Consider the following 43,492-nt stretch of genomic DNA (forward strand, 5'->3'; position numbering starts at 1 on the left):
ATCATCTACCTATTATCTTAAATCCAATTTTGATAATTGCTCACTTTGCATTATCGGCTCATTTCATTGAAGGAATAATTGCCGCTTTTTATGCACCTGCGAAAAATCAAAAGCCAATCCAATATGGAATTTATACTTTTTTTGTGGGTACAATTGGTTTATTAGAATTGTTTGAAAATCATTCCCAGATCCCCGACTTCTTAAAGAAGTCGGGGATCTAAACCATAGAGGATGTTTGTAAAGTCGTAGAATATACTAAAGACCCCTCTCCAAACCTCTCCCCGAAACGGAGAGAGGCTTTGAAACCCCCATTCCCTTGTAGGGAAGGCTTGCTCGGGGGGTTAGATTTCTGAGGTTTTGGTGTTAGTAATAATACTTTTAAAACATCCTCATAGATATATGTCAAACTCGCTGAAAGCCTCTGATTCAGGATTAGCAATTGTAGACAAATCCCGTCAACGTTTAGGTTGGACAAAAACTAGCACGGCGCGATGGTGGCAAGATGCCCATACCTCTAGAGCTACTTTACGCCGGTTTTGGCAAGGCGATCGCATTCAGCGAGAAATTTTCATTGCGATCTGTCAAGCTGTTGGGATTGTCAACTGGGAAGCGATCGCTGATTTATCCCACGCAGACTTAGAATCTATTGCAGACATCCCCACACATTACCGAGACTGGAATGAAGCACCTGATATCGAAAGCTTCTATGGACGCAATCAAGAATTGACACAGTTAGAACAATGGATCACCAACCAAAACTGTAGATTAATCACCATTAACGGGATCGCTGGTATTGGTAAAAGCGCCCTAGCAGTGGCTTTAGTAGACCGCATTCAGTCAAAATTTGATTGTTTAATTTGGAAGTCTCTGCAAACTTCGCCATCCCTCATTTCCCTGCTGAATAGTCTGCTAAACTCCTTTGAGCAAACCGTTGTCCAAAATATTCAACAAGGTACAGCACAACTAATACAGCAGTTACAAAAACATCCCTGTCTGTTGGTATTAGATGGACTAGAGACTATTTTATCACAGCCAGAAGACCTCAGCTATGGTCAATTTATCCAACAATTAAGTCGGGAACGGCATCAAAGTTGTATTCTAATTAGCAGCCGTGAACAGATAAACACCCTTGAAATTAATACAAAAACATTTCGCTGTTTAAATCTCAAAGGGTTGCCAAAAACAGAGGCGATAGAATTATTACAATCAAGGGGATTTACAGGCAAGGAACTGGGGTTATCAGCCTTAATTCAACTTTATCGCGGTAATCCCTTGGCGCTGAAACTGGTAACACCATTGATTGAGTCTGTATTTGGGGGGAATGTTGCTGCTTTTTTGAGTCAGAATACTTTAATTGTAGGCGATCGCTTGCGTGTAATTCTCAAACAGCAGTTTGAGCAACTTTCCGGCTTAGAGCAAGATATTCTCTACTGGTTGGCTATTTGGCAAGAACCTGTGTCATTCTCTCGATTGCAAAGCCATTTGCTGATATTCGTTGATCCAGGGATGCTTTTAGAGGGCGTTGTAGCCTTAGAAAGGCGATCGCTTTTAGAAAAATGGATCAGCGATCGCGAACCCTCATTTACATTGCAACCCCTGGTAATGAAGGTGGTGACAGATAAATTAGTCGAACAGACTACCCAAGAGATACATCAAGTTGTGCAGAGTTATGATATCCGTCATTTTCAGATATTGCGAACCCATTGGTTGCTACGACCGGGTACAGACGATATTACAGGCGATCGCATTTTAACTCAACTTGGCAAAAAACTCTGGCGTTCCTATGGTGCAACTCTTCCCCAAATCCTGAATCAGATTTTGTTGTTGTTAAATGGCCAATCTCCTTTAGCAATGGGTTACATCGGGAGTAATGTAGCGATCCTCTCAGGAATAGACTTGATATGACCCTTATCTGCTTATTTGCGGTTTATCCTGACAAGAGGTCTAAGATGTAAGTATAGGCACTTCAAGAGACAGTAATACCTAGTTTGGGCTACACCTACCCAGTGGTAGATTTTTGCGATCGCATCAATTAGTGCGATCGCAATTGAGTCACAATAATAAAAGGCAATCATTGAAGGTGCTGTAATGCTTCGTCTAACTCAAACTATTCGCAACTTGTTCCTTCGTTTTGAAGGGTTGTTTGGTGTTTTATTCCAAAGTGTTTCTAATTTTTTCGGAAATGTATTTGGTTTTTTTGGCAAGCTTTTCGGATTTACTCGGTCTGGTTATTTCTTGGAATCTGATCAGGTGCAAGGAATAAAGCAAGCTTCGGCGAAACAGCCAATTGAAAAGGATCGGGATAACACCGCTAAAATTCCTGCCACTAACCGCCGTCGTCCTAATGCCAAAATTGACGACTACTACCTCAATATGGCTCGTGATGTGAAAAAGAACTAACAAAAGACATAAACTAATTGGAGGGTCATCTTAGTGATGCGTAGACGCAAAGTTGCTTGTCGTCATATACCGTCTACGGTGAAAGCTTTGCGCCATCACACTCCCAATCTTTCCTCTCGGAATTTTATAAATTACTGTCGCCTGCACTGGTGTAGTGTCAGGGCGTTTTTGTGGAAAATCATCCAGCCACAATTGACGGATTTGTTTGTGCGTAGGCGTAGCTCAACCCAGGCATCGCACCTTTAAGAAAATTAAACCCATGTTGAGGCTGGACAAGAGCTACAGAGATTTTTGAAATTTAATTTTAACTTACCAAATCAACTAAAGCGTTCGACTGAAAGCGGACTATAGATGAAACTGAGCAGCCGCGATAATTCTCAGAGGTGAAGACTGATAGTGTGATATTAGCTTGACCGGGATCTAAAATGCGTTTTACCTTGCAGGTTTGCATTTTGTTGTTGCAGTAAGCAATAATGCGATCGCCAGCCTTGACTTCCAACGCTTGAATTTTCAATTAATACCAACCTTGCCAGGAATTTGCTTCGTTAAAGGAAAAATATATTACTATATTTTGCTTCTTCAACAATAGCAATGTTTATTTAACTATAACACAAAAATTGAAGTATTCAATGGTATCAATTTCATCTTGATAATGTCAACCTTCTTTATGCTTAAAACACTAGTGAAGAAGGCAGGAAGTAGAAAATTATCCGTTGCTCTCAGCCCCATCTAATTCCAAGCCACCAAATTCTTCGCGCAGCTTGTCGAAGTGTCCCTAATCCCCAGTCCCCTAGTTCAGCTTCTGGGGAGCTAAATTCTTTCGAGGACAGATTTTTTCTTTCGATGTTTTTGTTACAATTATTGAAATTTTTAGATAAAAATACCACTATGGCTTTATATGCTGAATTACATAGACACCTGGGCGGCTCCGTCGTCCCACGAGTTTTATGGCAATATTTCGAGCGACATTCTTCAGAGTTGATTTCCGGCTTTGCTGACTATTCAGAATTTGAAGATTTTTATACCCGCCCACGCAACACCCTAGATGAGTATCTAGAATTACACACCCTGGTAGAAAGTGTGCAAACTGTGGAGACTTTACCTTACTTTATCTATCGCTTGGTGCGGGGTGCTTACATATTTGAAAATTTGGCTTATCTGGAACTGCGATACACTCCTTATTTACGGACGCCTGAGCATCTGAGTCAATCCGAAAGAATTGACAAGATGGCAGAAATTGTGCGAGTAGTAGGACTTGCCAGCCAACAGCCAGAATATCCCATTGTTACTAGCCAAATTCTCTGTATGCACACGCGCCTACCATTAGAGGTGAACAAGGCGATTGTTGATTTGGCGGCGCAAAATAAGCAGTATGTTTGTGCAGTAGATGTAGCGGGGGGTGATAGCTATTACGCCGATCGCTTAGAAGAATGGATTAGCTTATATGATTATGCGCGATCGCTGGGCGTTAAAACCACAGGACATCTATATGAAACCACCGCAGGTTGTTACCCAGAACTGTTACCCTATCTCATGCGGATTGGTCACGGCATCCAAATTCCCCTACTGTATCCAGAGTTACTTAATGATGTAGCAAAACGCGGACAATGTTTGGAAGTTTGCCCCACAACGTACCTGAAAACTGGTACTTTGCAGGATATACGTCAACTAAAAGTAGTTTTTGACCGTTGTTTTGATGCTGGGGTCGATATCGCTATCTGTACTGATAATGCTGGATTGCACAATGTGCGTCTACCATTTGAGTATGAAAATCTCTTGACTTACAACATTATTAGTTTTGAACAACTACAAGCTTGTCAAGATGCAGCTTTCCGTCATGCTTTTGCTTGGCCTTACAGTCAACGTCCTGTATCGCTGTTAAACGGTTTGCTCAAACCAGAATCACCTAAAGTTTTGGCAGTCAGGGATAGTAATTAACCACTACTTAAAGATGTGCATAAAGTCAGGTAATTTAATGTTAATTAATGTTGCAGAACAGGCTTTTTCCTGATGCCGTAGAGAAAGTTGTAATGCACAATAGATATGTTGTAAAAGTCCATGTTTTAGAAATTAAACCATAAATAAACACAGATAATTCATCCGTGTTTATTTGTGGTTATTTTTTCGTTGAGAAAGGATTTGGATTTTGCAAGAAATCTAATGTGCAGTCCAAAAAAACCAGCAATTTCAGCTTTTACCTCTTATAACCTCACAAGTTTTCTTTACAGCTATTTCAGGTAAATAGACCACGCGGTATGGGCATAGCATTGCTATGACGATAGATTTGGTTTAAATACATGAAAACTGCTGTAAAATTAATAAAAATTTCTCATAAATTAGCCTCCCCATCTCCCCCTGCCCCCAGAAGCTATAAACTAGAATTTATGGCATCTACTATTCAAGCTCTACCAACAGAAGTCGTATATCTCATTACAGCTGGTGAGGTAATCGACTCTTTAGCTTCTGTGGTGCGGGAATTGGTAGAAAATTCCCTAGACGCAGGTGCAACAAGAATTGTGGTTTCTCTATGGCCGCAGCAATGGCGAATTCGTGTGGCAGATAATGGTTGTGGAATGAATCTAGATGATTTGCAACAAGCAGCCACAGCCCACAGCACGAGTAAAATTCGCTCTAGTGGCGATTTATGGAAAATTAACAGTTTGGGGTTTCGTGGAGAGGCGTTGCACAGTTTGACGACTCTGGCAGATTTAGAAATTTTGAGTCGTCCTGTGGGTGGAAAATTAGGATGGCGGATGATTTATGGCAATGGTGGGGAAGTTGTGCAAGTTGAAGCAACTGCGATCGCACCTGGTACTGTAGTTACAGTTTCTCATCTTTTCGGTAATTGCTCATCTCGTCGTCAGGGATTACCCACAACAGCACAGCAAATCAAAGCTATGCAAGCCACAATTCACCAAATCGCCCTGTGTCATCCCCACGTCACCTGGCAGATTTGGCAAAATGATCGTCAATGGTTCACCATCTGCCCCGCCGCCACAACAGGGCAACTACTACCGCAGATTTTATCGCAAGTCCGACAAAGTGACTTGCAAGAAGTGAAACTCGAAATACCCAACCCACCAAACTCCTCACTCCTCACTCCCCACTCCTCCCTAAATTTAGTGGTAGGATTACCCGATCGCGCTCATCGTCATCGTCCAGATTGGGTACGTGTAGCCATTAACGGACGGATGGTTAAGACACCGGAACTAGAGCAAACCATATTATCAGCATTTCACAGAACATTACCACGCGATCGCTATCCAATTTGTTTCTTACATCTTGCCATTTCGCCCGATCAAATTAACTGGAATCGCAATCCAGCAAAAACAGAAATTTACCTCAACGAAATCATTTATTGGCAAGAGCAAATTACCCAAGCAATTAACCAAGCCCTCAGCATCTCTTCAAGCAATCTCAAAGAAGCTGTCCATACAACACGAGTTAGTAAATTACTCAAAGCCGCAGAAGCCAAAGGCGGTTACAATTTCAATCCTCAAAATCCGAACGAAGATCAAAAAACTCCTAACTCCTCACTCCCAACTCCTAACTCTTTAAAAGCTGTCGCTCAAGTTAGCAACACCTATATTGTGGCGGAACATTCAGGTGGGATGTGGTTAGTAGAACAACATATTGCCCATGAGCGAGTTTTATATGAGAAATTGTGTGATGATTGGCAACTTGTCCCTATCGAACCACCAATAATTCTTTATCAATTATCGCCAGCGCAAATATCGCAATTGCAACGCATCGGCTTAGAAATAGAACCCTTTGGCGAACAACTTTGGGCAATCCGTAACATACCCGCACCTTTGCAGCAACGAGACGATTGTGCAGAAGCAATTTTAGAACTTAGTTGGGGAGGCGACTTACAAACAGCCCAAGTAGCCGTCGCCTGTCGCAGTGCCATTCGTAATGGTACACCGATGAATCAACAAGAAATGCAGACACTTTTAGATAATTGGCAACGCACTCGCAACCCTCGCACCTGTCCCCACGGACGCCCTATTTATCTATCTTTAGAAGAATCAGCTTTAGCCCGGTTTTTCCGGCGTAATTGGGTAATTGGTAAAAGTCATGGAATTTGATGTTTTCGGTGAGACATTACATCTATGCCACCATACATAAAGCTTTTGGGTTTCTCGGGCACATTAACTGTTTTTTGTTAATGTTATCCTAGTCTCACAACTAGCTCCTCAAGCGTGAATTCCGGCATTACCTGGCGTACTGATAGAATTAATATCACAGTAAAATACCAAAAACCTGGTCGAGGTTGACCAGGTTTCATCGAGTTCACAGGTTTCAAATTGTTAAACTAATTAACTAACTGAAGGTTAATAACTAAGGTGGACTGAAAAACTCACAAATTCAGCATTCCTGCGTTTTTCCGCTTTAGGATTTGGCTTTGCCTTCTACAATTAGGCTTTTTGCCACTTGGATAATATTTGATATGCTGAAATTTGCTTGGGCTAATGACAAGGAGACACTAAGCCATTGACCCTTTTTGTTCGGTTTGGTTCTGTTTGGTGTCCTACTATTTAAGTTATCACTTAGTTTGTGAATTGCAACCCTTAGTTTACTAAAGTTGATGTTTTGTTAGATTTTGCAATCTCAATACAGAAATTTGATCCCTAGCTATCTTTTTAAGAAAGTTGAAGGGATCTTGGAGAGTTGAGCATAGCTAACCAAACTGTATTGTCACCAATTCCACATAATCTGACTGTTATCAAGATGGTCAGTAACAATACGTCCAATGGAATCGATTTCTGCCAATTCAGTGGCGGAAAGCTGAATTTGGGCGGCTAAGGCGTTGTCTAGTGCTTGTTCAGGATAACGGGCCCCAACAATGGCATTTGTTTGAGGTTGGGCAATTAACCAGGCCAAAGCTAACTGAGCAAGGGTACAATTATGAAAAAGGGCTATAGGACGCAGTTTTTCTAACGCTTGTTGAGCATGTTCAAAGTTTTCACCTTGAAACAGTTTATTTTTAGCACGGTTATCTGTCGGATCAAATTTATGACCAGGAGCAAATTTTCCTGTTAACAAACCCTGTGCTAAAGATGAATAAGCAAGGATAGAAATATTGTTTTCGATACAATAGGGCAATGGATCTTGTTCTACCTGCCTCCAGAATAAAGAATAGGGTGGTTGTAAACTATCAATACGTCCATAACTTGCTGCTTCTGCTAACTGGGCGTGGGAAAAATTGGAAGCACCGATCGCTCGAATTTTACCTTGCTCTTTAAGAAAGTTAAGAGCGCTCATAGTTTCTTCGATAGGTACTATTTCACTATTGAAAGCGCCGGAGGGCCAATGTATTTGGTAAAGGTCGATGTAATCAGTTTTCAGGTTGGTTAAGGAGCGATCGCAAGCTTCAATTACTTGTTCATACTTTAGATGGTTAGCAAAAACTTTCGTGGCATATTCTACGCGATCGCGCACATCAGATAAAGCTTCAGCGACAATTCGCTCAGAGTGTCCTTCACCATATACTTCAGCAGTATCAATTGTGGTGATCCCAGCTTCATAAGCGGCTCGGATAGTTTTAATCGAGTCAGCATCCTCAATTCCCACCCACATTTTTTTACCAGCTTGCCAAGTTCCCATCAACAGAGGTGTGATTTTGACTTCAGTTGTACCTAGCAATCGCTTTTCCATAGCTGTTCCCTAATTCATTCCCTTGGACAGGTTCATACTTTATCAGTTTTCGTGTGAAATTAAATCATAGTTACAGTAGATGCTGATGGAATTGACTACAACTTTTCATGCCCTCAAAGAATGGGCAGTTGCCGTAAATGCCTTGGAAGATGGCAAAACAATTATGTTGCTCCGCAAAGGTGGTATACATGAACGAAATGGACATTTCCAAGTTGCCCACAAGCAAATTTTGCTTTACCCTACTTATGAACATCAACAAGCTTTCATGCTGAAAGCAGAGTATGCAAATCATGTTTATCCAGTAACATCAGGTTGGCATCCTGAGACAGTTCGCATCGGCAGTTGGGCAGAAATTACGGATATTTTGCCCTGTAGTGACGAGTCTATTGTCAATACCTTACTTCCCTTTCATATTTGGAACGAGCATTTTATTAGCGATCGCCTCAAATGGAAACCACGTCAACCCCTTTATATTCTCCTTCTGCGGACTTACAAACTACCCCAAGAGCAAGAAATTCCCTATTACGCCAAATACGCCGGCTGTAAGTCATGGATTGATTTAGATCAATCAATTCACTTGCAAGCAGCAATACCAGTTTTATCTAACTTTGCATACACCCAACTAGTAGAGACAATTCGCGCCATTGTTGGCGAAAAAATAGAGAGAAAGATTGACCGAATAATTCATAACTCTTAAGAGACTTCCAAGAAATAAATTATCCATCTTGTGGGGTGGGCAATCCTGCCCGCCCTAAATATGGTACGGGTGTTTACGTAGCGGCAGGTAGTGCGGACACCCATCCCACAAGAGAATATACGCAATCAGCAACGCCTGTTTTTATTGTCAACTTAGGTGAATTCTAGTAATAAATTTACCATAGCCGTTGGTTTCGACTACTTCGACTTCGCTCAGTACAAGTTCGCTCAACCAACTGAGTGGCCGAGAGTTGAGCGACTTGTGCCGAGCCTGTCCTGAGCGTAGCCGAAGGGCGGAGCCGAGGTAAGTCGAAACTCGTAAACATGGTATTTTTTTAATCAGAAATCACCTTAGATCCTTTTGTTTAAGGGACTGACAAATAAAAAAATACTCAACTATATCTTGTGGGGTGGGTGTCTCACCCGCCCACAGCCAAAGGCGCTCATATTGCCCACCCCACAAGATTGGATAATTTATTTGTTGTCAGTCCCTAACCAGAACGCAGATACTCAATTTCACTACTGTATCAAAGCTAAATTTACAATTATTTTAAGTATTTACACGCAAATTTAATTATTTTACGTTGAAAAATAATTAATCCTATAGTTTAACTTTGCAAATTAGTAACTAGCGTTCAGCAAACAATAGCCGGAAAGAATGATTTTCAGGTAGGGTCAAGGGGAAAGAAGGTTTTTTGAGTTATACCTAGCTTCGCCAAATCAAATACGAGTGCTATATCACTCTCAGTCATTTCACAGTCAATCTTTTATTGAAATCATCGATACTTTACGTACTTATACTAATGTTTATCCCTTCTTTATTATATCTTACCGAAGATTCACTTAGTATTAAGGAATAGAAAAAAGCGAAGTAGAAATTGTTAGAACAAGAAAAAGTAAATTTTTTCAAGTTAATTATAAGTACTAGTTACATCATTATTATGATTAATGAGCCGCGCAAATTTGAAAATACAAACTATCAGTATCAATAACAAACGGTGACTGTTATATATTTTGAATATATACAAGGCTTCGTCTTAAATTCTTGTAGAGAAAGCGGCAGAATTCAAAATGATTACAGCGTCAGCATTTTATTGATTTGGAATGGGTGGTTTATTTACGCTGTGCTGTAGTAAATTGATTCTCTCAAAAACATAATGCATATTTCTTTCAAGTGGAAAGTGTCATAAGAAATAATACGTCTTTACTTCAATCCCCAAGTTTTAACTATGGGCTTACTCAGCACTCGCTCAACCCTAGCTATCTGCTAACAGCACTCCTGAAGTTACTTTTTAAAGGAAAACATGAAGCCTACCTTACGTCACATTTTAAAACTCAAGAAAGAATATAGCCACCTGCCATTTTTTGATTTTTTAAGGGATGAGACTTTATCAGCTCGTCAGCGCCTAGAATTTTACCCCTGTATGTCTCCTTTTATCATGAGTTTTGGCGATCTAAATCGCTATGTCATGCGCCAAGAGCCAACCTCAGATCCTTATCAGGCTATGGTGAACGAACACTCTTATGAGGACGATCATCATTGGCCATGGTATTTGGAAGACTTTATCAAATTAGGCTTTAGTAGTGAAAAAACCTCGCCCACTGAGCATTTACAGTTTTTCTACAGCGATCGCACCGCAGTAAATCGCCTGTTGTCGTACAAGCTAGCTCATTTGATTTATAACTCATCCAGTATCGTCCGTCTAGCTATTATCGAAGCTATTGAAGAAACGGGCAACGTATTGTTTGAACTGATTGGAAAACTGGCAGAAAAAATTGAAGCGGAAATGGGTATCGAATTGCGCTACTGTGGGGAATTCCATTTTAGGAAAGAATCTGGTCATGCGATGACAAAGAACCATACTATCATGGCAAAAATCGAAATGGATGACCAAACACGTGCCGAGGCGATTGAAAAAGTCAATTTGGTGTTTGCTTGGTTTACAGAATGGACGGAAGAATTGCTAGCGTATGCCAAGGAAAACCTGAATCATTCATTGGAGCCAGTTGCACAAAGAATTAGTATGAGTTCAGTTTATAGTTTTTAATTAGCAAATTTCGTCAGCCTGATTCGAGAACTGGCTCCCCTGAAGCCCCCTCCAGAAACTATCGTTGCTCTCATGGATGGCGACTCAGTAATTAGTCCTGGCACTCAATTCGCCCACGCAGGGCTAGCTCCTAGAAATAGAATTTAGGGGCTAGCCCTGGGTGGTTAACTTGATCTGATTGCAAATTGCAAACCTATACTTAAAAAAGTAGCTCTTGTTACACCCAACCGCAAAAAACGCGGATAACATTAGAAAAATCTTACCTGATAAAGAAGGTGAGACAAAGCTGTTGATCTTTGTGTCCTACTAGCAGCTATCCTCCAGGCTATGACTTATTAAGTAATTATCCCGAAGGGGATAAAACTTAATTACACTTTGTCTAAAGTATTAGGCAAAAATTACTCCGTGAGGGTGATAAGTTGCTTGACAAAAGTCTGTTATTATGCATTATTAGCTAAAAAGCAAAGGAGTTTGCAATGCATCGACAAATGTGCTGGTTATCTAAGTCTGGTGGCGACGGAGAGAAAATTTTGTATTTGCAGACAGAACCCAATCAACCTTGGCGTCCCTACACAGCTTTTGGACACATTGCAGTGCCAGATTATAAAATAGAAGGTGGTTCTAAAGGTTGGGCAACTTATCAAAAACTTATCAAAGCAGGCTGGACACTGGTATCTAGCGCCCGTGCAAACGAGTTCGGCGGCAGCAGCAGCTACGCAGAGTCAACAATCCAAAATCAATAAAGGAATTGGGAATTGGGCACTTGTACTGCCCTTCGACTACGCTCAGGAACCGCGACTTGTGCCGAGCGGAGCCGAGGTAAGCCGTTGGCGTAGCCTCTCGTAGAGAAGTATTGGGCATTGCGAATTAGTTATTTTCCTCATCTTTCCTACTCCCTCACACCCTCACAAACCTCTGGGGGAACCTTCACCGCGAGGATCAGCAGCCCCTTCTAAAGTTCCATCAGATGTGACCGCGATCGCATTACCATTTCCCCAAGGAGTAGTTTCCTTAATTTTATGCCCCCGATGGCGTAAGTCTTGCACAGTCAGAGCATCCAAGCCCCAGGATTCCACGCGCAACTCATCGGGAAGCCATTGATGATGTATGCGTGGAACAGAAACAGCTGCACCAACATCCATGTTGTATTCCAGCACATTCAGGATCACTTGCAAAACCTGGGTGATGATGGTGCTACCACCAGGCGCACCCGCAGCCATACGGAAATGACCATTTTCTGTGACAATTGTGGGAGTCATGCTGGATAGAGGAGTTTTGCGGGGTGCAATGCTGTTAGCATCGTTACCAACTAAACCAAAAGCATTAGGCACTCCTGGCGCAGCCGCAAAATCATCCATCTCATTGTTGAGGATAATTCCAGTTCCCGGTGTCACCACACCAGCACCAAAAAGCAGATTAATGGTGAAAGTCAGACTGACGGCGTTGCGTTGTTGATCTACAACTGTCAGATGAGTGGTTTCAGTAGATTCATGGCGAGTCGCTTGCAGTTGGAGAGATTGATTAGATAACGGGATGATATTTTCTCCCAAACTTTGATTATTAGCTTGACTAAAATGTTGTAGTGTCTCTTTGTCTACTGGCTTGATCTCGGTCGAGGGTCTAGCCACTTGCATATTAATTTCTTGACGGCGTTTTTTGGCGTAAGCTCGACTGAGCAATTCTTGTACAGGGACTTTGACAAAATCAGGATCGCCTAAATATTGTGAGCGATCGGCGTAAGCAATTTTCATTGCTTCTACCATTAAATGTATTGCGTCGGGATGATGCCATCCTAAAGATTTTAAATCAGTGTCACCAATAATATTTAGAATCTGTAATAGGTGAACTCCTCCCGATGATGGTGGTGGCATTGAGCAAATTTTAGCTTTGCGAAAGTTTCCACAAACGGGAGTGCGCCAGATTGGTTTATAGGCTTTGAGGTCTTCTAGAGTAATTAAACCACCATTTTTTGCCATATCAGCCGCGATCGCCCGAGCAATACTTCCGGTGTAAAAATTTTGGGGATTTTCGGCAATTGCTGTTAAGGTACGCGCCAAATCTCGCTGCACCAGCTTGTCCCCTGGCTGATAAAATTCACCGTTGCGAGTGAAAATTTCCCGCGCGGCTGGATTGCTGAGAATTGCTTGCTGGCGCTGGTTGAGACGCACAGTTAGCACATCGCCAAGAATAAAGCCATCTTTAGCAAGTGCGATCGCAGGTTTCATCACCTCTTGCCAAGAAAGTTTACCATAGCGACGATGCACTTCATAAAGTCCCGCCACCGTTCCTGGTGTCCCTACTGCCAAATAACCATCAATACTTGCATTGGGGCGCACCTTTCCTTTGGCGTCAAGATACATATTTCTTGTAGCTTTCAAGGGTGCGCGTTCGCGGAAATCTAATGCTTTCATCTCGCCAGTTTTCTCAGAGTGCATTAGTAAAAATCCGCCGCCACCGATTCCCGCCGAAAAAGGCTCAACTACAGAAATTGCAAAGGTTGTGGCTACGGCTGCATCCACTGCATTACCACCTTTGCGTAACATCGAAATTCCCGCTTCGCTTGCTAGGGGATGGGCTGAAACCACCATCCCCTTTTTGCTGCGTAGGGGTAAAGTTAAGGCGGCTGAGGCGACTTGGCTATAAACCAGGAGGGTGAAAGAAAAAACTGCGATCGCTACGCGCACCGCAGGCATCGCAACTCCCTTGGTTTGAGTAACAGCAAGCATTTTTATACCATTTACCATGAAATCTTATACATATTTAGCATCTTGGTGTACTTAATTTATCAGATTTTGATTACTATTGTTTGCGATCGCTCTCTCACTCCCCTTGAATGGTTAAAAATATGAAAAGTATATAAACATTTTATCAAGAGTATACAAAGTTTTTTTGAAAAGTATAGACATCTAAGTAAATATTTGGATATCAATCAAGTTATTCTCAGGTTAACTAAAAGTTACTTCCAAAATCGATTCAGGTAGGAAAAACCTATGACAGTTATCATTGGAACCAAGGGTAACGATACCCTACAGGGCTTTTCCAGTCAGGATCTTTACGACATCGGTATAACCACTGTAACTGGTGGCGGTGGCAATGATATATTTTGACATTATTAAAGGCTTAAGTGGCAATGACATACTGACGGGTGGCGATGGCAATGATATCCTCATTGGTGGCGACGGTAATGATACGCTCTATGGAGGGCATGGTACTGATACGTTTGTTTTCAATAGTTTCAATGAAGGACTTGATCAGATATCTGACTTTGCCACTAATGAACTAATTCAGGTGTCGGCTGCTGGTTTTGGTGGCAGTTTATCAGCAGGTGTACTTTTAGCTAATCAGTTTACACTTGGAGAATCTGCAACCACTAGCACCCAGCGATTTATTTATAACTCCAATACAGGTGCATTGTTTTTTGACCAGGATGGTAGTGCAGGCGCATTTACTCAGATACAATTTGCAGTATTATCTGCTGGGTTGTCACTAACGAACAACAATTTTGTGGTTGTTTAATCGTTTCGTTATTAGAGTTCCATCACTTAGCCGCAGAGGACAAGAATAGGACTTACGCACTGAAGCCTGAAACCTAGATCCCCTTAGTCCCGCGATCGCATTCTCAAGGTATATAGCAGATTGCGCTCTAATCGAATACACGTAGAGACGTAGCAGTGCTACGTCTCTATAAGGTTTTGGGTTTTATATATGTACTTCATTTACCTTAAATCTGCTGTATAGCGGTTCTCGAATGGAAGCAATATAGTCTAGACTTCTCTGCTTTTAGGAGAGAAGCTTTAAATTTTACTCCCCAACGCTACAAGGGTTGGGGCTGAGGGTTAGGTCTGTATTACACTCAACCCAGAAGCGCTATAGTCATTAGTAAGAGGCTAATATAAAGCGTATTTGTCAATCAATTAAAACTTAATACAGTTCAGTTAAGACTAAAACTAATTATGGCGATTTTCAGTTGAGTGAGAGACAATCAAATGTACTATACAGAGTTTTTATGAATCCTGTAATCGCCCATCTTCCATGTAAATAATGCGATGTCTGGCGACAAGCCGCTTCTCTTCGAGAGGCTTCTCTTTCAGAGACGCTAACGCGTCTACGGCAACATCTAAAATGTGAGTTAATATGGATACCGTAATTACACCACAAAGAATCGAGTTACCACCTGGCGCGGTGTTGAAGCTTTTGGGAGACTGGAAAGCCTATCAAATATTGAGTCAGCAACTAGGCGATCGCTCCTCACCTCGGATTAAATATCGAAGAGGGGAAATTTTACTCATGGCACCGCTACCAGAGCATGGAAGAGATGCAAGCTTGTGAAATAGATGTGACAAGCTATACCGACATTAATGATTTCTTGCCTTATCGAGTGCCAGAAGTGTGGATATTAAAGAGTAATCGGTTATTCATTTATCGATTGCAGGGAGAAAGTTATGCCCTTACAGAAAGCAGCTACTTTCCTAACGTCAGAGAAATTGTGCAGCAATGTCTCCAAATGGCCAATGAGCAAACAACAAGTGAAGTCATTAGGTGGTTAAAGAACTTTTTGCGTGAACAACAGTAGTACAATGTCTAAGCTAGTAATTAAAAGTTTGTAGTAAGCACTTTAGTGCTTAGAAAATAAGGACTGAAGTCCTTACTACGAACTTACTTACCCATCAATTTAAACTTGACATAGTAGAGGGTGTGTTACCCTAGCCCTTAACTAAGAATTACGAATTATTTTAATCCCTTCGATTTCCGAAACTCCTGGACAACATCTTTAATATCACGTAATTCCCCCTCAACTAAATAGTTTAACTGTCGCATTTCATCTGCCGAAATCTTTCCTGCAAGTGAAGCGATCGCTGTTTTTAATTCGGGATATTTTTTTAATATTTCTTGTCGGACAATTGGCACAGTTTCGTAAGGCGGAAAATAGTGTTTATCATCCTTTAAGACAACTAAACCCAAGCGAGAAATCTGTCCGTCAGTGGAATTACCCGCTACCATATCTACCTGTTTTTGAATCAAAGCACGATATATTAAACCTAAGTCCATGATTTGGGGAGGTTTAGCAAAACGTAAATCATAAGTTTTAGCTAATCCTGGAAAACCATCTTCTCGTTCTAAAAATTCATAGCCAAAACCACCCCGCCATTGTGGTGTATATTGAGTAGCTTCAGATAGAGTTTCAATATTGTAGCGTTTAGCATCTTCACCCCGGACAATCATCGCAAAAGTATTTTCAAAACCCAAGCTTGGCATTACTTCAAGATTGAATTGTTGGGAGTATGCTTGTTTTAATCTTTCATAAACTTCTTTCGGATCTTTAACTGCCTTTTGCTTTAAAATTGCAGTAAAAGCTGTACCAGTATACTCAATATATACATCAATTTTACCAGCAGTAATAGCACTATGACAGACAAAAGAACCACCTAAATGGGGGCGACGAGCTACTTTTAAATTAGTCGTCGCCTCGATTTGCTGGGCTAAGAGTTCACCTAAAATATCTTGTTCGGTAAAATCTTTGGAAGCAACGATAATATTACCACCGCTACTACTATTTAAATTTGGCGTACAGCTAGTAGTTACCAGTAACAAGGCAAAAGTTAAAAAGCAAAGTGTTAAAAATATTTTCATTAATTTTTACTTTTTAATTTATTCTCCAACCAACCAATTGCAAAGTCAGCTAATAATGCAATTACCGCCGCCGGAACTGCACCAGCTAAAATTAACTGATCGTTCACAACTGATATACCGCGAAAAATAAATACTCCTAAACCACCAGCACCAATTGCGGCGGCAATAGTTGCAATCCCAATGGCAATTACTGTTGCTACTCGTACTCCTGCCAGAATTACTCCCATTGCTAAGGGAATCTCAACTTGTAACAATAATTGTCTATCTGTCATTCCCATGCCTCTACCAGCTTCTCCAATCGCTGGATCTACGCCCATAATACCTGTGTAAGTGTTACGAATTATCGGCAGCAAAGAATATACAGTGAGGGCAATAATTGCAGGTACTGCACCAATTCCGGCAATCGGAATGAGTAAACCAAATAGCGCCAAACTAGGAATAGTTTGAAAAATATTTGCTATGACGAGAATTGGTTGGCGGAGATAAGTTTTGCGTGTAATCAAAATGCCTAAAGGAATGCCTACAAGTATAGCAATTCCAATAGCGATACCGACCAAAAATAAGTGTTCTAGAGTATGCTGAAGAATTTCTGGGGCATACTTAACGAGGAAGAAATTTTTCATAAAGTGTCTGGAAGGGAACGCAGACATTGGAGAAAGGCTAGACTTTCTGGGTGTTGCGATCGCATAAATTCATCTATCGTCCCCAATACTACCAATTCTCCGCCATACATTAAACCAATTCTCGATGCCAAAACCAAGGCTTCTTGAATATCGTGGGTGACAAAAACAACTGTTTTGCCTAATTCTTGCTGCAAATGCCGAAACTCTTGTTGCAGTTCTAGCCGCGTAATCGGATCGAGTGCGCCAAATGGTTCATCCATCAATAACATTGGCGGATCTGCTGCTAAAGCCCTGGCTACACCGACTCTTTGCCTTTGTCCTCCCGAAAGTTCATGGGGGTAACGTCCGGCAAATTGTGCTGGTTCTAAGCCTACCAATTGTAACAACTCGTAAACCCGCGTTTTTATTTGTTTAGGTTGCCAACCTTCCAAAGAAGGGACTAAACCCACATTGCGTTCAACTGTAAAATGGGGAAATAAACCAATTTCTTGAATAACGTAACCAATTTTTCGCCGCAGTTTAATTTCATCCCATTGAGTTGTGGGAATACCATCAAATAAAACTTCGCCTTGTGTAGGTGTAAATAGGCGATTAATTAACTTCATTGTTGTAGTTTTGCCGCTTCCACTGCGTCCAAGTAATACCAGTGCTTCTCCTTGGCGGATGGTGAAATTTAGATTTGACACCAATGGGCGATGGTTGCGGCTAAAGGTGACATCGCGGAATTCGACGGCGGTTTGGTTATTTTGCGGCATGAATGGTTTTTGATGGACGCTAGCTATATGTATTATGTGCTGATTTTGCTAGCGTGCTAACCCCCGATTTGCTTGCAACAACAGATGCCCAAACTTCATAAGCTGTAATTGGCGCTAAACCATATTACAAGAAAGAAAAACGAACCGCAAAGGACGCAAAGGACACAAAGAAAGAAAGAAAGAAAGAAAGAAAGAAAGAAAGAAAGTAAAGAAGTTAAAAGGGTTTGGCGCAGCCTCACAAAGAAATGGTATAAATATTCATTGAGTAATATCATGTCCGCTTGATTACTTATTAAACCCGAAGAACCCCACACCGCCAAAGCTACACTTTGTCTCCCCTCCCCGCAAGCTCTTAGGGGTTGGGGGTGGGGTGCAATGACTATGGGAATCATAACTATTTATACGGACATGATATAACATCTGCAAAATTTTTTGTATTTTATATTTTTAATGCCGACTTACCCAAAGACAAACAAATTACGTCATTTTGGGGTGTATGAATACGGCTACAAAGAATATCTCGATAATGTCTTTCAATCGGATTTTTTTTAGATAAACCTGGATTTCCCACGAGTTTTAAACCAATTTCTACGGCTCGAATGGCATTACTTGTAGCCAAATATTTCACTGTTTGTGCTTGCAAATTAAGATTCGGCTGGTGTTCACCTTTGTCAATGTCTGCTGCCAAACTGTAAATTAATCGATGGTTGGCGTATAGTAATGCTTCAATTTCACCAACAGATGTTTGAAAGTGGGGTAAAGTTGCTAGACTTGCACCTAAATTCGTCGGCGATCGCTCATTTAAATAATCAACTAACCAGTCTCGTGCTGCTGTTGCTACCCCTTGATACAACGCACTTAAAAATAAACTGCCAGCTGCCAGCATTAAGGGATCGGGTTTTGACCAAAGCTTGACGGGACGTAAATCTAAGGCGTATTCTCTGGGAATATAGGCATCTTCTAAAATCAAGTCGTGACTGCCCGTTGCCCGCATCCCTAAGTGATCCCAAGTTTCCACAATCTTCACCCCTGGAATGTCCCGAGGAACCAAAAAACTCCCTACTTGCGGTTCATCATCATCTGTGCGCGCCCAAACTACGAAGTAACGCAAAATCGGACTGCCAGTAGTGTATTGTTTGTGGCCAGTTATTAACCAACCATCAGATGTACCTTTGGCGATGGTTGCAGGTAATCCCCCTCTGGCTGGTGTACCTAATTCCGGCTCCACACGGGCAGCATTTAGCAAAGCTATACCTTGCACAGACTCTCGACACAACTTTTCATAGACAGTGGGATGCCAGCGCCGGTGTCGGGCGGCGCTAGCGTGTTGTAAGTAGTGCATCGTCAGCACTAAGGCAGTGGAAGGATCACCACTGGCGATCTTTTCAATCACCTGACAGGCTGTGGTATATCCTACAGCCTGTCCACCAAACTCTACTGGTACAGTTAGACTCAATAATTTTGCTTTGTGGAGAGCATCAAAGTTTTCAAAGGCAAAGGAACTATTGCGATCGTGGATGGCAGCGCGGGTGGCAAAATCGGCAGCAAGAGAATCGGCCAGATCCAAGAGATTGGGCAATAATTTTGCTGTTGAGGTAACGGACGCTTCTAAAACAGGTGATTTTGACATTTAGCTTTTTACTCCTTGCTGCAATTATTGGCATTTGGCGATATCTTTATTAAAACTGCTGCCCCAAAGTTTTTTCACGTCAACTTTTGTGGGAATTATACCTGCTTTAAATGCCGTTGCTGCACCAGCACTCATGTCACGGGGGCGCAGATGCGATTTCTCAAATATACGAAAGCGATCGCACCCACAGCAGCGAAGATAGGATCAACACTACTATTTTTACCACCAGTCCTTCCATAAAATTGCACCATTGCCATGAATGAGATAATCAGCTAGTTGTCGCAGGTGAAAATCAACAGCGTCCTTAACTGTGGTAAAATCACCATCTGCTACTAAAGCTTGGACTCCAGAGTTTTTGATAATATCTCTAAAACTTCTTCCTAAGTTGACACTGTGTTTTGAATAGACATTTTTACCTCGCTTTACTAGCAATGCCGGAAAACACAAATAACTGTTCTTCTTTGGGTGCAGCCAAGTTTTCACCAAAGTATCGATGAATACCTACTCCCATATCTCCTGTAGCCGTGAGTTTGAAGTTGACTTCCTCAAATCCAGATGCAGACAAAATTTTCCGTACATTGTCAGAGTAGGTAATACCGTTAGAGTGTCCACGAGTCCAAATGACAAAAGCACCTGGTTTACTCAGAAAACTCAGGTTATCTAGTAAGCGATTGAGTTCAGTTTCCTCAGCCAGATTGCCAAAGACACCACATACAATCACGATATCTGCTGGTACTGCCCCTACATAGTTAGTGGCAAGAGTTGCATCACCATTGATAAACTCAATTTGCTTGGCTAAACCCAAAGACTCTATAGTTGTTCGTCCACGTTCAACTAGATTTGAATTTATTTCAACCAGTCGTGCAGAAACATCCTTCGCACGGGGGTGATTTTTTAAAGTTCCTAGTAAATCTCGTCCATCACCCGCGCAAACACTGACTATTCGGATAGCGCCATCAGGTGAGGCATTCAAGCTGTAAGCAATATATTCCTGCACGATTGCTAGACGCTGCTGCAATTTTGGCTCAGTATCGTATAGGTCGTGCCATTCATACCAATCTTTTGGCATAAGGAGTGATTCCCATTTGATGCACACTGTGTAATCACAAACTACGATTATTTTATCAAGTTACTGTAGTTTATGGATGAAGGCACAGTATCACAGAAATTTATATAAAATCAAGTCTTATTGAATAAAAACCGCCCTTAATTGCTTGGTTATACGTAAAAATTATATATAGTATCAATACGTAAATATTTGTATAAAAAAAATTAATATCCGTTGCTAAGAGGTTCTTTATTTGTCAAATACAGTAAGATGATTTTGGGTAGAGAAAATTTTTAAGCGTTTTTAGCCTGTACAGTAATGGCGTTTGATTATGCGGTTTTGGGAAGAAAGCTCAAGAATGCGCGGGAAAGTCTTTTAATTACTCCGCAAGATCCTGCATCACGCCTTCAAATAAGCTTCCAGGAGTATCTAAATATTGAAGAGGGTAGGAACAGAATTACAGGTGATCAGTTAGTATTATTAGCCGTTCTATACCGTCGTGATTTTAGATACTTTGTTACGGGTGACTATCCATCAGCAGAGTCACAAGTTCAAGAGATGTTTCGACGAAATGCTGCCCTTTCCCAAAGCGATCGCGTCGCTATTCAGGAATTTGTTCGGCTCTGTGAATACGAAGATTTCCTGGAGCGAGAAATATTTCAGCGTCAGTCAATACCGATTCCCAATTATGGACAATTTTCATTTGGTCACAGACACTTCAAAAGACAAGGCGAAGAAGCTGCCTTTTTTGAGAGAGAACGTTTAGCTGTGGGAAAACAACCAATAGAAAATATATTTGAGTTGATCAGAAATCAAGGTATTCATATTTTTAAACGTCAATTAGAGGATAAAAATATATCTGCTTTATACATCAATCATCCGGTTGCTGGACATTGTATTCTTGTCAACTACCTTGATGACTTGTATCGGCAAAATTTTTCTGCTGCTCATGAGTACTGTCATGCTTTATTTGATTCATCTCAAGGTCAAGAGGTTACATACTTAAAGTCCTCAAATGATAAATCTGAGCTTGAATGGAGAGCTAATAGTTTTGCAGGTAATTTTTTGGTTCCAAAGCAAAGACTGGAATTAGACTACTCACCTGCCAACACCTATGAAGCCTGGATTAGTCTGATCCGACAAGTTGCCGAACGCTTTCGAGTTAGCTCACAAGTTGTCATAATCCGTTTATTTGAACTTAAATGGATTGATAAAGCTTTACAACAGCAGTTATTCCAAGATCAACGTTTAGTTATTAAGCATGATGAGAAATTTGATCCTGAAACTCCACCAAGTTTATCTTTAGGGATACGAGACAAATCGACTCAAATTATACGCCGAGGTTTATCTTGGCACTTTATTGATCTTGGTACAGAGGCATACAGACGTGGAGAAATTACTTATCAAAAACTTCTAGATATGCTGTTACTTCCTTTAGAAGATGGTTATCAACTTCTACATTAACTCTTAACGTTTCTGGAGGTAGATAGCTAGTGAAAGGAGTGGTAACTATTGATAAGTGTTCAATTTTGAATTTCATGTATATCAATCGCTTTTATCTCCTAAAAGCACTTGGTTATTCTGTAATTACAACGGTGTATGTTCAACTGGAATTTGAGAATGCAAAATACAAATATCCTGATAGCTTGACTTATTTCAGTGATTTAGTCAATTCTGGTGAAATTTCAAGATTTCCCTTGGAAATGAGGATTTAGTAGAAATGTCAACTGTTCCTCAGTCAAAACGTGCAAGCGATGCAGAGTTATCTTGTTTTGTAGTTGCCAAACGTATTGGTGGTAAAGTGATGACTGATGATGGGAGGGCAATTAAGTACATTCAACGATACATTCAAATGCCTCCAGATAGTGTGACTCAGTTGGTTGAGGTTTTAATAGAAGCTTACTTGGAAAATCACTTAGGAGATCATGAACTTAGACCAATACAAAAAATGCTAGCAGACCATAAGTTTGTTATCAAGATTGATTTAGCTAATGAGGCAGCGAAAAGAAGATGGATGTTGGGTGGCTACAGTTGATTAGTAATTAATGTATTCAATAATCCTATCATGAGGAATTTGTACAACGTTTTGGTTATTTAGTTTAGCAATAAGGGATGATTACTATGTAATCTCAAACTACGGTTAATTTATCAATTAAATGTATTTAATACCTAGAAAAGAGGTACTATAAGAATTTAGACGTAATAAAGTCTTAATTCTTTTAGATGGGTTGTAAATACGTTTAGTCCCGTTAGATAGACTTTATGAAATCGGCGTAACTATTGATTCTAGCTAAGACCGCCATGAACCCTAGTTTTTTAACTGCCCATACTCCAACCACGATCGCGATTGTTGGCGGAGGTTTTAGTGGTTCTCTAGTCGCTACCCACCTATTGAAAACTGCCAGTCAACCTCTCACCATTAAGCTGATTGAGCGTAGTGATCAAATTGGCAAGGGAATCGCCTACAGCACAGATACCAATTGTCATTTGCTGAATGTATCGGCAGGCAACATGAGTGCATTTTCCCACGATCCGGGGCATTTGTTACGTTGGCTTCAGCACAACCGCGATGAGTTAACAGCATTTTTACCCGAAGAAGTCAATGCCAGTACCTTCATACCTCGTAAGGTCTATGGTTTATACATTCAATCGGTTTTAGCAGAAGCAGAAGCCACAGCACCTAGTGATGTACGACTAGAACGCTTCACCGATGAAGTAGTAGGGGTACAGCCTGAAGTCAAAGGCGCAATGATTTCTCTGCGTAGTGGTCGCTGTTTTGCCGCAGACAGAGTTGTGTTGGCATTGGGGAACTCACCTTCTGCACCCCCCGCCATTCAAAACCCAAATAGTAATGATGAAAGTTATCTACGGAATGCTTGGTCAGCCGATGCCCTAGCAGACCTTGATGCTGATGCGCCTGTGTTGCTAATTGGTACGGGGCTAACGATGGTGGATATGGTTTTATCTCTGAGCGATCGCCAACATCGGGGTAAAATTTATGCTGTGTCCCGACGAGGATTATTTCCCCTAAAACATCAAGCGGCTCAACCTTATCCCTCCTTCTTAACCCTAGAAAATTCACCGAAAAGTGTCCGCGGCTGGTTACGTCGGCTACGTGCCGAGGTGGAAATTGCTGTTGCCCAAGGCTACGACTGGCGAGCAGTAATTGATTCTCTGCGTCCCATGATTCAGAAAATCTGGCAAAAACTACCGACGGAGGAACAGCAACGTTTTTTGCGTCATTTGACACCCTATTGGGATGTTCATCGTCATCGCATTGCCCCAAAAGTAGCGGATGTTGTAACCCAAATGCTGGATTCTGGTCAACTCACCATCTCCGCCGGGCGGATTCGAGAATATCAAGCTTTGCCGGATGGTGTAGCTGTTACCGTCTGCCAGCGCAAAACCCAAACTAATAATATCTTGCACGTCCGCCGCGTGGTGAATTGTACCGGGGTAGCAGCAGATTATCGCCGATCGCCTCATCCTCTGATTACTAATTTGCGATCGCAGCGTTTAATTCGCCCCAATGCCATCGGTTTAGGATTAGATACAGATACCCACGGTGCTTTATATGCAGCAGACGGTAACGTTTCGACGCTGTTTTATACCTTGGGAACTCCCCGCAAGGGCGACTTGTGGGAAACTATCGCTGTACCAGAATTACGGGGACAGGCGCAGGAATTATCTCAGGCGTTGTTGCAGTCGCTACCAGTGCGTGTGCGGACTATTGCGACGATGCCTTTGTTCAGCGATGGCAGTGCAGAGATACCGCACTCAACTTTCCTATTCCGGCAATTTTTTGACCCTGCAACTAGTAGTTATACTTACTTAATTGGCGATCGGCAGACAGGAGATGCGGTTCTAGTCGATCCTGTATTAGAGCAAGTTGACCGCGATTTGCAATCATTAGATGAACTGGGATTAAAGCTACGCTACTGTCTAGAAACTCACCTCCATGCCGATCACATCACAGGGGCAGGCAAACTCAGGCAACAAACAGGCTGTGAAGTGATCGTTCCCCAGAATACTGCTGTGACAAAAGCCGATCGCTCCCTTGTCGGTGGCGAAATCCTAGAGGTGGGATCGGTAATCATCGAAACGATTTTCACACCAGGACACAGCGCCAGTCACATAGCATATTTGGTGAACAAAACCCATCTGTTAACTGGTGATGCCTTATTTATTCGTGGTTGTGGACGCACAGATTTTCAGGGAGGCGATCCTGGAACTTTATACGATGTGGTGACACAACGCTTATTCACCTTGCCAGATGATACCTGGGTATATCCTGCCCATGACTATAAAGGACGCACAGTTTCTACCATTGGCGAAGAAAAGCGGCTTAATCCCAGATTTAGTGATTCCTACGGAGCGCTTCGCTATCGCAGCCGTAGTCAATTTATTACCATCATGAACAATCTTAAATTGAGTTATCCTCAAAAGATGAATGCAACAGTGCCTGCCAATGAATACTGTGGTGATTTTATTCCTCAAGAAAGCTTAGACCAGGCTACGAGTTCGGCAACAGATCAAGAACAGAAACAAATAGAACTCACAGTTATGACTAATACAGAAATTTACAATGATTACTTTGCGATGTATATCTAGAGCAGGATGAAATTGAAATTTAGTGATGCTTGACCCTGTTGTGGTTGCAAAAGTTAATAAGCTCCTATTGATGGATCAAAATTTTTCCACCCAGGTGTTCTGAATCAGGCGTAGGCGTAGCCCGTCGTAGACATCGCAGCATTTAAATAACCATTTTTTGATAGAGTGATCCTTTGTTGATCGCTCTTCATCTCTATGTCCCAGGTATCGCTCCCCCAATCGCTCTATCCATACCTACCCCTCACCGCTCTTGCGCCTATGCAGGATGTGACAAACCTCTGGTTTATGAAGGTCATTGCCCACTACGGCAGTCCTGACTACTTCTTCACCGAGTATTTTCGCGTGAATGATACCTCACGCCTCAATCGTCACATTCTGGCAGCAATCACCGAAAACGACACAGGTCGCCCCGTTTTTGCTCAAATGATTGGCGAAAGCATTCCAGACTTAGTAAGAACAGCACAGGAACTCTGCAACTATAATATCGCTGGAGTTGACTTGAACATGGGCTGTCCAGCACCTAGAATCTATCGCAAAAATGTTGGCGGTGGATTGCTACTCTCACCAGAAAAAGTGGATCGGATTTTAGGAGAACTACGGCAGACAGTGAACGATCGCCCTTTGACTGTCAAGATGCGCGTAGGCTTTGAAAATACAGATAACTTTTACAAAATTCTAGATATAATCAATCGCCACAGCATTGATTTGCTGAGTTTGCATGGTCGCACGGTGAAAGATATGTACCACGGAGCAGTGAAATATGATTTGATCGCTGAAGCGGTGCAACAAGTCCATTGTCCAGTGCTTGCCAATGGCAATATATACTCTGCCGCAGCTGCCCTTGAAGTGCTTTCTCAAACCGGCGCGGCGGGTGTGATGGTGGGACGGTGGGCGATCGGGAATCCTTGGCTTTTTAATCAAATTCGGCAGGCTTTGCGCTTGGAGACGATTACGCCCGTTCCTTTAGTAGAGGTACGCAACTATATTGATCGTTTATGGCAAACTCCAACTGCCGCAACTATGCCAGAGCGATCGCGCGTAGGCTACCTCAAAATGTTCCTCAACTACATTGCCCTGAGTGTTGACACTGAGGGTCATTTCCTGCGGCTGATGCGACAGACACAGACTGAGGTAGAACTGTTTAACCTTTGCGATCGCGTTCTCCTTACTGATCTGACGAAAACTTTAGCCCTAGCACCTTACTTAGGCGTGTAACTTAGCAACTATTTATTTGAGATTTAGCAATAGATTGGAGATATATATTATACATTTAGCTATAGCAATGGACAACGAGGTTAGGACATTAAGGACTGACAAATAAAAAAATACTCAACGACGAAATTATTCAAATGGGACTTCATCACACTGCTCCTTGTCGTTACCCAATGCGCCAAGTTTCAGTACTTTGGGGTCAAACTTAGTATCATTATTTAACTAATGTCCTTGACCCACAACAGCTTTCTCCACAGCGAGTCTGTGATTTGTATCGCCGACGTTGGAAAATTGAGGATGCATTTTTACTCACAAAAAGATTGTTGGGTTTATCTTATCTGTGGGTCGGTGGCACTAATGGCGTACAAATGCTTTTTCTTTGCTACATGGATTTTCTATGCTGTCCTCAATGATTTCTGTACTGATGTTGCTGTCGCTTTGCAACAGCCCATTGAACGCATTTCTTTTGAAATGGTCTTTCGCAGTTTATATTTTTTCCACCGCGCACTCCTGAAAAACCCACAATTGCTACTTATCCCTTGGTTGGTTGAGTATCAACGCTCTATGGGCTTGGTCAAAGCCGTGCGTCGGCGACACCGACGCAACGCTGCAACCTCACTTGACATTTGGGCATCTGCCTTAACTTGATACCAATGGCAGGATGCCCACCCCACAATATTGGATAATTTATTTCTTGGAGTTCCCTTACGAATTACGAATTACGAATTAATTGCTCTCGTAGGTCTGCCCATTTGATACCTGCTAGGCTGGGTAAGACAACATGAGCCGCTCCAACTCGTTCGACGGGGCCGAGTCCTACTGCCCACATACCAGCAGCTAGGGCAGCTTCAACACCTGCTGTGGCATCTTCTACAACTACAGATTGCTCTGGTTCGATTCCTAGTTGTTTGGCTGCGTACAAAAATAGGTCGGGTGCTGGTTTTGGTTGCTCTACACTATAACCGTCTGCGATCGCATCTATTTTATCAGCAATGCCCAATCGCTCGATCACTGTGCGGGCATTCTTGCTAGCGGAACCAATACCAATCTTAATCCCAGCTTGCCGCAGTTCATCCAAGAGAGCGATCGCACCTGGCAACAAATCCTTGGGTGTCATATTTTGGATCAATTCCACATAATAGCGATTTTTACGCTCCATCATCTCCTCGATTTGTGCTTCCGTATACCGTCGATCTCCAAGGATCAGCATCAGGGAAGCACGACGGGATACACCCCGCAACGCTTCGTTAGCTTCCCGATTAAACGGTATACCCTCTTCATCCGCTAGCTTTTTCCAAGCTAAATAGTGAACTTCTGCTGTATCTGTTAGCACACCATCTAAATCGAAGATGAATCCTTTGATGTTGGGGATTGGGGATTGGGGATTGGGGATTGGGGATTGGGGATTAGGTATTGGGGATTGGTTATCTGCATTGTCTTCTTGTCCCCCAGTCCCCACTCCTTGATGCAAATCAAACTCGTGCCATAACCCTTTCCAATGTAGTTTAAACTTCAGGCGTGTCCAGCCTGGGGGGAGGTGCGGGTTGGCTACCGGACCATTTTCAGTGAATTGGATGCCGCCGAATCCAAAAATTACAGCTTGCCAAATGCCACCTGCACTAGCGCCGTGAATTCCATCCCTGGTGTTACCTCGGTTGTCTTCAAGATCCACCATTAACGCTCGCATAAATAGTTCGTAAGCTTCGGTTGATTTGCCCAAATCTGAAGCTAAGATGGCGTGAATTCCTGGGCCAAGGGACGAACCATAAGTAATATCGGTGCGGGGTGCGTAGTAGTCCCAGTTTGTCTGCAATGCTTTTTTGTTGTAGGGAAAATCTGCTGATTCTCGCATTAAATATAAGAGCATCAATACATCTGGCTGTTTGATTACTTGATATTTGTTGATTTTCTCAACACCCAAGATTGGTTGCATAGAGCGATCGCGTGGTTCATAATCTGCTAAGTTGATATCTTCCAATTGGAAAAATCCCTCGATCTGCTCAATTACTTCTGTTGATGGATCATAAAGGAACAATATTTTGGCGATGATATCTTGCCAGTGCGATCGCTCTTCTAGAGTAAGTTTTAATGTCTGTTCTAGTTCAGTGGCTCGTTCGGGGAATTTGTCAGCTAACCAATCATAAACTGCGATCGCTTTCTCTAGATGCCATTGCGCCATGCGATTGGTAAAGGCGTTATTGTGAACTAATTCATGGTATTCATCAGCTCCGATCACTCCTCGAATTTCATACTTTTGGCGCTCAGGATTGAATTCCACCCGACTACCCCAAAAAATCGCGGCATCCAAAATAATCTCTGCACCACGCTTTTGCATCCAGTCATCATCACCAGTGGCTTGCCAGTATTTCCAAACGGCGTAGGGGATATCTGCATTAATATGAATTTCGCGATCGCGGCACCAAATCCGCACATCTTCACCATAAAAATTACTTTCAAGTGCCCAACGTGGTGTCACTTCATCTCCGCTATCAGCACTTTCCCAGGCAAACATTGCCCCTTTATACCCGTAATGGGCTGCTTTGCGTCTGGCTCCTGGTAAGGTGTGCCAACGGTAACTGAGAAAGTTACGAGCGATCGTTGGTTGGGTAAACAGAAACAGGGGCAACATAAAAATTTCTGTATCCCAAAAAATATGACCGCGATAGCCAAACCCGGAAAGGGTTTTTGCCGGAATGCTCACTTTGTCATCATCCCGTGGCGCAGCAATCAACAACTGAAACAGATTGTAGCGCACAGCAAAAGCCGCCGTGGTATCCCCCTCAATGAGGATATCGCTTTGCTGCCAAACCTCCTGCCACGCCTGTTCATTGGCTTTTAGTAATGTTGCATAGTCTGGGAGGTGCGCGAGTTTTTCTTGAGCAGCTTGGACTGGTGTTTCAATGTCCCGCGAGGTAAAAACTGTCACTAATTTTTCTATTGTTACGGTCTGTTGCGCTTTCCCCAAGAAGGTGGTGCTTAAGGTTGGATAACCAGGTGCGGTATTGATTTGCAAAGATGCTTCAGCGCCTAATATTGTCATCTTAACTGCCATACCGAGTTCAATTCGGGAGCTACGGGTAGAGCGTTGCAACCAGATTCCTTGGTCAGTTTTGCCCTGATCTAGTCCTTCCCAGTGATTGAAACCTTGATTTTCTGGATAACCGTTGATGCTAGCTTGAATTTCGATCAACCCATCAAAATCTACTGGCGTTAAATGGCAGCGTAGCGCCAATACGTGGGGATCTGCAAGACTAGCAAAGCGTTCAAAGTGGATGTCTATGGTTTTACCACTGGGAGAGCGCCAACGCAAAGAACGGGACAGAAGTCCTTGGTGTAAATCGAGTTGGCGATCGTAGCGTAATATCTCACCTTGATCGAGACGGAAGCATTCGCGTAGCGTCTCCGTTCGCGCAGCGTCCCGCAGGGAAGGAGATTCGCTATTCACAATCACTACTAAGGGTAGCCAGTCGGGGCAATTTACCAGTTCTGTGTAAACCACAGGCACATCATCGTAGACACCGTGGATAAAGGTACCTGATAATGCATGAGGATAACCTTCCTCAAAACTTCCCCTTGTTCCAAGGTATCCATTGCCGATTGTAAAAACAGTTTCTTTAGAGTGTAATTGCTTAGGGTCAAACTGGGTTTCGGTTAATATCCAGTCTGTGTAGGTAAAGTGGGAAGTGGGGAAGGTGGGGCCCCCTCTGGGGATAAGGGGTAATGGGGAGTGGGGAATAGGTAATGGGGCATTGAGCATAGGGATTGGGGATTGGGGACTTTGAGGCAGATGAATGAGTCTTTAAACTCCGTTAATGAGTCTTTGAGGTGGATGAACGGTGTTCAAAGGTGGATGAACGGTGTTTCGAGGTGGATGAACGGTGTTTCAAGGTGGATGAACGGTGTTTCAAGGTGGATGAACGGTGTTCAAAGGTGGATGAACGGTGTTTCGAGGTGGATGAACGGTGTTCAAAGGTGGATGAACGGTGTTCAAAGGTGGATGAACGGAGTTCCGAGGTGGATGAACGGTGTTCAAAGGTGGATGAACGGAGTTCAAAGGTGGATGAACGGAGTTCAAAGGTGGATGAACGGAGTTCCGAGGTGGATGAATCAGTTTCTAATTCTCCTTGTCCCCAATCCCCAATCCCCACTCCCTCACCCCCCCTTATGCTTTTCCAAAATCTTTTCCGCTCTGGGTTTATAAATAAGGTGAAATAAGGCTTCCATATACCGATCTCTGGCTTCGTTATTTTCTGGAACAACAAAGTTCCAAAAACCAACCATTTTAGCAAGTAACAGTAATTGATTACTATGTAAATGCCAATTATATTTATTATGAATTCGTTGACTCATCCGTTCTGAAACTTCGCACCAATATTCAGAATGAGTATCGCATTGGTCAAGGAAGTCTAAAATTTTCTTTGCTGTTCCTTCTAAGTCTGTAGGATTAACATTAAATCCATTTTCTTGGCTATCGATAATTTCCGAAGAACCGCCAAACTCAGTAGTGAAGGTAGGCAAGCCGGAAATCATCGCTTCTAAAATACTCCGTCCGAAAGATTCAAAGTGGGCAAAATGAATATAGATTCCCTGATAATCTGCAACTACTCGGTAAGCTTCGCCGAGTTCATTGCTAGGGATACGCATCCCCACCCAGCGAATCTTGCCATCAAGATGATATTGATCAATAATATCGTAGAGTTTTTGAATTTCTTCTGCTTCTTCTCGGTTTATAGCTTGATCTGGATGCAGTTTACTAGTTAAGATAATCAGGTTACAACGCTCTTGCAATGCCTGACTTTTACCAAAGCATTCAGCTAAACCATTGAGATTATTGATGGAAGTGATGGTATCAACAGCAAAGATTGGTCGCTTATTAGGATGATCTAAGTGACCAAAAATTTGAGGGTCTTCGCGGCTAAAAAGTAGGTCGTGGATTTGTGTGCAAAGGTTAGAATCTCGGTTTTCTTTTTGGCTATAGGGAAAGTAAATATTTTCATTGACTCCCGGTGGCACTAAATTGAATTTATAACTAAACAAATCAATGCCATCAACCACATGATATAACTGTGGCATTGTAAACCACTTATACGACTCGTACTGACCGATGCTATCGGGTGTGCCAACAATTTCTTGATAGGACGATGTAATAATGAAGTCGGCTGCATTCATGCTGATCAAATCGGCGGTGAATTGTACCGAAAAGTGATATTGTTCTTCTAAATCTTGCCAATATAAATTGCTAAATAGATATTTAGGCTTTTCCAAAGAATGGGCAATGTTGCACTGGGTAACTTTCATCCGGCGAGAGAGGATAAAGGCTACTAAATTCCCATCGCTATAATTGCCAACGATCAGATTAGGTTTGCCTTTAAATTGAGTTAGTAACTCTTTTTCAGCATCGAGAGCAAATTGTTCTAAATAAGGCCAAATCTCAAATTGAGAAATCCAATTGTTAGTAACTTCTGGATTGAATTCACCAAAAGGAACGCGTAATATCCAAGCATTTTCAGTATCTTGGAGTTTTTCTAAAGGTAGGTTACAAGATGTCCCTTCACAGTTAGGGATTAGTCGAGTGAGAATAATTACATGGGGTTTAATGCCCAGCAAATCGAGTCCAGCGAGTTTGATTTGTTCACGCAGTTCGTTTTCTAAGCTGCGAGCTTGTTCGAGGACGTAGATAACTTGACCGAGTGTTTCATTTCTTCCCAAAACATCATCCTGTCCAACCCAGCCGTGAACGCAAACGAGGACAACGCGAAAGACTGCGGGGACGCGGGCGACAAATGTTTCTAAGATGCCGGGTTCTGGGGAGTAAATGAGTCTGTCAAGGAGTTCTAGGGTTTCGGAGACTCGCGCCGCAGTATTACCCCAACCTGGCTCAAAACCGAGTTCTTGAAGCTCAAAGTGGAATTTTTGATATGGTTCATCAGGCGATCGCTCACTCAGCAATTTGAGGGCTAGCTTAATTTGTTCGGCTAACTGAATACCGGAGGTAATGCGATCGCTCAACAACAAGCGAATACCATCGTATCGCAGCCCATGTAATGCTTGAAATAACATCTCTACCCAATGTTGGGAGTCAGTCAACAATTGACTACACAGATAACGGTTGAGGAAGGCTAAACCTTGACCGATATTTCTGGCATCATCGATTCTTAGGGAACTCTCATAGAAAGGGTGGAGGTCAATTTCGAGAAGATGGGGTTGGTAGCGGTTGACTAGGCGATCTCTCACATCTAGCAACGCTTGAGGTGTCATCTGCTCGAACTTACTAAAGTCGGCTGTCAGTTTCCAAACTTCTTGGTTAGCAATCTTTGGTCGAACTACGAACCAAGTACTTTCTTCTTGAAGAATTATTTCGTGGGTGTACTGTATCAGTTTGCCAACAGAAGAAGAGTAGTAAAAATAGGCTGGCTTTTGGGATTGATGACAGTAATCAGCAAAGGCTTGCAAAATCTCATTTCTCAGGAAATAATGCTTACCTGAAGCACTCAACGCCGAAATAAACTGATGTAGAGCAGTTTTTTCATCACCGTTGATCACAGCTTGTACTAGTTCATACATGATGACGAATTCCAGAAATTTAGCTAGGTCACGACCTCATTTTCTTTCCAGTCTTCGGTTATATGAGGTAGTTTTCCCCCATAATTTTAAGTAACTATAAAAATCCTCGCGTCTAGCTCTGGGGTGAAACGCTGCGAGTCTATGGGATGAGGGAGACGTAAATAAAGATGCCCGACTTCTTGAATCAGTCGGGGATCTTTTTGTTCGTAACTTCTAGTATAAATCTTATGAAATTATTAAGTATTTGAATATTTTCACTTTCTTCACAAGTTCCTCATATTTAAACACTATAGTAAAAATATAGACAGGTTGTTTTAAATATCTACGGGCTTTTCAACTGGCTGCCCTGATTTACGATAACACTTTTATTAACAGGGTTTGAGAAAAATATGAATTACTGTCCTTGTTGTTCAAGCTTACTTTTAGAACATATACGTGGCGCAGAAACTTACTGGTTTTGTCGCCACTGCTGGCAGGAAATGCCTGTTTATAATTGGAACAAATCCAGTTCATTCGCCGATGCTGTTATGGAAAAAATACCTAGAAAAGCTCAAAAACAAAAACGTAGAAGCGCTACTGTTTACGCAAGCCAATGGCAATCTATCACCGAATGGATAGGGCTAGAAGAGTTGTCTACCTAATACCAATTGACTGGAATAGGTTAGTATAATTATGTTTTGTGAATCTCAGTAATAAATTGCCATAGAATCTGTGACTCTAGCCCAACCATAAGGTATTAACTGACAGAGCTAAAGTAAATATTCACTAGGGTGTGTTACGGCTGTGTAGGAATTTGAGGCTTTGAGAAAGTCTAATTTAGTCGTAACACACGATATTTTCAGATGCGTTAAAGCAGCCACATAACGCATCTGAAAATATGGTTCACTTTATAAATCGTCTCTTACTTTAATAATCTCTTATTTATAACCCCCGACTTAATTCGAGGGTTTTAATGCTGAAAACTGAATTTGTAATTTTGATTTTATTGTGATGCTGCTAATCAGGTTTAGCTTCTAAATGCAGCCTCAATCTTCTTCCCACAATTCGTGATTCAGTAGGTCGATAATTCTATCTCTGAGTAGAAATTCGTTTTTTTCTAACTCAAGTTCAAAATTAACCCAGTCACGATGAGGAATATATTTACAGAGGGTATAAATTGGATGCTGACGGTTAAGAAGTCCCTTTTTAACAAGTTGAAGTGCTTCTTTCTTGATAACCTCAATGTCGTATTTAACCGTAGTATTCATAGGTCGTTCCTTTCTTTTCAATCAAGGAATTAAGAATCAAAACAATAGTTGCTTTGACTATCCCTTAAACTTATCAAATAAAATTGGAGAGAATTGTGAAGAATCAAGACATTAATCCTTGCTAGAAGTTAGATATGTCAGTAAGATAATCTTTTAGTCTCAAAATATACCTTGTGCAGATAGATTTTTGCAGAGTAAGAAGGCTGGCCGAACAAGCGGTAAATGCCAAAAAATGATGTAGATGCTCTCTAGGCGACTTGCCAAAAGGTAGGCTAGGGTAAAGAACACTCTCTCTTACACTTATGCTATGCTCCTAAATCTTGATCAAGTTCGCCAATATTTCCCCGCTCTAGCTGGTGAATGGACTTTTTTTGATAATGCTGGTGGGTCACAAACTCTCAAAAAAGTAGTAGATAGAATTAGCGAATTTCTCCTGAGTTCTGATGTCCAGTTGGGAGCTTCTTATGGGGTTTCTCAACTTGCAGGAGAACGATTAGCTCTAGCAACTAGGGGAATGGCTACTTTCATTAATGCCAATTATTCTAAAGAAGTGGTCATGGGTTCATCTACTACAATGATGTTGAAAGTTCTCTCAATTTGTCTAGGTCAAACCTTCACACCTGGCGATGAGATTATTGTTACTAATTGTGACCATGAGGCTAATATTGGGGCTTGGGTCGCTCTTGAAAAACAAGGAATGAAGGTTAAAGTGTGGCAAGTTCGCGCAGATACCTTGGAACTTGATTTAGCAGATTTAGAACCATTGATGAGTCAACGCACCAAACTAGTAACCTTGACTCATGCTTCTAATGTTCTGGGCACCATCAACCCGATCAAAGAAATTGCTGCATTTGTACACGATCGCAACGCCATGATTTGTGTAGATGGTGTAGCTTATGCACCCCACAGATTAGTTGATGTCCAAGATTTAGATGTTGATTTCTATACCTTGAGTTGTTATAAAGTCTATGGGCCACATCATGCTTTACTTTATGGTAAAGAAGAACATTTATTAAGATTGCCTGGTCTTAACCATTATTTTATTGAACAGACAGATATACCTTATAAATTTCAGTTGGGGAATGTCAATTTTGAATTAAGTTATGGAATGTTAGGTTTATGTGATTATTTAAGTGAATTAGCACAACTGCACTACGGGAGTGAAACTGCACCTGATTTGAGAAATCAAATGGTACAGGCGTTTGATTTAATTAGCATACATGAAGAAAAGATTAGCGATCGCCTCCTAAATTACCTCAACAGTAAGTCTAATGTGCGAGTGATTGGTCAATCAAAGGCTGACCGTCAATTCCGTGTACCAACTATATCTTTTGTAGTAGATGGAATCAATAGCTCGACCATTCCGGCAAAAATTGACCAACATTATATAGGAATTCGCTACGGGGATTTTTATGCTAAACGGCTGATTGAATACCTGGGGTTAGCATCCCAAGGTGGAATAGTCCGGGTGAGTATGGTGCATTACAACACCATTGAGGAAGTTAACAGCCTAATTGAGGCTTTTGAGCAGGTATTTTAAGACTGGGCATTAAGTAAGCTAATCGGCATTTAAGTTGCATAATCAGGGCGGGCAAGATGCCCACCCCACAAGATATTTAGAAAAATTTAATATGCAAATTAGATGTGTTTTAGCTTATCAACAAATAATTTAATCCCCAGTCCCCAATCCCCAATCCCCATTACTCGTTAACAAGCCTGACTTTTCACGGCTACAATCAACTTAAGAACCAAAGGTTCCCTTCATTTTTGAAAGAAGCTTCGAGATCGACTCCCCGTGAATAATAGAACCATGCATTGTTGCAAGGTACTTAATGGGTAGCTTTTCTATTGCCTCAATCCCCCGAGTGAAGCTTTTGCCTTCAGACATAAACCCGACTTTTTGCTGAAACTTAATGATAGATTCTGTAAGATCCTTTTCGGTAACAGGCTCCTCGAACTGACCAGGATGAGCTGCAAGATCGGAACAAAAAAGGATCTCCTCTTGCGGCTGATAGAATAGACAACCCTCCCATCCATGAGGAAAATGAGGAGTTTCAATAAGTATGATATCTCTTTTCCCCAAGGAAAGAGCTTTGTTATTCTTAAGAACCGTTGTTGGTCGCAACGCAAAGTCATCCATGTTCGATTGATTCAGAGGACTCACAATTGTTTTGGCTTCTGGAGCCGCTTCAAGCCACTGATTAAGCGCTCCGCACTCATCAGCCTCAAGGTGACATAAGGCAATGTAATGAAGTTTTGAAGGGTCGCAGACAGAGGAAACAAGCTGATACGTTTGCTCAAACCAATTTGAGCGACCCGTATGAATAAGCATAGGGCGCTCATCAAGGATAAGGAATTGACTGAAAACGAACTTTTTATTGTTTGAGATAGAAAGCTTATATATACTAGGAACTATCTCATCTATGCGCGTGAAGTTAGCATTTAAATGCGTAAACATTATATTTTGGGGTAAAAAAATCTGACAAAATCCAATTTTTGTTCACAATTGCGAATTGTGTTTGTAACTCTATATTATTGGTAGTGGACACGACTTGACTATTGGTTGCTTCATCCCGATTAAGCCACTGCTGAAAAATCAAGTTGCGGTCATCATCTGGGTGAAAAACTTCCCTACCAGGGAAGTGGGCTAGGGGGTTAGGTCACTCGATGATTTTTCCAGATGACGTGAAAAGTCTGGTTAACAAGCTGCAAAATTTGCACCTCTTCTTGTGGGGAAATTAATGTTTTACCTATCGGTATAACAGCTAGGGCATTGGTTTGAGCTAAATTAATTAAATTGCCGGAACTGTGACTACCTCCAGCTTTATGAAATTCATAGACACCATCAATTAAATGCAATTTACCCCAAAGGTAAGTTTCGCGCTTGCCATCCGATCGCAATTCATCATGCGATCGCACTTTCAAAAATACTGGTTCCCAACCTTCAGTAATTCCCGAAAGTTTCTTAATTGCTGGTAGCACAAACCGCCAAAATGTCACCAACACAGCAGCAGGATTCCCTGGTAAACCAAAATAAAGCGGGGAGTTTGTAGAGACGCGATTAATCGCGTCTCTACTGGGGAAGGTGGCGACGGTGAGGGGTTTTCCTGGACTCATCTGTACAGCCCGAATGTGAATTTTTGCTCGTGACTCTAGAATTTTCTCAACATAATCATAATCTCCCACTGAGACACCACCAGAAGAGAGAACTATATCAGCGATCGCAACAGCGTGGGTAATAACTTTCTCCAAAGCAACTGGATCATCTTTCACAATGCCTAAAATTAACGGTTCTGCGCCACTTTGTCTTACCAACGCTGCGATCGCATACTGATTAGAATCCACAATTTGCCCTGGTTGCAATGGTTGATCAATTGCCACCAACTCATCACCAGTGGAAAAAATTGCCACACGCGGACGACGGTAAACACTTAATTGCGGACATTGTGCTGCTGCTAATACGGAAATTTCTGAGGCATTTAACTTAATTCCTGCTGGTAGTAGTTGTGTTCCAGCTTGATAAAAAGATGCTTTGTGTCTGACAAATCCTTGCGGTTTTGGCGCATCCAGGATAAATACGCGGTTTTCCTCGCGGCGTGTCTTCTCTTGCATTACTACAGTATCCGCACCTGCTGGCATCAGGGCACCTGTAAAAATCCGCGCAGCTTGTCCTAGTTGAATCCTAGACTTAGGCTGATAGCCAGCCGGAATCTCTTCAACGATTTCTAAAATAGCTGGTTGTTCGGCGCTAGAGTGCTGTACATCTTCGTAGCGAACTGCGTAGCCATCCATTGCCGAATTATCCCAATGGGGAAAATCTAACGGGCTGGTGACAGGTGTTGCCAAAATGCGACTATCGGCTGTGAATAAATCTACAACTTCTATATCCCGTTGATCATCCAACGGTTGTACTAAATTTAAAATAATTGCTTCTGCATCGCTGACTGATAACATAGCTATTCACTAAACAGTGGACATTGCAAGACTTCTAGTATATCTACTGGACAGATAGCCAGCTTAAGCGAAAGCTACGTTTTGAGAATCATGATACCTACGGGTGCTTTCTAGCTTGTAGCTCTGTCGTCAAAGATTAAACAGGTCTATTTGGTTAAACCAGTGTCTTTGACTTAAAAAGTTCTCAAAACATTGGCGAGGAAAACATAACTCCAGCAATGGAAGGACAAAATGTCTAATTTCGTATTTGTACTTGACACCAACAAACAACTATTAAATCCAATACTACCAGGACAGGCAAGGCGGTTATTGAACATGCAACAAGCAGCAGTATATCGCCGTTACCCATTCACAATTATCTTGAAATATGCAGTTACTACCCCCGTAGAACCGCACCAATTAAAAATAGATCCAGGTTCCAAGATAACTGGGCTAGCAATTGTGCAGGGTGAAAAAGTTATCTGGGGTGCGGAGTTAACCCACCGGGGACAACAAATAAAAAATGATTTAGAATCGCGCCGCGCTATTCGGCACAGAACACCTTGTAAGACTTTCTTTGGTTTCCAGACTGGCGACATGGTACGGGCAGTTATACCAACAGGGAAGTTTGCAGGCACTCATGTTGGTAGATTAACCGTCCGAGAAAGTGGCGTGTTTGAGATGAAAACGCCGATGGGCAAAGTTAGCCCAGTTCGATATAAGTACTGTAAATCAATTCACCGCAATGATGGTTAGATGTATGGGTTTTCCACAAATGTCCACTGATTCAGCGATTAGAGGAATACCGATCGCCTCCGACTTTTTACCTTTATCCCTGTAAAGTAACACTGACGACTCAATCAACAGAGCAAATACACTAATTATGAATTCCGCAAAGCGCTAATAGCTTTCTTCTGCTTGATGCTAAATCCCAAACTAGACACTGCTAGTAAACCGATAATTATGCTTCCTTCGGGGACTTTGGATACCTGAACCGAATTGTTGCTTAAATCTAGTATTTGCTTTGTCCCTGCGGCATCTCTACTGTTAAAACCAAATTCTTTACCTAGAACCTCATCACTAAAACCTTCATTGATGAGTGCCAGATTATTATTGAGCCATGTATCACCAGGAAGGTTATCATCTTTGCCAACATCAAATTGGCCAAAGATTTGCTCTTTAGTGCTATCAAAGTTGAATCTCAAAAAGCTGTAGTTCGATACGCCATTAACCACTGGAGTAAAACTATTTATGAGAGTACTGAATGGATTAAAGAAGGAAATTGAGAGGGACTGCAAATTCTTCGTAACTCCCAAACCTGCTTCAGAAATGACGCTGGGAGCAGTTGTTGTATCATAGTTAAATGAACCTTGAACTAAGTAACCACCGTTTCCTTTCCAGTTAAATTTAAACTCAGTAGCATGAACTACGTCATTAGGGGTTATGGCGATCGCTAACGCTAAACCAATAGTCGTCACTATACTAATAGCTGTTTTAGTAAACAGATGTTTCATAGATACAACTTGCAAGTCAATTAAAATTAAGTTCTTACAACAATACAATATCTCCCTACCCCTAAATAAAATACTTGTTTTGTATGACAATCGAACGAGTTCCCCAAAAACACTATCCCAAGGCTGAGATTGGGCGACGAGGTATGGCATTAGGGCTTGATTTCCTTGGTGTCTGGTTAGTCAGTTCCCTGCTGGGAGGCGGCGATATCGGGATTCAATTTGTGGAAATCTTAGTTTTTGTCATACTTTGGCTAGTTTCGCGGGTGCTAGTGCCATATAACAATCAAGGGCAAAGTTTAGGGCGTTGGGCGTTCGATTTAAAGGTGCTGGAAGTCGAAGATGGGCAAATCATGGGTAGAATTCCCGATTTGCTCTCACTGGTGAAGCGAGAGGCGATTATCGGCTTGGGTGCCCTTTTCGTGTCAATTGCCCTGAGCAATATTAGAGCCAATCCCACTGCTATACTGCTAATAATTCCCCTGGCAATTGATTGTGGCAGTGCCTTCTCTGATGCCCAGATGCAGCAGGCTTTACACGATCGCTATTGTGGAACTTTCGTCGTTTCATCGCGTCGTGGCTACTCGCTCGATATAAAAATTAAAAGATTAGTTGATAATATACGGCGGAATGTGAGAAGATAGTCATTTGTGTTAATTCTCTTCAGGCTTCACTGTTTGTAAGATTATGGCTAAGAGTAAAGGTGCCCGCATTATTGTGACACTAGAGTGTACCGAGTGTCGGACAAATTCAGATAAGCGTTCTGCTGGTGTCTCACGTTATACCAGTACAAAGAATCGCCGCAACACCACTAACCGGCTAGAACTGAAAAAGTTCTGCACCCACTGCAACAAACATACCGTTCATAAGGAAATTAAGTAAAGATGAGTTATTTCCGTCGTCGCCTTTCTCCGATTAAGCCAGGAGACCCAATCGATTATAAAGATGTTGATTTATTGCGTAAGTTTCTCACCGAACGGGGTAAAATACTCCCACGTCGAATTACTGGGCTGACATCTCAGCAACAGCGAGAGTTGACATTAGCAATTAAGCGATCGCGGATTGTGGCCTTGTTGCCATTTATCAATGCGGAAGGCTAAAAAGGGTGATGAGTGATGAGTGATGAGTGATGAGTTAAGAATTAAAATTCCTAACTCCTAACTCCTAACTCCTAACTTAAAACTATTTAAACTGTTCACCAAATTAAAGTGCGAGAGTTGTGGAGAAGGGGACGCTAGTTGAATTTAGGGTTCAAGGCGATCGCCGTCTGGGCATCGTAGAACGTCCAGACGGTAAAACCCGCTGGTTTGTGGTAGACGAACGTGGTCAATCCCACAGCCTCGCGCCTAAACAAATAAGCTATACAGTTACCGGACAGACTTACAAGCCCTCTGAGATTGCCAGCTTTTTGGATCAGGTCAAGCCTTATTTAGACCCATCTAGCTTAGAAGTGGCTTGGGAATTACTGGTTGAAGATGGGGAAACAGTCACCCCAGACCAAATGGCGAATCTGCTATTTTCAGAATCAGCCGCGCCTCCTTGTTATGCCGCCTATTGCTTGTTATCAGACGATAAACTCTATTTCAAGCAAAAAGGAGACGCTTACGAGCCGCGAACTGCTGCTCAAGTGGCAGAACGCCAGCACCAGATCGAAATAGAGGCACTAAAAGCTAAGGGACAGCAGGAATTTTTAACTCGTGTAGAGCGGGCACTCAAAGGTGAAGCAGTAGAGTGGGGGCGTCACGATCGCCAGCGCTTAGAAGGACTAGAAAAATACGCAGCGCTAATCGCTGACACGGTGCGGACGGGGGTTAATTATGACTCCTTAGCTCGTGCTTATCCGCCCAGCGCTCCAGTATTAGAAACAATGACGATGCTGGGGCGGCCAACAACACCCCAAGGAGCCTTTCAATTATTAGTAGATTTAGGTCACTGGAGTCCTTATGAAAACTTGTTCCTGCGTCGTTCTTCAATTCCGATTCAATTTCCTCATAAGGTATTAGAAGTGGCGCAACAGCGTTTGGATTTCCCGCCCATTGACTCAGATACAACAAACCGCCTGGATCTGACTCACCTGAAGGTGTACACCATTGATGACGAAACTACCACAGAGATCGACGATGGTCTAAGTTGGGAAGTACTGGCCGATGGACGGGAACGCCTGTGGGTGCATATTGCCGATCCCACTAGATGGTTAGTACCAGAAGATGAATTAGATTTGGAAGCCAGAAAGCGGGGTAGTACAGTCTACTTACCTACGGGGATGATTCCCATGTTTCCAGAGGTATTGGCAACTGGGCCAATGAGCCTGATTCAGGGAAAAATTTGTTGCGCCCTCAGTTTCGGGATTGTTTTAGGTACAAGTGGGGGAGTAGAAGATTACAGCATTCATACCAGCTTGATTAAGCCGACTTATCGCCTCACCTACGAAGATGTAGATGAAATGCTGCAATTACGCGTACAAGCAGAACCGGAAATTGCGGCGATCGCTACTTGGGCACAACGGCGGAGAGCTTGGCGTTACGCTCAAGGGGCAATTAGCATCACCATGCCCGAAGCGACGATCAAAGTCAAAGGAGAGGAAATCCACATTGACATTTTGGACGATTCCCCATCGCGGCAAGTGGTAGCAGAAATGATGATTGTTGCCGGTGAAGTTGCGGCTCGTTATGGTAAAACTCATAACATACCTTTGCCCTTTCGCGGTCAGCCGCAACCAGAATTACCTCCCGATGAAGAATTGCTGCTACTTCCGGCGGGATTCGTTCGCGCTTGCGCCATGCGTCGTTGTATGCCCAAGAGTGAAATGAGTATTACGCCTTTGCGTCATGCTGGTTTGGGTTTGGATACCTATACTCAAGCAACTTCTCCCATCCGTCGGTATAGTGACTTACTTACCCACTTCCAAATTAAAGCCCATTTGCGGGGTGAAGTTCTGCCATTTTCCGCAGAACAACTAAAAGAAGTAATGATGAATGTCACCAGCATTACCCAAGAGGTGACGATGGTGGAACGGCAAACTAATAGATATTATGCTCTAGAGTATTTACGCCGTCATCCTGAAGAAACTTGGGATGTGACAGTGTTGATGTGGCTGCGGGAAGACAGCAACTTAGCCTTAATTTTGATAGAAGATTTGGGCTTACAGTTACCAATGGCTTTCAAACGTTCTGTGAAATTGGGCGAACAGATATTAGTGAAAGTTAGCCATGCCGATCCACAAAAAGATATGATCCAGTTTCAAGAAATAATTTATCAAGAAGCTCAAACAGCAGGGAATTAACCTTGCTCCAACTCCTTTCGGTTAGGATATAGATTAAAGAGATTAATCGCTATACAGCACTTACGGCAGCTATGAGGTACATCCTCAAAGCTGAAAGCTATGCTAAAAGAGGGGCAAGGAGAAAACTGTATTGCATAATAGCGGGAAGCGCTGTATTATCCGCTACAATCCTGATGCGGCTCCAAGACTCAAAGAAAAAATTAAATAGCAGTGTAGACTGTTGGCTCATTTTCCTAATATGGGGCAAAGTTTCGATAATTTTGCCAGTGGTTTACGGAGTTTCCCAAGAAGATTACTTAATATTTTATCGTCCCATTGATGGCGGCGTGGAAAGTGTACATATTGTCAGTGGTTATCGGGATTTAGAGACAGTTTTTTTAACTGATGATATTCCTTAAGATTGTATTTGATGTAAGCGATCGCTATCTCTAACCAATATGTCAAAAAATCATCATAAAGTAATTATTTTTGATACCACCATGCGTGATGGAGAATTAACGCCTGGTGTGAAGATGGATTTGCAACAAAAAATCACTATCTCCCAATTATATCATGTCCGCATAATCGCTTACGATAAAAGTAATGAGTATAAATATGACTTATGCCGAAACGAATCAATATAGCCGAGCATTCAAATATCTC

42 protein-coding genes (1 of these 42 running past the window's edge) are annotated in these 43,492 nt (G+C 42.1%); 26 read left to right on the forward strand and 16 right to left on the reverse strand.

Features of this window, described 5'->3' with window-relative positions; translation table 11 throughout:
* The 4 genes from V7K50_RS15535 to V7K50_RS15550 all read left to right on the forward strand — a co-directional run.
* Positions 1-221: the 3' portion of a hypothetical protein gene (locus V7K50_RS15535; RefSeq protein ID WP_334961506.1), read on the forward strand. Its footprint begins 118 nt before the window's first position; only the last 221 of its 339 coding nucleotides appear in the window; its start codon lies beyond the left edge, outside the window; the stop codon is at positions 219-221.
* A gap of 178 nt (positions 222-399) precedes the next feature.
* Positions 400-1,905: an NB-ARC domain-containing protein gene (locus tag V7K50_RS15540; RefSeq protein WP_334961446.1), complete on the forward strand. Its 1,506-nt coding sequence runs from the start codon at positions 400-402 to the stop codon at positions 1,903-1,905.
* 183 nt (positions 1,906-2,088) lie between these two features.
* Entirely contained in the window at positions 2,089-2,400 is a 312-nt protein-coding gene (locus V7K50_RS15545) for a threonine dehydratase (protein WP_334961447.1), read from the forward strand.
* Positions 2,401-2,433: 33 nt separating this feature from the next.
* Positions 2,434-2,646, forward strand: a complete 213-nt coding sequence (locus V7K50_RS15550; RefSeq protein ID WP_334961449.1) for a hypothetical protein — start codon at positions 2,434-2,436, stop codon at positions 2,644-2,646.
* A gap of 58 nt (positions 2,647-2,704) precedes the next feature.
* Here the strand turns inward: V7K50_RS15550 and V7K50_RS15555 are convergent, their stop codons facing one another.
* The gene (locus V7K50_RS15555) at positions 2,705-2,914 is read right to left on the reverse strand and encodes a hypothetical protein (RefSeq protein WP_094352741.1); all 210 of its coding nucleotides are present in this window, start codon (positions 2,912-2,914) and stop codon (positions 2,705-2,707) included.
* Positions 2,915-3,288: 374 nt separating this feature from the next.
* On the opposite strand from V7K50_RS15555, the gene V7K50_RS15560 reads away from it, so the two are divergent.
* Complete coding sequence (locus V7K50_RS15560) at positions 3,289-4,338, forward strand: adenosine deaminase (protein ID WP_334961451.1); 1,050 nt, start codon at positions 3,289-3,291, stop codon at positions 4,336-4,338.
* 446 nt (positions 4,339-4,784) lie between these two features.
* Positions 4,785-6,488 (forward strand): DNA mismatch repair endonuclease MutL, encoded by a 1,704-nt coding sequence (mutL, locus tag V7K50_RS15565; protein WP_334961453.1) that lies wholly within the window; start codon positions 4,785-4,787, stop codon positions 6,486-6,488.
* Positions 6,489-7,098: 610 nt separating this feature from the next.
* Here mutL and V7K50_RS15570 read toward each other — a convergent pair.
* Entirely contained in the window at positions 7,099-8,058 is a 960-nt protein-coding gene (locus V7K50_RS15570; protein WP_334961455.1) for an aldo/keto reductase, read from the reverse strand.
* Positions 8,059-8,137: 79 nt separating this feature from the next.
* On the opposite strand from V7K50_RS15570, the gene V7K50_RS15575 reads away from it, so the two are divergent.
* The 3 genes from V7K50_RS15575 (at position 8,138) to V7K50_RS15585 (ending at position 11,545) form a co-directional block, all read left to right on the forward strand.
* The gene (locus V7K50_RS15575; RefSeq protein ID WP_334961457.1) at positions 8,138-8,755 is read left to right on the forward strand and encodes a DUF1802 family protein; all 618 of its coding nucleotides are present in this window, start codon (positions 8,138-8,140) and stop codon (positions 8,753-8,755) included.
* A 1,303-nt stretch (positions 8,756-10,058) separates the two neighbouring features.
* The gene (locus tag V7K50_RS15580; protein ID WP_334961459.1) at positions 10,059-10,802 is read left to right on the forward strand and encodes a hypothetical protein; all 744 of its coding nucleotides are present in this window, start codon (positions 10,059-10,061) and stop codon (positions 10,800-10,802) included.
* A gap of 476 nt (positions 10,803-11,278) precedes the next feature.
* Complete coding sequence (locus V7K50_RS15585; RefSeq protein ID WP_334803274.1) at positions 11,279-11,545, forward strand: hypothetical protein; 267 nt, start codon at positions 11,279-11,281, stop codon at positions 11,543-11,545.
* 162 nt (positions 11,546-11,707) lie between these two features.
* Here the strand turns inward: V7K50_RS15585 and ggt are convergent, their stop codons facing one another.
* The gene (gene ggt / locus V7K50_RS15590) at positions 11,708-13,528 is read right to left on the reverse strand and encodes a gamma-glutamyltransferase (RefSeq protein WP_334961508.1); all 1,821 of its coding nucleotides are present in this window, start codon (positions 13,526-13,528) and stop codon (positions 11,708-11,710) included.
* A gap of 264 nt (positions 13,529-13,792) precedes the next feature.
* Between ggt and V7K50_RS15595 the strand changes: the two genes are divergently transcribed.
* From V7K50_RS15595 to V7K50_RS30725, 4 genes are all read left to right on the forward strand, one after another.
* The gene (locus V7K50_RS15595; RefSeq protein ID WP_334961461.1) at positions 13,793-13,909 is read left to right on the forward strand and encodes a hypothetical protein; all 117 of its coding nucleotides are present in this window, start codon (positions 13,793-13,795) and stop codon (positions 13,907-13,909) included.
* Positions 13,896-14,318 (forward strand): hypothetical protein, encoded by a 423-nt coding sequence (locus V7K50_RS15600; RefSeq protein WP_334961462.1) that lies wholly within the window; start codon positions 13,896-13,898, stop codon positions 14,316-14,318. The genes V7K50_RS15595 and V7K50_RS15600 overlap by 14 nt, the downstream gene beginning before the upstream one ends.
* 618 nt (positions 14,319-14,936) lie before the next feature.
* Positions 14,937-15,131, forward strand: coding sequence for a hypothetical protein (locus V7K50_RS30720; RefSeq protein WP_442944602.1), 195 nt, complete (start codon positions 14,937-14,939; stop codon positions 15,129-15,131).
* Positions 15,118-15,375 (forward strand): hypothetical protein, encoded by a 258-nt coding sequence (locus V7K50_RS30725; protein ID WP_442944603.1) that lies wholly within the window; start codon positions 15,118-15,120, stop codon positions 15,373-15,375. The genes V7K50_RS30720 and V7K50_RS30725 overlap by 14 nt, the downstream gene beginning before the upstream one ends.
* A 155-nt stretch (positions 15,376-15,530) precedes the next feature.
* Here the strand turns inward: V7K50_RS30725 and V7K50_RS15610 are convergent, their stop codons facing one another.
* The 6 genes from V7K50_RS15610 to V7K50_RS15635 form a co-directional block, all read right to left on the reverse strand.
* Positions 15,531-16,433, reverse strand: coding sequence for a glycine betaine ABC transporter substrate-binding protein (locus V7K50_RS15610; RefSeq protein WP_334961464.1), 903 nt, complete (start codon positions 16,431-16,433; stop codon positions 15,531-15,533).
* Positions 16,433-17,056, reverse strand: coding sequence for an ABC transporter permease (locus V7K50_RS15615; RefSeq protein ID WP_334961466.1), 624 nt, complete (start codon positions 17,054-17,056; stop codon positions 16,433-16,435). Before V7K50_RS15615 ends, V7K50_RS15610 begins: the two co-directional genes overlap by 1 nt.
* Positions 17,053-17,811 (reverse strand): ATP-binding cassette domain-containing protein, encoded by a 759-nt coding sequence (locus tag V7K50_RS15620; protein ID WP_334803268.1) that lies wholly within the window; start codon positions 17,809-17,811, stop codon positions 17,053-17,055. Before V7K50_RS15620 ends, V7K50_RS15615 begins: the two co-directional genes overlap by 4 nt.
* Positions 17,812-18,250: 439 nt before the next feature.
* Entirely contained in the window at positions 18,251-19,441 is a 1,191-nt protein-coding gene (locus V7K50_RS15625) for an acyl-CoA dehydrogenase family protein (RefSeq protein WP_334961468.1), read from the reverse strand.
* A 219-nt stretch (positions 19,442-19,660) separates the two neighbouring features.
* The gene (locus V7K50_RS15630) at positions 19,661-19,873 is read right to left on the reverse strand and encodes a hypothetical protein (protein WP_334961470.1); all 213 of its coding nucleotides are present in this window, start codon (positions 19,871-19,873) and stop codon (positions 19,661-19,663) included.
* Positions 19,854-20,510, reverse strand: coding sequence for a class I SAM-dependent methyltransferase family protein (locus V7K50_RS15635; RefSeq protein ID WP_334961472.1), 657 nt, complete (start codon positions 20,508-20,510; stop codon positions 19,854-19,856). Before V7K50_RS15635 ends, V7K50_RS15630 begins: the two co-directional genes overlap by 20 nt.
* A 297-nt stretch (positions 20,511-20,807) precedes the next feature.
* On the opposite strand from V7K50_RS15635, the gene V7K50_RS15640 reads away from it, so the two are divergent.
* The 5 genes from V7K50_RS15640 (at position 20,808) to V7K50_RS30730 (ending at position 26,960) form a co-directional block, all read left to right on the forward strand.
* Positions 20,808-21,953, forward strand: a complete 1,146-nt coding sequence (locus V7K50_RS15640) for a helix-turn-helix domain-containing protein (protein ID WP_334961474.1) — start codon at positions 20,808-20,810, stop codon at positions 21,951-21,953.
* A 256-nt stretch (positions 21,954-22,209) separates the two neighbouring features.
* Positions 22,210-22,524, forward strand: a complete 315-nt coding sequence (locus V7K50_RS15645; protein WP_334961476.1) for a hypothetical protein — start codon at positions 22,210-22,212, stop codon at positions 22,522-22,524.
* 266 nt (positions 22,525-22,790) lie between these two features.
* Positions 22,791-25,100 (forward strand): FAD/NAD(P)-binding protein, encoded by a 2,310-nt coding sequence (locus V7K50_RS15650; RefSeq protein ID WP_334961478.1) that lies wholly within the window; start codon positions 22,791-22,793, stop codon positions 25,098-25,100.
* 195 nt (positions 25,101-25,295) lie between these two features.
* Positions 25,296-26,315 carry a tRNA-dihydrouridine synthase family protein gene (locus V7K50_RS15655; RefSeq protein WP_334961480.1) on the forward strand — a complete coding sequence of 340 codons (1,020 nt, stop codon included), beginning with the start codon at positions 25,296-25,298 and terminating at the stop codon, positions 26,313-26,315.
* Between the two features lie 354 nt (positions 26,316-26,669).
* The gene (locus V7K50_RS30730; RefSeq protein WP_442944605.1) at positions 26,670-26,960 is read left to right on the forward strand and encodes a hypothetical protein; all 291 of its coding nucleotides are present in this window, start codon (positions 26,670-26,672) and stop codon (positions 26,958-26,960) included.
* Between the two features lie 64 nt (positions 26,961-27,024).
* On the opposite strand, the gene pgmB is transcribed toward V7K50_RS30730, so the two are convergent.
* Genes pgmB through V7K50_RS15675 form a run of 3 tightly spaced genes read right to left on the reverse strand, consistent with a single transcriptional unit; the run spans position 27,025 to position 32,876 of the window.
* Positions 27,025-30,069, reverse strand: a complete 3,045-nt coding sequence (pgmB, locus tag V7K50_RS15665; RefSeq protein WP_334961482.1) for a beta-phosphoglucomutase — start codon at positions 30,067-30,069, stop codon at positions 27,025-27,027.
* Positions 30,070-30,121: 52 nt separating this feature from the next.
* Complete coding sequence (locus V7K50_RS15670; RefSeq protein ID WP_334961484.1) at positions 30,122-30,460, reverse strand: hypothetical protein; 339 nt, start codon at positions 30,458-30,460, stop codon at positions 30,122-30,124.
* Between the two features lie 4 nt (positions 30,461-30,464).
* A complete protein-coding gene (locus V7K50_RS15675) occupies positions 30,465-32,876 on the reverse strand; it encodes a sucrose synthase (protein WP_334961486.1) in 2,412 nt (803 codons plus the stop codon).
* Between the two features lie 435 nt (positions 32,877-33,311).
* On the opposite strand from V7K50_RS15675, the gene V7K50_RS15680 reads away from it, so the two are divergent.
* Positions 33,312-33,494, forward strand: a complete 183-nt coding sequence (locus V7K50_RS15680) for a hypothetical protein (protein WP_334961488.1) — start codon at positions 33,312-33,314, stop codon at positions 33,492-33,494.
* Between the two features lie 407 nt (positions 33,495-33,901).
* On the opposite strand, the gene V7K50_RS15685 is transcribed toward V7K50_RS15680, so the two are convergent.
* Positions 33,902-34,123: a DUF4327 family protein gene (locus V7K50_RS15685; RefSeq protein ID WP_334801200.1), complete on the reverse strand. Its 222-nt coding sequence runs from the start codon at positions 34,121-34,123 to the stop codon at positions 33,902-33,904.
* A gap of 307 nt (positions 34,124-34,430) precedes the next feature.
* On the opposite strand from V7K50_RS15685, the gene V7K50_RS15690 reads away from it, so the two are divergent.
* Positions 34,431-35,663, forward strand: coding sequence for a cysteine desulfurase-like protein (locus V7K50_RS15690; protein ID WP_334961490.1), 1,233 nt, complete (start codon positions 34,431-34,433; stop codon positions 35,661-35,663).
* 201 nt (positions 35,664-35,864) lie between these two features.
* Here the strand turns inward: V7K50_RS15690 and V7K50_RS15695 are convergent, their stop codons facing one another.
* Both V7K50_RS15695 and V7K50_RS15700 read right to left on the reverse strand, forming a co-directional pair.
* A complete protein-coding gene (locus V7K50_RS15695; protein WP_334961492.1) occupies positions 35,865-36,581 on the reverse strand; it encodes a hypothetical protein in 717 nt (238 codons plus the stop codon).
* Between the two features lie 197 nt (positions 36,582-36,778).
* Positions 36,779-38,077 (reverse strand): molybdopterin molybdotransferase MoeA, encoded by a 1,299-nt coding sequence (locus V7K50_RS15700; protein ID WP_334961494.1) that lies wholly within the window; start codon positions 38,075-38,077, stop codon positions 36,779-36,781.
* Between the two features lie 231 nt (positions 38,078-38,308).
* On the opposite strand from V7K50_RS15700, the gene V7K50_RS15705 reads away from it, so the two are divergent.
* Positions 38,309-38,812, forward strand: coding sequence for an RRXRR domain-containing protein (locus tag V7K50_RS15705; RefSeq protein WP_334961496.1), 504 nt, complete (start codon positions 38,309-38,311; stop codon positions 38,810-38,812).
* 125 nt (positions 38,813-38,937) lie between these two features.
* Here V7K50_RS15705 and V7K50_RS15710 read toward each other — a convergent pair whose 3' ends face one another.
* Positions 38,938-39,570: a hypothetical protein gene (locus V7K50_RS15710; protein WP_334961498.1), complete on the reverse strand. Its 633-nt coding sequence runs from the start codon at positions 39,568-39,570 to the stop codon at positions 38,938-38,940.
* Between the two features lie 83 nt (positions 39,571-39,653).
* Between V7K50_RS15710 and V7K50_RS15715 the strand changes: the two genes are divergently transcribed.
* From V7K50_RS15715 to V7K50_RS15735, 5 genes are all read left to right on the forward strand, one after another.
* Positions 39,654-40,211, forward strand: a complete 558-nt coding sequence (locus tag V7K50_RS15715) for an RDD family protein (RefSeq protein WP_334961500.1) — start codon at positions 39,654-39,656, stop codon at positions 40,209-40,211.
* Positions 40,212-40,254: 43 nt separating this feature from the next.
* Positions 40,255-40,449: a 50S ribosomal protein L33 gene (gene rpmG, locus V7K50_RS15720; RefSeq protein WP_094333178.1), complete on the forward strand. Its 195-nt coding sequence runs from the start codon at positions 40,255-40,257 to the stop codon at positions 40,447-40,449.
* A 2-nt stretch (positions 40,450-40,451) separates the two neighbouring features.
* On the forward strand, positions 40,452-40,667 hold the full coding sequence (gene rpsR / locus V7K50_RS15725; RefSeq protein WP_334801031.1) for a 30S ribosomal protein S18: 216 nt from the start codon (positions 40,452-40,454) through the stop codon (positions 40,665-40,667).
* A 119-nt stretch (positions 40,668-40,786) separates the two neighbouring features.
* A complete protein-coding gene (locus V7K50_RS15730) occupies positions 40,787-42,850 on the forward strand; it encodes a ribonuclease catalytic domain-containing protein (protein ID WP_334961502.1) in 2,064 nt (687 codons plus the stop codon).
* A gap of 260 nt (positions 42,851-43,110) precedes the next feature.
* Complete coding sequence (locus V7K50_RS15735; protein ID WP_334961504.1) at positions 43,111-43,248, forward strand: hypothetical protein; 138 nt, start codon at positions 43,111-43,113, stop codon at positions 43,246-43,248.
* Positions 43,249-43,492 lie beyond the last annotated feature (244 nt).

The sequence above is a fragment of the Nostoc sp. genome (genome assembly GCF_036917135.1).
Classification (GTDB): domain Bacteria; phylum Cyanobacteriota; class Cyanobacteriia; order Cyanobacteriales; family Nostocaceae; genus Nostoc.

Excerpts from the sequence above, each read along its gene's own strand:
- V7K50_RS15650 (WP_334961478.1), top strand. The coding sequence starts at position 22,791 with ATGAACCCTAGTTTTTTAACTGCCCATACTCCAACCACGATCGCGATT.
- V7K50_RS15575 (WP_334961457.1), top strand. The coding sequence starts at position 8,138 with ATGCTGATGGAATTGACTACAACTTTTCATGCCCTCAAAGAATGGGCA.
- V7K50_RS15700 (WP_334961494.1), bottom strand. The coding sequence starts at position 38,077 with ATGTTATCAGTCAGCGATGCAGAAGCAATTATTTTAAATTTAGTACAA.
- V7K50_RS15570 (WP_334961455.1), bottom strand. The coding sequence starts at position 8,058 with ATGGAAAAGCGATTGCTAGGTACAACTGAAGTCAAAATCACACCTCTG.
- V7K50_RS15615 (WP_334961466.1), bottom strand. The coding sequence starts at position 17,056 with ATGAAAAATTTCTTCCTCGTTAAGTATGCCCCAGAAATTCTTCAGCAT.
- V7K50_RS15645 (WP_334961476.1), top strand. The coding sequence starts at position 22,210 with ATGTCAACTGTTCCTCAGTCAAAACGTGCAAGCGATGCAGAGTTATCT.
- V7K50_RS15640 (WP_334961474.1), top strand. The coding sequence starts at position 20,808 with ATGGCGTTTGATTATGCGGTTTTGGGAAGAAAGCTCAAGAATGCGCGG.
- V7K50_RS15690 (WP_334961490.1), top strand. The coding sequence starts at position 34,431 with ATGCTCCTAAATCTTGATCAAGTTCGCCAATATTTCCCCGCTCTAGCT.
- V7K50_RS15585 (WP_334803274.1), top strand. The coding sequence starts at position 11,279 with ATGCATCGACAAATGTGCTGGTTATCTAAGTCTGGTGGCGACGGAGAG.
- V7K50_RS30720 (WP_442944602.1), top strand. The coding sequence starts at position 14,937 with ATGGATACCGTAATTACACCACAAAGAATCGAGTTACCACCTGGCGCG.
- V7K50_RS15655 (WP_334961480.1), top strand. The coding sequence starts at position 25,296 with ATGTCCCAGGTATCGCTCCCCCAATCGCTCTATCCATACCTACCCCTC.
- V7K50_RS15685 (WP_334801200.1), bottom strand. The coding sequence starts at position 34,123 with ATGAATACTACGGTTAAATACGACATTGAGGTTATCAAGAAAGAAGCA.
- V7K50_RS15540 (WP_334961446.1), top strand. The coding sequence starts at position 400 with ATGTCAAACTCGCTGAAAGCCTCTGATTCAGGATTAGCAATTGTAGAC.
- V7K50_RS30730 (WP_442944605.1), top strand. The coding sequence starts at position 26,670 with ATGGCGTACAAATGCTTTTTCTTTGCTACATGGATTTTCTATGCTGTC.
- ggt (WP_334961508.1), bottom strand. The coding sequence starts at position 13,528 with ATGCTTGCTGTTACTCAAACCAAGGGAGTTGCGATGCCTGCGGTGCGC.
- V7K50_RS15695 (WP_334961492.1), bottom strand. The coding sequence starts at position 36,581 with ATGTTTACGCATTTAAATGCTAACTTCACGCGCATAGATGAGATAGTT.
- V7K50_RS15620 (WP_334803268.1), bottom strand. The coding sequence starts at position 17,811 with ATGCCGCAAAATAACCAAACCGCCGTCGAATTCCGCGATGTCACCTTT.
- V7K50_RS15715 (WP_334961500.1), top strand. The coding sequence starts at position 39,654 with ATGACAATCGAACGAGTTCCCCAAAAACACTATCCCAAGGCTGAGATT.
- V7K50_RS30725 (WP_442944603.1), top strand. The coding sequence starts at position 15,118 with ATGCAAGCTTGTGAAATAGATGTGACAAGCTATACCGACATTAATGAT.
- V7K50_RS15560 (WP_334961451.1), top strand. The coding sequence starts at position 3,289 with ATGGCTTTATATGCTGAATTACATAGACACCTGGGCGGCTCCGTCGTC.
- V7K50_RS15675 (WP_334961486.1), bottom strand. The coding sequence starts at position 32,876 with ATGTATGAACTAGTACAAGCTGTGATCAACGGTGATGAAAAAACTGCT.
- V7K50_RS15710 (WP_334961498.1), bottom strand. The coding sequence starts at position 39,570 with ATGAAACATCTGTTTACTAAAACAGCTATTAGTATAGTGACGACTATT.
- pgmB (WP_334961482.1), bottom strand. The coding sequence starts at position 30,069 with ATGCTCAATGCCCCATTACCTATTCCCCACTCCCCATTACCCCTTATC.
- V7K50_RS15705 (WP_334961496.1), top strand. The coding sequence starts at position 38,309 with ATGTCTAATTTCGTATTTGTACTTGACACCAACAAACAACTATTAAAT.
- V7K50_RS15610 (WP_334961464.1), bottom strand. The coding sequence starts at position 16,433 with ATGAAAATATTTTTAACACTTTGCTTTTTAACTTTTGCCTTGTTACTG.
- V7K50_RS15635 (WP_334961472.1), bottom strand. The coding sequence starts at position 20,510 with ATGCCAAAAGATTGGTATGAATGGCACGACCTATACGATACTGAGCCA.
- V7K50_RS15625 (WP_334961468.1), bottom strand. The coding sequence starts at position 19,441 with ATGTCAAAATCACCTGTTTTAGAAGCGTCCGTTACCTCAACAGCAAAA.
- mutL (WP_334961453.1), top strand. The coding sequence starts at position 4,785 with ATGGCATCTACTATTCAAGCTCTACCAACAGAAGTCGTATATCTCATT.
- rpmG (WP_094333178.1), top strand. The coding sequence starts at position 40,255 with ATGGCTAAGAGTAAAGGTGCCCGCATTATTGTGACACTAGAGTGTACC.
- V7K50_RS15600 (WP_334961462.1), top strand. The coding sequence starts at position 13,896 with ATGATATATTTTGACATTATTAAAGGCTTAAGTGGCAATGACATACTG.
- V7K50_RS15545 (WP_334961447.1), top strand. The coding sequence starts at position 2,089 with ATGCTTCGTCTAACTCAAACTATTCGCAACTTGTTCCTTCGTTTTGAA.
- V7K50_RS15595 (WP_334961461.1), top strand. The coding sequence starts at position 13,793 with ATGACAGTTATCATTGGAACCAAGGGTAACGATACCCTACAGGGCTTT.
- V7K50_RS15580 (WP_334961459.1), top strand. The coding sequence starts at position 10,059 with ATGAAGCCTACCTTACGTCACATTTTAAAACTCAAGAAAGAATATAGC.
- rpsR (WP_334801031.1), top strand. The coding sequence starts at position 40,452 with ATGAGTTATTTCCGTCGTCGCCTTTCTCCGATTAAGCCAGGAGACCCA.